The organism is Pantoea sp. X-Soil-ISGK-355 (assembly GCF_059730805.1).
The window spans coordinates 1,891,765-1,949,435 of record NZ_AP035971.1; the positions used below are offsets into that span (position 1 = coordinate 1,891,765).

A 57,671-nucleotide genomic window follows, 5' to 3' on the forward strand; every position below is an offset into this window, starting at 1 on the left:
GAATCAGCGGACTGTTCAGCGATTCCGGGGAGAAGAACCAGCCCAGTGTGGCGCAGAACGCCAGTGACAGCAGCATGGCGGCCGGAATATGCCAGCGAATCGCACTCTTCCACAGCAGGAACAGGCCGCCCGCCAGGTAACCGACGTTCACCCACTGCCAGCCGAGCCCGGCCAGCACGCCGCTGTAAATCGGCTGCGCCAGCAGATGTTCGGCACTGTGGCCGGCACGTAAGCCGGTTTTAAAGGTATCCAGCGGGGTCGCCTGGCTGATGCCATCCACACCCAGCTGCAACTGCTGCATGGTGTCACCCGCCACCGTGTGGCCCTGGAACACCATGCTCAGACTGTCCATCAGTCCGGGTTTAATCGCCTGTAGCATGTCAGGCGGCAACCAGCTGGTCATCTGCACCGGGAAGGAGATCAGCAGCACCACATAGCCAACCATCGCCGGGTTAAACGGGTTCTGGCCCAGTCCGCCATAGAGCTGTTTGGCAATGACCACCGCAAACAGGGTACCAATGACCACCAGCCACCAGGGCGCCAGCGGCGGCAGGCTGATACCGATCAGGATGGCGGTCAGCAACGCCGAGTTATCCGCCAGGGTGCTGGCAACCGGTGCTTTACGCAGACGCAGGATCGCCGCCTCTGTCAGCCAGGCGGTAAGGGTCGCCAGTAAGACCTGTAAAACGGTGCCGTAGCCAAAAAAATAACACTGTGCAGCAAAACCGGGCACCGCCGCCAGCACCACCAGCAGCATGATGTTGCCGGTACTTCGGCGGTTATGGGTATAGGGAGAACTTGCGATACGAAAAGCCATTTAATCCTCAAGCGTCGTAGACGACTGCGCTTTACGCGCTTTGGCACGGGCGATGGCGGCGGCAATAGCGGCCTTGCGCGCATCATCGGGTTGATTCAGTTCAGGTGCCTGTTCAGGTTCAGCATTGGCGTTATTTGCCTGCTCCTGCGCCTGTTCCGCGTTCTCTACCGCAAAGTGTGCGGCGGTGGCGAGCGCTGCGGCGTCACGTGACGCGGCATCCGCCGCACTTTCAGCCTGCGCGGCTTTCTTCGCTTTGGCGCGGGCGATAGCCGCCTGAACGGCGGCTTTACGCGGATCGGTTTCAGCGGCAGCGTCCGACGCGGCCTCTGTAACGCTCTCCGATACAGCCGGAGCCGTCGCATCAGCGCCTTCTGCCTGCGCGGCTTTCTTCGCTTTGGCGCGGGCGATAGCCGCCTGAACGGCGGCTTTACGCGGATCGGTTTCTACGGCGGCGTCCGACGCGGCTTCTGGAACGCTCTCCGAAGCAGCCCGCGTCGTCGCATCAGCGCCTTCAGCCTGTGCCGCTTTCTTCGCTTTGGCGCGCGCTACAGCGGCCTCGACGGCGGCTTTACGCGGATCGACACTGGCGTCAGCAGCCGTATCAGCCGGTGAAACTTTCTTCGCTTTTGCCCGAGCAATAGCCGCTTCAACCGCCGCTTTACGCGGATCGACTGACTGACGCGTCACCGGCTGGGTTTCAGCCTGAGCCTCTGCCTGACGCAGACGCGCCTGCGCATGGCGGGCCTCACGCTGCGCTTCAAGCGACGCTTCATCCGGTTCAGCGGCCTGGCGGGCTTTCACCCGCGCTTTGGCTGCGGTCAGTTCGCTGGTATCGGTGCGGGCAACTCGCTGTTTCGCCTCTTCATGACGCGCTTCACGGGCCTGCTTCTCACGCTCCAGGCGCGCCTGACGCGCTTCGAAGCGGGCTTTGGCCTCCAGCGTGCGTTTCGCTTCCAGATCGATGGCGCGCAGTTCCGCTTTTTCCTGACGGTAATATTGCACCAGCGGGATATTACTCGGGCAGACATAGGCGCAGGCACCGCATTCGATGCAGTCATCAATATGATGTGCACGCGCTTTATCGTGATCGCCGCCCTGGCTGTACCAGTAAAGCTGCTGCGGCAGCAGCTTAGCCGGACACGCATCGGCACAGGCAGAGCAACGAATGCAGGACTGCTCTTCGTCGTTATTGCCCATCTCACTGGCAGAGGGCGCAAGAATACAGTTGGTAATCTTCACCACCGGCACATCCAGCGATGGCAGGGTAAAGCCCATCAGCGGACCGCCCATAATCACCATCTGACGCGGTGCAGGCGTGAAACCCACCTGATGCAGCAGATGGCTGATTGGCGTGCCAAGACGACTCCAGACGTTACGCGGCTGGGCAATCGCCTCGCCGGTGAGCGTCACGACGCGTTCGGTGATCGGTTCACCATTGATGATGGCCCGTTTAACCGCCCAGGCGGTACCGACGTTCTGCATCAGCACGCCGATATCGGTTGAGCGTCCGCCGTGCGGCACTTCCATGCCGGTCAGAATGCGGGTCAGCTGCTTGGCACCGCCGGAAGGATATTTGGTCGGGATCACCCGGATTTGCAGATCGCGCTCGCTGCCCAGCGCCTGTTTCAGTGCGGCGATCGCTTCGGGTTTATTATCTTCAATGCCAATCAGTACCCGTTCAGCCTGTAACACCCAAGCGAGAATGCGGCTGCCTTCCAGCACTTCGGCGGCGTAATCCTGCATCAGGCGATCGTCAGCGGTGATGTAAGGTTCACACTCCGCCGCATTAATAATCAGGGTTTTAACCCCGCGCAGGCCGCCTTTCAGTTTGGTGGCGGTCGGGAAGCCCGCGCCGCCCAGCCCCGCGATGCCCGCATCATGAATTCGCTGCACGATGTCGGCGCGCGGATGCTGACGGTAGTCTGGCAGCGGATCGAGCGGCATCCAGCGGTCTTCACCATCGGGCGTCAGGAAGATGCAAAGTTCGGACAGACCAGAAGGGTGCGCGGTCATATGCTGACCGATATCCGCAATTACGCCAGAGGTGGGTGCATGGACCGGCAGCATACGGCCGGTACCAAAGGTCAGGGGCTGGCCGCGCAGCACTTTGTCGCCGGGCGCAACGCAGATCTCACCTTCATGTCCGATGTGCTGTTTCAGCGGAATAATAAAACGGTGCGGCAACGGCAGTTCGCTGAGCGGCGTGCCGTTGGACTGGGTTTTCATTTCGGGCGGATGAATGCCGCCCTGAAAATCCCAGACCTTCTCTTTTTTCAGGAAGTTAAACAGATTAAGCATGAGTTTCTACCGGGATCACCCGTACAGGAATGGTATTCAAATCCCACTTCCAGTTAGCTGGCGTGGTGGCGACCGGACGCATTTCAATACAGTCAGTCGGGCAGGGCGCGACACAGAGATCGCAGCCGGTGCAGACATCGCTCAGCACAGTGTGCATGGCGCGGGTTGCGCCGACAATCGCATCAACCGGACAGGCCTGAATACATTTGGTGCAGCCAATGCAGTTGGCTTCATCGATAAACGCCACGGTGCGCACCGGCTCTTTCGCCGTTTCATCGCCATCAATCGGCTGCGGTTCAACGTTAAGCAGCGCAGCCAGCTTGAGCATGGTCTGCTCCCCGCCCGGCGCGCATTTATTGATTGCTTCTCCGTTGTTGCCGACCGCATCGGCATAGGGTCGGCAGCCCGGATAGCCGCACTGGCCACACTGGCTCTGTGGCAGAATGGCATCAATCTGCTCAACGATAGGATCTTCTTCGACCTCAAAGCGGCGCGAGGCGTAACCCAGCAGGGCGCCAAACACCAGGCTCAGGGCGCTTAATACAGCTATAGCAATCCAGATCGCGGTCATCAGAATTTCACCAGACCGCTGAAGCCCATAAACGCCAGCGCCATCAGGCCTGCGGTAATCAGGGCAATGGAGTTACCTTTGAACGGCGCAGGCACGTTGGCCAGCACCAGTCGCTCACGCATTCCCGCGAACAGCACCATGACCAGCGAGAAGCCGATAGAGGCACTGAAACCATACAGCGCGGCCTGCATAAAGGTGTGGTTAAGGTTAACGCTCAGCAGAGGCACGCCCAGCACTGCACAGTTAGTGGTGATCAGCGGCAGGAAGATACCCAGCAGGCGATAGAGCGACGGGCTGGTTTTACGCACCACCATTTCGGTGAACTGCACGACGACAGCAATCACCAGGATATAGGCCATGGTGCGCAGATAGACCAGGTCCAGCGGCAGCAGGATCAAGTGGTTGACCAGCCACGCGCAAATAGAGGCCAGCGTAATCACGAATGTCGTGGCGAGGCCCATGCCAATCGCCGTTTCCAGTTTTTTGGAAACGCCCATAAAAGGACAGAGGCCGAGAAACTTCACTAAGACGAAGTTATTCACCAGCACGGTGCCAACAAAGAGAAGCAGATAATCGGTCATTTTTTCGCCTGGGAGCCGGAAAGCGGCTTATTATCATTGATAGCGCGGCGTATCTCAATATCCGCGCCTCCCGCAAGGCGGCAGACCGCACTCAGAATTAAATTCCTGACATAACTCACAGCGTTACGGCGCGATAAAGGTGGTTTTTACCCGCTTTGAACGTTTGAAATAGGGTGCAAATACCGCCGCCGCGAGCAGTGACAGCAGTAACGTCTGAAGAGCACGGCTATCGGCAACCGGCGTAAAAGCAAAGGTTTTCAGCGCCAGCAGCACGGTTATGAGCAGCCAGAGCAGATAGTGGCGCGGCAAACGGCGCGAGCGCTTAAAGAAAAGCCAGCTGATCCAGAGGCTGTAGGCCCAGACCGCCACGGCGGTAAGCAGCGAGATGGCCCAGTAAGAAAGGAGGGTGCTGCCGTGTGAAAACAGCGCCACACGCCATTCCGGATTAAAGAGGGGGGTCAGATACATCGCCAGCACCAGAACGGTGGTTAACAGGGTCATTATCAGCCAGGCCAGCGGCAGCAAAAGCCAGCCACCAATACGCGGCGCAGCAACCTGTTCATTCATCGTGGTTATTCCTGTCTCGGGGAGTCGAAGCGCAGCAGAATAACATGTCCAGAGGGGCACGCCCATCCGGACAAGGTCAGAGGTAAAGAGAGCGATTAATCAGCCGGATATCAGACCACGTAGCGCCACACCGTTTTAGGGACACAGCCAAGATCATATAATCGTCCGCCAGAAACCAGTTCGGCACGACGATGATCGGCAGCCCGATACATATTGATGATTTCCATATCATTTGTAAGGGAGTAGTTAAGGTGATCGAAAAGCTTTTCCAGACTGTCTGAATTATTTACTTTGCGGAATTTAAGCAGGTAATCGTGCGCAGTCATCATTGCCATAACAGATAGAAGTACAAAGGAGTGCTCAGTATAGGGGGCAAGCCAGGGCTGTCCAGATCGGGCCGGTTAAAAAAGGCGAAAATCAGACTAAAGCACCTTATCAGCTATTAAAAGTCCAAATCTGCTATTTTTATCGCAGTCAGTGCCAGCCTGCCCGCGGGATGATAGTAAATATGGCATTAGCTCACAGAAATCCATGCCGGAATACATCGTTGAACGCGTATTTTAAATATCATTTTGCATTCCTTCAGGCCAGCCAATGCATCAATGCCTCCTTTCTGACAATTTCCGGTCAGAAGAAATAATCCTTTTGAAACCACGCGCATAGAAACGTTTCGCGTCCAATCAGCACGCGCAAACGACTGTGCGGGCAATCACAAATCCCATTTTTTGTTCATCGCAGGCCGGATAACCCATTTAGTACGCCTGTCTGTAATCGTTTCCAGTGGCGTTAAGCATAAGCGATTCTGTTTATTACAATTATTTAACGGACATTGTTTTATTACTCAGTCGTTTTATCCATAACACTGTGACCAGCGAACCCGTCTGGCTGCACGTAACTCCTTTAAATTGCTCTGATTTGTGAAGTGTGTCGCCATTATGCACGCTTTTTTAGTCCAGTCTAAGCAGGCTCTCTACCCTAAACAGCAAACGCCTTTCAGAGGATTAAAAACTATGTGGAAACGTTTACTTCTGACCACGCTGGTCAGCGCCGCGTTAACCGGCCCGGTGCTCGCTGCAGATATGACGGTGGGCTTCTCGCAGGTAGGTTCGGAATCTGGCTGGCGTTCGGCAGAGACCAGCGTGGCGAAAAGCGAAGCCAAAAAACGCGGAATCACCCTGAAAATCGCCGACGGGCAGCAGAAACAAGAGAATCAGATCAAGGCAGTACGTTCGTTTATTGCGCAGGGCGTTGATGCCATCTTCATCGCGCCAGTCGTACAGACCGGCTGGGAGCCGGTTCTGGAAGAAGCCAAAGATGCCAAAATCCCGGTTTACCTGCTGGACCGCGCCATCGTGGTGAAAGACAAATCGCTCTATCAGGCCGTCGTGACGGCGGACAACGTGCTGGAAGGCAAACTGATTGGCGACTGGCTGGTGAAAACCGTGGGTGACAAGCAGTGTAACGTGGTGGAACTGCAGGGTACTGTCGGTGCCAGCGTGGCAATCGATCGTAAGAAAGGCTTTGCTGAAGCGATCAGCAACCATCCAAACATTAAAGTGATCCGCTCGCAGTCCGGTGACTTTACGCGCAGTAAGGGTAAAGAGGTGATGGAGAGCTTTATCAAGGCTGAGAACAACGGCAAAAACATCTGCATGGTTTACGCGCATAACGATGATATGGCGATCGGTGCCATTCAGGCGATTAAAGAAGCCGGCCTGAAACCAGGCAAAGACATTCTGACCGGCTCGATTGATGGTGTGCCGGATATCTACAAAGCGATGCTGGCAGGGGAAGCCAACGCCAACGTGGAGCTGACACCGAACATGGCTGGTCCGGCATTTGATGCCCTGGAGAAATTCAAAAAAGATGGCACGCTGCCGCCTAAAGTCATCAAGACCGAGTCGAAGCTGTTCCTGCCTGCTGACGCGCAGGCGGAACTGGATAAGAAAAAGGGTATGGGTTACTGATCCACAGACCTGCCAAAGACCAGCCGCAGACCGCCCTACGGGGCGGTTTTTCATGACGTGAGGCGGAGTGAGCAGAATGACCACGCAAAATGAAACACCGCTGTTATCCATCAGCGGCGTCAGCAAAGGGTTTCCCGGCGTTAAAGCGCTGAGTCATGTTTCCTTTGATATTCGCAAAGGGGAGATCATGGCGCTGCTGGGGGAAAACGGTGCGGGGAAATCGACCCTGATAAAAGTGCTGACCGGTGTTTACAGCCGTGATGCCGGAACGATTACCCTCAATGGTGAACCGATTACCCCGCATAACACCGCGCAGGCGCAGGAGATGGGCATCGGTACCGTTTATCAGGAAGTGAATATGCTGCCGAACATGTCGGTGGCAGATAACCTCTATATTGGTCGTGAGCCGCGTCGCTTTGGCATGATCGACCGTCGCCGCATGGTACGCGATGCCGATGCGCTGATGCGGAACTACGGTTTTTCCCTCGACGTGACGCGCCCACTGGGCCACTACTCGGTGGCGATGCAGCAGATTATTGCCATCTGCCGCGCGGTGGATCTTTCGGCGCAGGTGCTCATCCTCGATGAGCCAACCGCGAGTCTGGATGCCAGCGAAGTCGAAATGCTGTTTACCCTAATGGCGCAGCTAAAAGCCAAAGGGATGAGCCTGATTTTTGTGACCCACTTTCTCGACCAGGTGTACCGCATTACTGACCGGATTACCGTGCTGCGTAACGGGCAGTTTATCGCCACCCGCGATACCGCCACGCTGCCGCAGATTGAGCTGATTAAGCTGATGCTGGGTCGCGAACTGCTGGAGACTGCATTACAGCGTCAGGGCAGCACGCTGCGCAGTAATCAGCCGGTGGTGTCGTTTGAAGATTACGGCAGGAAGGGCACCATCGAACCCTTCAACCTGGCGGTGCGTCCTGGTGAAGTCGTCGGCCTGGCCGGGCTGCTGGGATCTGGCCGCACAGAAACCGCTGAAGTACTGTTTGGTATTCGTCGGGCCGATCGCGGAACCGCGAAGATCAAAGGCAAAGTGCAGCGCATTACCAACCCGGCGAAAGCCTCACAACTTGGCATGGGATTTTGCCCGGAGGATCGGAAGACGGATGGGATTATTGGCGCAGCCTCCGTTCGCGAAAATATTATTCTGGCGTTGCAGGCGCAGCGCGGCTGGTTAAGGCCAATTAAGAAGCGCGAGCAGCAGGCGATTGCTGACCGTTTTATTAAGAGCCTGGGCATTCGCACGCCACACGCCGAGCAGCCGGTAGAGCTGTTATCGGGCGGCAACCAGCAGAAGGTGCTGCTGTCGCGCTGGCTGGTGACTAAACCGCAGTTTTTAATCCTCGACGAACCGACGCGCGGCATTGATGTAGGCGCACACGCCGAGATTATCCGTTTAATTGAATCCCTGTGCGCCGATGGTCTGGCGCTGCTGGTGATCTCCTCTGAACTCGAAGAGCTGGTCGGTTATGCCGATCGGGTGTTGATCATGCGCGATCTGAAGCAGGTGGCAGAAATTCCGCTGGAGCAGCTTTCGGTGGCGTCGATCGTCAATGCTATCGCGGACGGAGGAGCAAAACATGCTTGAGTCGCCTATGACATCTGAAAAACCACCACGTCGTAAGCTGAAGTTTCCGCCAGGGATGCCGCAAATCGCCGCGCTGCTGCTGGTGCTGCTGATCGACAGTCTGGTAGCCAATAACTTTTTTGCCGTGCACCTGCAGGATGGTCGCCTGTTCGGCAGCCCGATCGATATTCTTAATCGTGCGGCCCCGGTTGCCCTGCTGGCAATTGGCATGACGCTGGTGATCGCCACTGGCGGCATCGATCTTTCCGTGGGTGCGGTGATGGCGATAGCGGGCGCGACCGCCGCCACACTGACCGTCGCCGGACACGGTGTGCCGTTCATTATTCTCTGCACGCTGGGAACCGGTTTAGCCTGTGGGTTATGGAATGGGGTGCTGGTGGCGCTGCTGCGTATTCAGCCGTTTGTTGCCACGCTGATTCTGATGGTCGCCGGGCGTGGTATCGCTCAGCTGATTACGCAGGGGCAGATTGTGACATTCGACAGTGACAGTCTCGGCTGGTTTGGTAACGGCTCGCTGTGGATGTTGCCGGTCCCGGTCTGGATCACGCTGGTGGTGGCGCTGGCCGTCTGGCTGCTGACGCGCAAGACCGCGCTGGGTCTGTTTATCGAAGCGGTGGGGATTAACCTGCGCGCTGCCCGCAATGCGGGCGTGACGGGCTGGCTGGTGGTGATGTCCACCTATGCGCTCAGTGGCGTCTGTGCCGCTGTTGCGGGTCTGATTGTTGCGGCGGATATTCGCGGTGCGGATGCCAATAACGCCGGTTTGTGGCTGGAGCTGGATGCGATTCTCGCCGTGGTGATTGGCGGTGCATCGCTGATGGGTGGCCGCTTTAATCTGGTGTTGTCGCTGATTGGCGCACTGATTATTCAGTCGATGAATACCGGGATTCTGCTTTCTGGCTTCCCGCCGGAGCTGAATCAGGTGGTGAAAGCGGTAGTAGTGATGTGTGTGCTGCTGCTGCAGTCACCGCGGTTTATTGCGATGTTGAAACGGAGACGCCCGACATGATTAAACGTCATCTTCCGCTGATGATCACCTTGCTGGTGTTTGTGGCGGGTTACCTGTTTTGTCTGAGTCAGTTTCCCGGCTTTGCCTCTACCCGGGTGATATGCAATATCCTGACCGACAACGCCTTCCTCGGGATTATCGCCGTCGGCATGACCTTTGTGATTTTGTCGGGTGGTATCGATCTGTCGGTTGGCGCAGTCATTGCCTTTACCGGCGTGTTCCTGGCGCGGGCGATTGGCGATTTCCATGTCGATCCGTTGCTGGCGTTTGCGCTGATTCTGTCACTGGGCGCGCTGTTCGGCGCCATGATGGGCTGGCTGATCGATGCGCTGAAGATCCCGGCCTTTATCATTACTCTGGCGGGGATGTTTTTCCTGCGCGGCTGCAGTTATCTGGTGTCGGAAAACTCGATTCCTATCGATCATCCGTTTTACACCCTGCTTTCCAGTCTGGCGTGGAAAGTGCCGGGCGGAGGGCGTCTTAGTCTGCTGGCGGTGATTATGCTGGTAGTGGTGTTGGGCGGGATTATTCTGGCGCACCGCACGCGGTTTGGTAACCGGGTTTACGCCATCGGCGGCAATATGACGTCGGCTCAGTTGATGGGTGTTTCAACCCGAGCCACCACCATTAAGATTTATATGCTTTCCACCACGCTGGCGACGCTGGCTGGCATCGTGTTTTCGATCTATACCTCGGCAGGTTATGCGCTGGCCGGGTTGGGTGTGGAGCTGGATGCGATTGCGTCGGTGGTGATTGGCGGCACGCTGCTGTCGGGCGGTGTCGGTACGGTGCTGGGCACGCTGTTTGGCGTGCTGATTCAGGGACTGATTCAGACCTGGATTAATTTCGACGGCACGCTGAGTTCGTGGTGGACCAAGATCGCCATCGGGATCCTGCTATTTGCGTTTATCGCCCTGCAGCGGTTACTGACGGTGATCTGGGATCGTCAGCAGAACGCGCCGGTTAAGCGAATCCCTACCTGAATAAATGGCTGAATGGCGGCTCTCAGGAGCCGCCATTTATTGTGCCAGATGCAGTACCATCACCGTGACCGCTTCACCCGCTACCTGCCGCTGTTCCACCGCCTGCCATCCTGAACGCTGATAGTATGCCTGTTGATCGGGTGTATAGAGCCAGAGCTCGCCAATCTGCTGTTGTTTTGCCCGGACAATCGCCTGCTGGATCAAGGCTTTCGCCACGCCCCGGCCCCGGTATTTCTTGTCCGTCACCACTTCACCTATCCAGTATTCCCTTACCGCGATGTCGTCCAGTTCATAACGGATGACACTACAGGTCGCGATAACCGTTTCACCGTCCGATGTGGCGACGAGAGTTAATTCCGCCGAGCCGGTCTGATTCCGTTTTGTTAAACGCGTAAGGATAGTGTGATGATCCGACCATGCAGGAAGATGTGACCATTCAGTGTGCAGCAGTTTTGCGGTTTGTGGGGCGTAGTCGGGATGTTGGTTCAGAACGGTAATTTGCATGGCGATGGCACCTTGTTTTATCAGGTATGTAGCGATACAGGCTGGTGGGAGAAAGTGCAAGATGATGAAAGAGTAGCGTTATAGCAAAGACTAAAGCGCTCTTTTGTATGTCCGGAAATACAATCGCTATGGGATTTGTGTGCAAGGTCAGGAAAGGTATGCCTGATCGCAAAGAATTCCCGCATCCATGCGGATCGGCCGCGCCATCCCTGGCGCGGACGCTTTGCTCTTCAGGCATACCATTCCTTCCCGGTTGGGTTTGATCATGGCTTTTAACAACTTGCACTGAGCTATCAAAAAGGAAGGAATCGTAGGCGGTTGAGTGAAACATCTGACGCATGAAGTTATTGCTAATACGCTTGATGCTCTGAGCTTTGAAATATTCGCTCAGACTCAACAAAAAGGAGGGGATGGCGGGCAGTGGAGTAAAGCGTCCGCCGCATGGATGCGGCGGCCGAGCCTACAGGGATGTATTTACGGCGACTTTACGTAACGCCCGCCATTCCCGACTGAATAGCACAGTTTTTATCAAAACCGACGCGGAATTAATTCCTGCGTCGGTCTTTTTTAATCACTTAGGCACGCTACCAATCAAAGAAAGGCAGCACCAATCACCTATTAACGTTTCAACAGGTAATACGCTTCATTCCAGCGCAGCGCGTCTTTAAATGCTGGCAAGGTGGTGTGCTCATCAATCACCAGCACTTCGATATCATTCATCTCACCATACAGATACATATCGTCGAGCGTCAGCGCCTGACTGAACACCGTATGGTGCGCACCGCCGCCCAGAATCCACGCTTCGGAAGCGGTCGCCAGTGAAGGCTGCGCTTTCCACAGTGCGCGGGCAACCGGCAACTTCGGCAGCGGTTTTGGCTGCTCAATAGCATCCACCACGTTAACCAGCAGACGGAAACGGTCACCCATATCGATTACGCTGGCGTTAACCGCACGGCCCGCTGGCGTGGAGAAAATCATGCGCGCCGGGTCGGCTTTATCGCCAATGCCGAGGAACTGCACATCGATTAATGGCTTCTCTTCAATGGCAATCGACGGGCAGACTTCCAGCATGTGCGAGCCGAGCACCAGATCGTTGCCCGGTGAGAAGTGATAGGTGTAATCCTCCATAAATGAGGTGCCACCTTTGCGATCGCCTGCCAGCACTTTGAAAATGCGCAGCAGCGCAGCGGTTTTCCAGTCACCTTCGCCGGCGAAGCCATAACCCTGACCCATCAGACGCTGAACCGCCAGACCGGGCAACTGCGTCATGCCGTGCAGCGTCTGGAAGTTAGTGGTGAAGGCGTGGCAGCCTTCCGCTTCCAGGAAACGCTTCAGACCGAGTTCTATGCGCGCGGCATCCAGCACGTTCTGACGTTTTTCGCCGCCAGACGCAGCGACATCAGTAAAGCGATAAAGGCTTTCGTACTCGTCCATCAGTGCATTCACGTCGCCATCGCTGACGCCATTGATCACCTCAACCAGATCGCCGACGCCCCAGCCATTCACGGAATAGCCGAACTGAATCTGTGCAGCGACTTTATCGCCTTCGGTCACGGCCACTTCACGCATGTTGTCGCCAAAACGGGCGACTTTCAGCTGCTGGCTGGCCTGTTTTGCCAGCGCTGCACGCATCCAGTTGCCCAGACGCTGCTGACTGGCGCTGTCTTTCCAGTGACCGGTCACCACGCTGTGCTGCAGGCCCATGCGCGCGCCGATGAAACCGAACTCACGGCCGCCGTGCGCGGTCTGGTTCAGGTTCATAAAGTCCATGTCCATGCTGTCCCACGGGATCTCCGCATTGAACTGGGTATGGAATTGCAGCAGCGGCTTATTCAGCACGCTCAGGCCGCCAATCCACATCTTGGCCGGGGAAAAGGTGTGCAGCCAGGTAATGATCCCGACGCACTGCTTGTCATAGTTGGCGTCGCGGCACAGGGCCAGGGCTTCATCCGGTGACTTCACCAGCGGTTTCAGCTCCAGACGCACGGGTAAACCGGCCTGATTCAACCCCTCGACGACCTGACGTGCATTCTCTTCAACCTGGCGTAATGTCTCCGGCCCGTAGAGGTGCTGCGTGCCGATGACAAACCACACGCTGTAGTTATTTGACTGTTCCATAAAACCACTCCTTCACTTAGCGGAAGCGGGGCGGGCGGCGTATTGTGGTTCTGCCGTCACGCACCATTGTTGATAGCGTTGATAAAGTTGTTGATAGCGGGCGACGCGCGCCGGATCGGGCTGCAGCGTCACGGCAATCGGGCTGGCCATGACCTGCTGTGCATCCGGTACGCTGGCGTGAACACCGGCGGCGACGGCGGCGAAAATGGCCGCACCCAGCGCACAGCACTCGTCAGAGGCGACGATATCCAGTGGGCGGTTCATCACATCGCAGCAGGCCTGCATAATCGCCGGGGATTTCCGCGCGATGCCACCGAGTGTCAGAATGCTCTCGACCGGAATCTGCTGCTGCTCGAAGCACTCCATAATGGCACGTGCGCCAAACGCGGTTGCCGCGACCAGACCGCCAAACAGCGCGGGGGCATCGGTGCCCAGATTCAGGTCGGTAATCACCCCTTTCAGCCGCTGATTGGCATTTGGCGTGCGGCGACCGTTAAACCAGTCCAGTACCACCGGCAGATGGTCGAGCTGCGGATTGGCAGCCCAGGCCTCGGTCAGATCCTTAATCAGATTCTTTTGCATCTCAGCCAGCTGAGGCTTCAGCTCAGGATGCTGCTGCGCCGCCAGCTGTAACGGCCAGCCCAGTAAACGGCTGAACCAGGCGTAGATATCACCAAAAGCAGACTGACCCGCCTCCAGTCCGATAGCGCCTGGCACGACGCTGCCATCGACCTGACCACAGATGCCTTTAATAGCGCGATCGCCGACTTTATCTGCGTCAGCAATCAGAATGTCGCAGGTGGATGTGCCGATCACTTTCACCAGGGTATAGGGTTTAGCTCCGCCACCGACTGCGCCCATATGGCAGTCAAACGCGCCACCGGAGAGCGTGACGGTCTGCATCAGGCCCAGACGCTGTGACCATTCCGGACTGAGCGTGCCGACCGGCAGATCCGCGGTCCAGGTATCCTTGAATAACGGGGAGTCGAGCTGCTGGGTTAACAGCGGGTCGAGCGCATTAAGGAAATCGACATCGGGCAGGCCGTTCCAGTCGCCGTGCCACAGCGCTTTATGCCCGGCCGCACAGCGGCCACGGCGCAGCTTATCTGGCGCGGTCGTGCCGCTTAACAGGGCGGGTACCCAGTCGCACAGTTCGACCCAGGAGACCGCGGCCTCACGTACGGCCGCATCTTCACGCGACACGTGCAGAATCTTCGCCCAGAACCACTCCGAGGAGTAAATGCCACCGATATAGCGGCTGTAATCCTGGAAGCGGCCGCTGTGACACAGCTGATTAATCTCTTCTGCTTCTTCTATCGCCGTGTGATCTTTCCACAACACAAACATCGCGTTGGGGTTCTCCGCGAACTCGGGGCGCAGCGCCAGCACGTTGCCGTCGCGGTCAATTGGCGCCGGGGTTGACCCGGTGCTGTCAACGCCAATGCCGGCTACGGCGGCGCGTTGATCGTCGCTCAGTGCATTCAGCACGCCGAGCAGCGCCTGCTCCATCGCGTCGATGTAATCCTGTGGATGGTGACGAAAACGGTTAGTGTGCGGATCGCTGTATAAGCCCTGCTGCCAGCGCGGGTAGCTGCACACCGCACTCTGCAGCTCTTTGCCGCTATGACAATCTACGGCCAGCGCACGCACCGAATCACTACCAAAGTCCAGCCCAAGGGTGATGGCTCCAGCACGCATCGGAATCTCCTGTAGTTAGTTAACTCCTGTATCCTGGGTTCGGCGCGCCAAATCAGTTAGTCATCGCTGGCTGACAATATGCACTTTTCTGTCATCGGCAGTGATTTTGTGATCCATTGCAAAAGTTAAGGTCCGGTTAAATTTGCTGAATATATGGATCATTTTGTCGTGATTTTAATGTGTGATACCGCTCTACATTTTTCTTCGCTAATACCGCTAAAACTAGCCCAGCGTCTGGACAGTCTGTCGGCACATGCCAGCCTAACGCACTGATTTATGGCTGTACCCACATAAGAAAATTAACTGGTAGCGTTTACACCAATTCGTTATTAGCAGCGAAAAATAACCTGGTACCGGAGAGCATCATGCATAAATTCACTAAAGCATTCGCGGCCATCGGCCTGGCAGCGGTTATGTCACAATCCGCTATCGCCGAGACCATGAAGCTGGGTTTTTTAGTCAAACAACCAGAGGAACCCTGGTTCCAGACTGAATGGAAATTCGCCGACAAAGCGGGCAAAGATCTTGGCTTTGATGTCATCAAAATTGCCGTGCCGGATGGTGAAAAAACCCTGAATGCCATCGACAGCCTGGCGGCCAATGGCGCGAAAGGTTTTGTTATCTGTACCCCCGATCCGAAACTTGGCTCTGCCATCATGGCAAAAGCGCGGGGCTATGGTCTGAAAGTCATCGCTGTGGATGACCAGTTCGTCACCGCGAAAGGTAAACCCATGGACACCGTGCCACTGGTGATGATGGCGGCCACCAAAATTGGTGAGCGTCAGGGTCAGGAACTCTATAAAGAGATGCAGAAACGCGGCTGGGATGTAAAAACCACTGGCGTGATGGCGATTACCGCGAATGAACTTGATACCGCACGTCGCCGTACCGGCGGCTCAATGGACGCGATCAAAGCCGCAGGCTTCCCGGCAGCGCAGATCTACCAGGTGCCAACCAAATCTAACGATATCCCAGGCGCGTTTGACGCAGGTAACTCCCTGCTGGTGCAGCATCCTGAAGTTAAACACTGGCTGATTGTCGGCATGAACGACAACACCGTGCTGGGCGGCGTGCGTGCCACCGAAGGCCAGGGCTTTAAAGCGGCTGACGTCATCGGTATCGGCATCAACGGCGTCGATGCCATCAGTGAACTGTCGAAAGACAAGGCGACTGGCTTCTACGGTTCGCTGCTGCCAAGCCCGGATATCCATGGCTATAAAAGCAGCCAGATGCTCTACAACTGGGTCAGCAAAGGTGAAGAGCCACCGAAATTCACCGAAGTTACCGATGTGGTGCTGATCACCCGTGACAACTTCAAAACTGAACTGGCGAAAAAAGGACTGATGTAACCCTGAGCCTGTCGGGCTGTCCGCAGCCTGGCATCCTTAATAGCCGATTTCGCGCCGCCCGCCGTAACAGGCCGGTGGCGCGAAAGAGTGAGGACCAACATGAACACTGATTCAGCATTTCTGTCGTTTCATGGCATCAGTAAAACCTTCCCGGGCGTGAAAGCGTTGCAGGATATCTCCTTCAACTGCCGGGGCGGTGAAGTCCATGCGCTGATGGGCGAAAACGGCGCAGGCAAATCGACGCTGTTAAAAATACTCAGCGGCAGTTATCAGCCGAGCGGCGGTGAGATTCGTATTAAAGGCAAGCCAATGAGCTTTCAGCGCACCACAGATGCGCTGGACGCGGGCGTTGCCATTATTTACCAGGAGCTGCATCTGGTACCGGAAATGAGCGTGGCGGAGAACATCTACCTCGGTCAGATTCCGCACAAGCACGGGCTGGTTAATCGTAAGCTGATGCGCTTTGAGGCGGGCGTGCAGCTGAAAAATCTCGGCATGGATATCGATCCCGATATGCCGCTGAAATACCTGTCGCTGGGGCAGTGGCAGATGGTGGAGATTGCCAAAGCGCTGGCGCGCAACGCGCGCATTATCGCCTTTGATGAGCCAACCAGCTCCCTGTCAGCGCGTGAAATCGACAACCTGTTCCGCGTCATCCGCCAGCTCCGCGAGGAGGGCCGGGTGGTGCTCTACGTTTCTCACCGCATGGAGGAGATCTTTGCCCTCAGCGATGCCATCACCGTCTTCAAAGATGGTCGCTACGTGCGGACCTTTACTGACATGGCCAATACTCATCATGACGATCTGGTGCAGGCGATGGTGGGACGTAACCTGGGTGATATCTATGGCTACTCACCGCGGGCCAAAGGCGAAGTGCGGCTGGAGCTGGACAAGGTTGAAGCGAAGGGCGTGCGGACGCCAATTTCGCTGAAAGTTCATGCCGGTGAAATCGTCGGGCTGTTTGGCCTGGTCGGAGCCGGACGCAGTGAACTGCTGAAAGGATTATTTGGCGGCACGCGGCTGCGCGGCGGTCAGGTGATCCTGGACGGTAAACCGCTGCCGCTGCGGGAGCCGATCGATGCCATCCGCGCGGGCATCATGCTCTGTCCGGAAGACCGCAAAGCCGAAGGCATTATTCCGGTGCACTCGGTGCGCGACAACATCAACATCAGCGCCCGTCGTCACAATCTCACCGCCGGTTGTCTGATTAAAAACGGCTGGGAAAACAAAAACGCCGACAGTCATATCCGCTCGCTGAACATCAAAACGCCCAGCGCTGACCAGCTGATCATGAACCTCTCCGGCGGTAACCAGCAGAAGGCGATTCTGGGACGCTGGCTCTCTGAGGATATGAAAGTGATCCTGCTGGATGAGCCAACGCGCGGCATCGATGTCGGTGCCAAACATGAAATTTACAACCTGATTTATCAACTGGCGAACCGGGGTATTGCGGTGCTGTTCGCCTCAAGCGATTTACCGGAAGTCATGGGCCTGGCCGACCGCATCGTGGTAATGCGTGAAGGTGCCATTGCCGGTGAACTGCTGCACGACGACGCCACGGAGCAGCAGACGCTGAGCCTGGCGATGCCCAAAACCACTCAAGCGGCCGCCGTGGCCTGACAGGAGATCATCATGGCTTCATCCACGACCTCAAATACGCCGCAGCCCGCTTCACGCGGCGGCCTGCAGTTAGGTCGCATCTGGGACAACTTCGGCATGCTGGTGGTATTTGCACTGCTGTTTATTGTCTGTGCGATTTTTGTGCCGAACTTCGGCTCGTTTATCAATATGAAAGGCTTAGGGCTGGCGATGTCGATGTCCGGCATGGTCGCCTGCGGCATGCTGTTCTGTCTGGCCTCCGGGGATTTTGACCTGTCGGTTGCGTCAGTTATCGCCTGTGCAGGTGTTGTGACCGCCGTGGTGATCAACATGACCGAAAGCCTGTGGATTGGTGTAGCGGCCGGTCTGGTGCTCGGCATGATCACCGGTTTTATCAACGGTTTTGTGATTGCCCGACTCAAGATCAATGCGCTGATCACCACGCTGGCGACGATGCAAATCGTGCGCGGCCTGGCTTATATCTTCTCTGACGGTAAAGCAGTCGGGATTGAAGATGAGCGCTTCTTTGAACTCGGTTTTGCCAACTGGCTTGGCGTGCCTGCGCCCATCTGGCTGACGCTGGCTACCATGCTGATCTTCGGCTTCCTGCTTAACAAAACCACCTTTGGCCGTAATACCCTGGCGATTGGCGGCAATGAAGAGGCCGCGCGACTGGCCGGTGTGCCGGTGGTGCGAACCCGTATCATCATCTTCATTCTTTCCGGTCTGGTTTCGGCGGCCGCGGGCATCATCCTGGCGTCACGTATGACCAGTGGTCAGCCAATGACCTCCATCGGCTATGAGCTGGTGGTGATTTCTGCCTGCGTACTGGGCGGCGTGTCACTGAAAGGCGGCATCGGCAAGATTTCCTACGTGGTGGCAGGGGTGTTAATTCTCGGCACCGTCGAGAATGCGATGAATTTATTGAATATCTCGCCATTCTCACAGTATGTGGTGCGCGGTCTGATACTGTTAGCTGCGGTGATTTTTGACCGTTACAAACAGAAAAAAGCCTGACTGATCGAGCCGTTGGCCCGCAGAGGCAAAGGTCTCTGCGGGCTATCCGAACAATAACAGACTGAGTGAGGACGCTATGTATCACCGCGAATTACCGGCCGAGCAGCAAAACCCCTTGTTGCCGGGCTATTCATTCAATGCCTGGCTGGTGGCGGGGCTGACGCCCATCACCGCTGATGGCCCGCTCGATTTCTTTATCGATCGCCCGCACGGCATGAAAGGTTACATTCTGAACCTCACCATCAAAGGCAAAGGGCGGGTATTCGACGGCGAGCGGGCATTTGACTGCGAACCGGGCGAAATGCTGCTGTTTCAGCCAAAAACCGCTCACTATTATGGCCGCGCGCCGGACAGCCCGCAGTGGTTCCACCGCTGGGTCTATTTCCGTCCACGCGCCTACTGGCACGACTGGCTGCGCTGGCAGGATGAGCAGGAGGGCGTGGGACGACTGCTGCTGCCGGAATCGCTGCGCGGCGAGTTCGACCGCCTGTTTGCCAGTATCGAACAAACCCATAACTCGGGCCGTCGCTTTGCGGAAGAGCTGGCGATGAACCTGCTGGAGCGACTGCTGCTGCGCGCCGTTGAAGAAGATCCGCGCAGCCATCAGCTAATCCGCGATCCGCGCGTGATTGAAGCCTGCCAGTATGTGACCAACCATCTCGCCAGCGAGGTGAAGATTGAAGAGGTGGCACGTCACGTCTGTCTTTCACCGTCGCGGCTGGCGCACCTGTTCCGCGAGCAGATGGGTGTGAATTTGCTACGCTGGCGTGAAGATCAGCGCGTTATCCGCGCTAAACTGCTGCTGCAGACTACCCAGGAACCTATCGCCTCGGTAGGGCGTGAAGTGGGTTACGATGACCAGCTCTACTTCTCACGGGTATTCCGCAAGCGTGTTGGCGTCAGTCCCAGCGACTTCCGCCGTCGCAATCAGGATGCGCACGACAGCCTGGCGGCGCAGACGGCCTGGCCCCTGGCGCGAAGTGCTATCTCCTAGTTTTTTCGGGGGATTCCGCCTTGTCCTCACCTGGTTAATAGTCTTAAATCAATCAGGTTATCAACTAAGAGCCTGCCATACAGGCTCTGAGAGGAATCCAAATGAGCGATAAATTACGTGTTGGTCTGATCGGCTACGGCTTTGCCAGTAAAACGTTTCATGCCCCGCTGATTGCGGGAACGCCGGACGTCGAACTGGCCGCCATTTCCAGTAGCGACGCCAGCAAAGTTCACGCCGACTGGCCCGCCGTAAAGGTGGTGGCCGATCCTCAGGCGCTGCTGGACGACCCGACTCTGCAATTGATTGTTATTCCTACCCCTAATGATACCCACTTCCCGCTGGCTAAAGCGGCGCTGAACGCCGGTAAACATGTGGTGGTCGATAAGCCGTTTACCGTGACGTTGTCACAGGCACGTGAGCTGGATGCGCTGGCGAAAGCCAAAGGGGTGCTGCTGTCGGTGTTCCACAACCGACGCTGGGACAGTGACTTCCTGACGCTGAAATCCCTGCTTGAAGCAGGTTCATTGGGTGACGTGCGCTACTTCGAATCGCATTTTGACCGTTTCCGTCTGGAAGTGCGTAATCGCTGGCGTGAAATGAAGGGCGCAGGCAGCGGAATCTGGTATGACCTGGGACCGCATCTGCTGGACCAGGCGCTGCAGCTGTTTGGCCCGCCGGTCGCCATCAATGTCGATCTGGCCGAAATGCGTCCGGGTGCGCAGACCACCGACTACTTCCACGCCACGCTGACCTATCCGCAGCGCCGCGTCGTGCTGCACGCCAGCATGCTGGTGGCAGCGGAATCTGCGCGTTATACCGTCCACGGCACGCGCGGCAGTTACGTCAAATATGGTCTGGATCCGCAGGAAGATCGCCTGAAGTCAGGTGATTTCCCGCCGCAGGCAGACTGGGGCTATGACATGCGCGACGGCACACTGACGCTGGTTGAGGGCGACTCCCTGACCGAAACCACGCAGTTGACCCAGCCGGGCAACTATCCTGCTTACTATGCAGGCATCCGCGATGCGATTGCCGGACGCGGTAATAATCCGGTAACGGCGGAAGAGGCGATTCAGGTGATGGAGTTGATCGAACTGGGTCTGCAATCCGCCGAAAAACGCCAGACGCTGTCGCTGAAGCGCGTTTAATCTGTAGGTGTAATACGGGCTGGGTACCAGCCTGTCAGATTGCTAACAAGCCCAAAGTAGCGTGAATCAGACAGCAATAAATCTGTTTAGCGCGCAGGGACTACGGTCAGAAGAGGAAAGCGTCCCATCTGACCGTAGTCTTTGCGCAGGCTCGGTCCCATAGCGAAAAGATCTATACCTCGTTACCATAAAAACGGGCCGGTTATCCGGCCCGTTTTTTGTCGCTACGCTTCAGGATTACTGCACGCGAGCGCGAATAGCCGCTTTCTCAGCGTCGCTGAGGAAGGCAATCGTCAGACCATTCTCCTGCGCCTGACGGATCTGTGCCGCGCTCAGACCGGCAGCCGGTGCGGCATGATGATATTCATGCGCCAGTTCAATGCCCTGAACCGCGGGATCATCGGTATTGATGGTCGCCAGAATGCCATGCTCAAGGAAGGTCTTCAGCGGATGCTGCGCCAGTGAAGGCACGGTGCTGGTCTGGATGTTGGAGGTCAGGCAGGACTCAATACCAATATGGTGCTCCGCCAGGAAATCCATCAGCGCGCGATCTTCAATCGCTTTCACGCCGTGACCGATACGTTCTGCGCCCAGCTCACGAATCGCCTGCCAGATGCTCTCCGGACCAGCTGCTTCGCCCGCATGCACGGTAACGCGGAAACCGGCATCGCGCGCCTGGGTAAAGTGACTCAGGAACTCGCTGCCCGGGAAGCCCAGCTCATCACCCGCAAGATCGACCGCAGTGATATGATCGCGGTGGGCAAGCAGACCTTCCAGCTCGCTGAGGCAGGCATCTTCGCCAAAGGTCCGGCTCATAATCCCAATCAGACGCACGTCGATATCGTGCTGCTGACGGCCTGCGCGCACGCCGTCAATGACCGCTTCCACCACACCGGCAATTGGCAGATTGTGGGTCATCGCCATATAACCGGGCGAAAAACGCAGTTCAGCATAATGAATGCCCGCGCGCGCGGCATCTTCGACATTTTCCTGCGCAATGCGGCGGCAGGCATCCAGATCGCCCAGCACTTTCACGCCCCAGTCGAGTTTCTGCAGGAAGCTCACCAGATCAGGTTCATTCTGGCCAACCTGCACATGCGGACGCAGCGTCTCCAGGGTTGATGCGGGCAGGGCGAGATTAAACTGGCGGCCTAAATCAAGAATGGTTTGTGCACGAATGTTGCCATCAAGGTGGCGGTGAATATCAGTCAGAGGAATTTTAGAATCGATCATGGCGCACTCGCTGAGTTGTCGGTGAAGTGCAGAGCATTATAAAAATATCTTGCGCAACAGCGCCAGCTATTTGCGCAACAGCCGCGCCGGATGCTGCTTAATTACCCATAACTGGCGGGCAAACTCACTTCCGCAGCGGTCAGGCATAAAAAAAGCGACCCGGAGGTCGCCTTTGGTGGAAGACAGCGCTTACTGCGGCATGCCTTCGCTGGTCGGCATACCCAGCATATAACGGGACAGAAACTGTTCCAGCGTCATCTTGTCGCCGTTCATGTTCACCTGACCGTTGGTGTACTGCAGGCTGGTCACGATGTTGTTATCCTGCTGTTGAGTCAGGCGGAACATCTGACCCATCGCCGCCAGACCTTTAACCTGCTGATCCGCCAGCTTCTGCGCGTCGTCGGCCTGATAACCTTCAGCCAGACCCACTTTATGCATGGTTTCGGTTGCCATCGGCATATTGATGACCAGCTTGCTGTCCAGACTTTTCAGTACCCGATCAACCATAGCGCTCAGAGTCTGGGCTTCACCGGTAACAGCAGAAGGGTCATTGAAGCTGGCCGTCAGATTAAAGGTGCTTTCACCTTTGTCATTCTTCCAGCTCAGCGGAGCGATGCTGATGGATGGCGAGCCTTTCAGCAGCATCGGCAGATTGGCCATCAGAATCTGATGTATGCCTGCCTGATAGCGGATAGGATCTTCTGCAACGCCAGGCTGGGTCAGCAGTTCCTGCATCTGTTGGTTATAACGATCGGAGAACGCTTTGACCGCCTGCGCATCAAACTGTGACAGCTTCATTTTCAGCGCTGCCTGACCAAAGTCCTGCTTCTGCAGCTGAACGCTTTCAACCTTGTAGTCGATATCGCCGCCAATTTTACCGGCGCTGTTGTCGAAAGAGGAGGTGCCTTTCATTTTGTGCAGCGTCAGGGCGTCCTGACCATTGATGCTGGCATTTACCTTCTCAATACCGACCGACTGATCGCCGATGCGTACGCCTTCGGGGCTGAGGTGCGTGTTACCGCTCAGCTTCAGACCATTGACAGTGAACAGTACCGGCTGGCCCATCTCATTTTTACTGGTCAGCGCGAGGCTATCCACATCGCTGTCCAGCGACACTTTATCGCCTTTATTATCGGCGCTGATGTTGAAAGTGCCACCATTGGTGGCAAAACGTTCACCGGTTTGCGCATTCTGATAATCAACCGGCAGGACACGCAGTGCGGTATCGGTAGCACCGCTGTAGCCGATGCGGGTGTCTGCGTTAATCAGCGATTTATTGCCGGTCAGCTCAAACAGCTTCTTCACCGCATCGGTGTTAGCCAGCTCGGTATGAACAGATGCCATGCTCGGGATCAGATTGAAATGCCTGAGCTGCGCAAACGGGAAAGGGCCATGATCGATGGTTTCATTCAGGATGATGCTCTGACCCGGCTTAAGCAGCGGATTATCTTCCGTCTGCGAATTGGCCTGAACCACCAGATTCACCTTGCTGCTGAACACGCCGCGCTGATAGTCCTGATAGCTGATCTTCAGTCGACTGTTAGGGGCATAAGCGTTCAGCTGTGCATTGGCGTTCTGCACCAGCTCATCCCTGTGGCTTTCAATTTGCTTGCCGGTGAACCACGCCGCGCCAGTCCAGACTACGCCCAGTGCGATGATGACACCTACGGCAACATTGGTCTTTTTCATTGCTGATTCGTCCTTATCCTTGAGTCCGCTTATGCCGCAGGTTTACCCCAGCGACCGAAGAAAAACGCCCGCAGGCGTTTAAAAGCTAATAGGTTGAAATAATAGCAGTTAACAGAGATTCCGTCAGCCGCGCTGCCCTAAGTCGTTAAATACCCGCGCCAGTCGGCCCGTACCGGCGACCGTTACTGGCGATTCGCTGGCGGCAATGAAGCAGGATTCACCCGGTTTTAGCGTCAGTTGCTGATCGCCTTTGGCGATGACCGCCTGGCCTTCGATGCAGAACAGCAGGGCAGCGCTCTGCTGCGCCAGCGATTGCGGTTCTGCATTCAGGCTATGGATGGCAAAGGCAAAATCTTCCACCGGAATCGGGAAGCGCAGCATGTTGCCCTGTTGCTCTGGCTCCGTCAGCAGCGAGCTGGCAGGCTTCTCCTCAAACTTCAGGTTGGCCATCAGCTCGTCGATATCGATATATTTCGGGGTTAAACCGGCTCGTAATACGTTATCAGAGTTGGCCATCACCTCCAGCGCTACGCCTTTCAGATACGCGTGCGGGGTTTCAGCGTAGAGGAACATTGCCTCGCCGGGCTGCAGGGTGATGACATTCAGCAGCAGCGGTGAAAACAGGCCGCTGTCGTCAGGATATTCAGCCGCAATCATGCGGATGGTTTCCCACGGCTCGCCCTGCTGCGCATCAAGTGCAGATTTCAGCACGCCCAGCGCCAGCGATTTCGCCTCACCCTTCAGTGACAGCAGGGTCGAGAACAGCGCAGCAAGCGTCTCCCGATCGGGATGTTGCAGAAAATGGGCAATCTGAGGATGTGCACCTGCAACCGGCTCGAGCAGTGAGACCATCTGCGTCAGCGTGCGAAAGCCATTCATTGCCTGAAACGGCGTCAGCGCATAGACCAGCTCCGGCTTGTGGTTTGCATCTTTATAGTTGCGCTCGGCGGCCGTCAGGGGAATCCCCGCCGCATTCTCACGGGCAAAGCCCACTTCGGCCGCACGTTTGCTGGGATGGACCTGAATCGACAGCGGCTGATCGGCACACAGCACTTTAAACAGAAACGGCAATTCACCAAAGCGCTGTGCCACCGCGTCGCCCAGCATCGCGGCGGGCGCCGCATCAATCACGTCACGTAACGAACGCTCGCTGCCCTGATCCATCACGATAGAGGGACTTTTCGGATGTGCGCCCATCCACAGCTCTGCCATCGGCAGGCCCTCGGGATTGGCAATCCCATACAGCTCAGTCAACGCTGTTTTGCTGCCCCATGCGTAATTTTGCAGCGAGTTATTCATTTTTTGCATTGTGTAACCCTTTATCACGGGAAATTATTGCGGCTATTAAAGCAGAAACTACCGGTAAAAATACATATCCAGCGCAAAAGGACGCTAAGCTCTGATAATGTTAAATTATTGTATATCAGTATCCTGACCGCCGGGTTATCGATTGCGATGACAGAACGGGCGATCATTCTTTTAAAAAACAGGTGAAGGAGACGTATTCATGGCAGCCAATCGCATTGAGAAAGATTCAATGGGCCCCATCGATGTACCGGCAGACAAACTGTGGGGCGCGCAGACGCAGCGCTCACTGGAACACTTCCGTATCTCAACCGAAAAAATGCCGACCGCGCTGGTGCATGCGCTGGCACTGACCAAGCGCGCCGCGGCCAGCGTAAACCGCGATCTGGGGCTACTGCCTGCTGACCGCGCGGATGCGATTGTCAGCGCGGCGGATGAAGTGCTGGCGGATAAGCATGCGGACGAGTTCCCGCTGGCGATCTGGCAGACCGGTTCCGGCACCCAGACCAATATGAACATGAATGAGGTGCTGGCAAACCGCGCGAGTGAAATCCTCGGCGGGGAGCGCGGGATGTCGCGCCTGGTCCATCCTAACGACGATGTGAACAAGAGCCAGAGCTCCAACGACGTCTTCCCGACGGCGATGCATGTTGCCGCCGTGATCGCCCTGCGCGAACAGTTAATACCTCAGATTCAGGTACTGAAAAAGACGCTGAGCCAGAAGTCTGACGCCTTTAAAGACATCGTTAAGATTGGCCGTACTCACCTGCAGGATGCGACGCCGCTGACGCTGGGCCAGGAGATTTCCGGATGGGTAGCGATGCTGGAGCACAACCTGAAGCATATCGAACAGAGCATTCCGCACGTGGCGGAGCTGGCGCTGGGCGGAACCGCCGTAGGCACCGGTCTGAACACCCATCCGGAGTATGCAGTGCGCGTGGCGAAGGCGCTGGCCGATCTGACGCAGCAGCCATTTGTCACCGCACCCAACAAGTTTGAGGCACTGGCAACCTGTGATGCGCTGGTGCATGCGCATGGCGCGCTAAAAGGGCTTGCCGCCTCGCTGATGAAAATTGCCAATGACGTACGCTGGCTCTCTTCCGGCCCGCGCTGCGGCATTGGCGAAATCGCCATTCCGGAAAACGAACCAGGCAGCTCAATCATGCCGGGCAAAGTTAACCCAACGCAGTGTGAAGCGATGACCATGCTTTGCTGTCAGGTGATGGGAAACGACGTGGCGATCAACATGGGCGGCGCGTCGGGTAACTTTGAGCTTAACGTCTTCCGTCCGATGGTGATCCATAACTTCCTGCAATCGATTCGCCTGCTGGCGGATGGCATGGACAGCTTTAACCATCACTGTGCCGTCGGCATTGAGCCGGTGCGTGAGCGCATCGATCAACTGCTCAACGAATCACTGATGCTGGTGACCGCGCTGAACACCCACATCGGCTATGACAAAGCGGCTGAAATTGCCAAGAAGGCGCATAAAGAGGGGCTGACGCTGAAGGGTTCGGCGCTGAAGCTGGGGTATCTGACCGAAGAGGAGTTTGATGCCTGGGTTCGTCCGGAAGAGATGGTCGGCAGCATGAAGTCGTAAGGTCAGCGATGAAGAAGAGGCCAGCGAATGCTGGCCTTTTTTTTATATCGGGCAATCGACCCACAGATGCAGTCGGGGTATCAGCAGATTAAGCGGTTCAGCGGCGGGCTTATGACGATGCGTAATGTTATCGGCGTCGTAATTAAGCAGCTCGCCCAGTACCGGAACCTGACTGCGATCGCGACAGATCACCAGGATCGGTGAAGGGCAGGCCAGCTGGGTCTGTTTTTGTTCATCCGCGCGCCAGACGCGTGCCACCGGCTGGACTTTCACCGGGCGCTTGATTTTCAGCCGTGCCGAGGCGGGCAGGGCACGCACGCTTGCCAGCTCCTCCTGCACTTTTTCCGCCCACTGTTCGCGTGACCAGGGTGCCTTCGCGCGTCCCGACTTCAGGCTTTTTTCCAGCTGGGCGATCACCTCTTCACGCTTAAGATTCTTGATAATGTGCTTGTTGGCCCAGCCGAAACGCAGGCTGTCAGGGGCGCTGAGCAGGGTGATCGTGCGATAGGCATTCAGGGTAATCAGGCCGCGCAGGTGCTGGTGGACGAACTCAAAACGCGCTTCGCTCGGCAGGCCCGAGTCTACCGTGATCAGTTGCTCCAGCCGGGCTTTCAACTGGTTGATGAGGTCGACCAGCGAGCCGATCTCCGCTTCCCGCTGCGCATCGCATTCAATACAGAGCGCGCCGGGTAAGCGAACAGCAGCCTTGGTGCTGAGCTGTTCGGACTGATGCTGCATAAACAGGCGGCAATAATGATCAAGTGCCATCTTCAACGCGCTCTCACCGAGATGCTGTTCAACGGCAATCTGAGTTATCGCTTCATGTTCACGGCCTTTCACCACCGGCGGCAGGCTGAAGATGCGGGCGATCAGCAAAGGCTGCGCCTCAATCTGCTGACGCAACTCGCCCAGCGCCAGTTCCAGGTCGTTTACACACTGATGCATATCAGCCACTAAGTCGTAGCGCGTCATGTCGTGCCTCCATAGTTACAACGTTCACAATGTGGCAGAAGCCTGGCGAGGATGCAAGCACCATATAGTTACAACATACTGAAAGTATTTTACTCAAAACCGTGCGGCCTGCGTAGCTATCCAGTCAAAAGGGCATCACGCATTTTGGCTTATCGCGGAACATGTTATAAAAACGGTTCGCCTGCTAACCAAGAGATTGCCTGTGAATCAGAACAACAAACCCGGTATCGCCGCCATTTTCACCCTGGGCCTGGTGCAGATCCTGTCATGGGGCGGGTCATTCTACCTGATGGCGGTGATGGCGAATCCGATTGCGGCTGAGACAGGCTGGTCACAGCAGTGGATCTACGGCGCGCTCTCGACGGGAATACTGGTGTCAGGCCTGCTGTCACCGCTGGCTGGCAGGATTATCGCCCGTACCGGCGGTCGTCTGTTACTGGCGTTAAGCGGTCTGGTAATGGCGGTGGGGCTGGTGATAATGGCGGTCAGCGACTCGCTGCCGCTGTTTCTGTTTGCCTGGGTGATCATCGGCATCGGTATGGCGATGGGCCTTTATGATGCCCTGTTTGCCACACTCGGCACCTGCTATGGCGGTCAGGCACGTTCAGCGATCACCGGTATTACGCTGATTTCAGGCTTCTGTACCACGCTCGTCTGGCCCGGCACAGCGTTACTGATTCATGGATTTGGCTGGCGGGATGCGTCACTGATTATTGCGGCAATGATGGTGATCTGCGTGCTGCCTGCCTATCTGTTTGCCTTACCGGCGAGCCATGCTAAGCCGCCTGCAAAAAGGGCGGTTAAACAGTCTGCCATGCCGGAGATTGAACCTGCGCTGTTCTGGCTGCTGTGCGCCATTTTTACTCTCGCGTCTGTGATCATGACGGCGATTTCTGTGCAGCTTATCGCGCTGTTGCAGGCGAGTGGCCATACGCTGACGTCGGCGCTGGCGATCAGCGCCGTACTTGGCCCGTGCCAGGTGGGATCCCGACTCGTCGATATCGCCTTTAAACGCAGTCATCCGATCCGCACTACCTTTTTTTCTGTCGGGCTGGTGGCGCTGGGCCTGCTATTACTGGCACTTTTTCCGCAGATGGCGCTGCTGAGCATGGTGCTGTATGGCGCAGGAAATGGCTTACGCGCCATCGTGCGCGGAACTTTACCGCTGGCGATGGTCAAACCAGAGTCTTACGCGATTGTAGTGGGTAAAATGGCCCGCCCGGCATTAATGGGACAGGCACTGACACCGCTGATGGGTGGATATGTGTTTGAAAAGATGAGTGCATCGGCGACGCTGTGGTTGCTTTGCGCTTTAGCAATCTTTAACGTGGTGCTGGTTATGGCGCTAAAGCAGCGATTACCGGCGGCGTCGGTCACCACCGCATGATCGCACTGTTCTCCGTGTTCAGCAGAATAAGGACAAAGAACAGGGTAAGCACCTTGTGCTATCAGGCCTCAGCCTTTGGTGAATACGTGCCTTGTCACCGTGGGCTTGCTTCAAAAAAGCAACAGTGTTTGTTATATTTATTGCTCATTGATTGTTCACTTATGCGGCAATAAAACAATAAGATGCACCGCAACTCAGGATAAAGAAATGCTTGATTACCGCTTCCCGACAGCTTTGCAAATGGTTCTGAGCGTAGCGATGGCGGAGCAAATGGGTAAACGCTCTACCAGCGCGATTCTGGCCTACGGGCTTGAAGCGAATCCCAGTTTCATTCGAAAATTAATGGTCCCGCTGACCCGTGACGGCATTATCGTCTCTACGCTGGGCCGAACCGGTTCGATTCATCTGGGCCGTCCTGCGGCGGAAATCACCCTGCGGGATATCTATGTCTCAGTGATTGAAGACAAAAAAATCTGGGCTGCGCGCCCTGACGTCGCGCCGCGCTGTCTGGTCAGTGCCAACCTCTGCTGGTACTTTAAGTCGATAGCCGATGAAGCCGAGCAGGCGTCGCTGGATGTGCTGGCAAAACGCACCGTGGCAGACGCACTGAACGAACTGAAGAAACGCGATACCAGCAACTGCACCGCCGTGCCGGAACCTGAACCCGAAGAGAGTGAAGAACTCTGCAAAAAAGGCCGCTGATTAGCGGCTTTTTTTATGCCTGCTGAACGTCCATTTCTGAGCCACTTCTTTCCCAAACCTGCAACACAGGCCTTCTCTCCGTAAATTCCATCTTGACCTCTTACCGTATCGTAATAAAATGACTTCACTGGATGAAGTCGCGAAGGTCAGGATGAACACCGTTGTCAGGGACTTACGGAAAAAACAGCGTGAAACGTTGGAGCAGGTTTTTCAAATGCCGCCGCCGTCCGGACTGAAATGGCAGGCAGTTGAGTCATTAATCAGGGCTCTGGGTGGTGAGATTAAAGAAGGCAGTGGTTCACGGGTGCGTTTTCTTCTCAGAGGAAGAATAGCGCGTTTTCACCGGCCGCATCCTTCGCCAGACACCGACAGAGGGGCTGTTATTAATCTGCGTGAATGGCTGGAAAGTATTGGAGTCGATCCTTATGAATAATCGTTCAAATTCATCAATCACCGTCGCCGGGCAACCCGCCGTGATCACCTATGTTCCTGAACTCCACATGTTCCGTGGGCGTTTTACTGGCCTGTCAGGCTACTGTGATTTTGTCTCTGACAGCGTACAGGGGCTGTACAAAGAGGGCGAGATTTCGCTGCGCGAATACCTGGAAGATTGTGCAGCCTCCGGCATTAATCCCTATGCTGAGCAGGAAAAAATTAAGACCTTTACGCTGCGCTATCCTGAATCGATGGGAGAGCGCCTGTCTCAGGCTGCCGCGCAAAATGAAACCTCGCTGAATGCGTTTATCATTGAAACGCTGAATGAAAGATTGAAGCGGCGCTAATCAACATGTTGCCAGTCACAGACAAAAAAAGGGGCGATCATCCGATCGCCCCTTTTAATGTTGAGTGTTTACGCCGTCACGGTTTCGGCATCACCTGACCGGCGCGTCACCAGCTTGCGCAGGGCGACGTAGAACACCGGCGTCAGGAACAGGCCGAAGAGTGTCACGCCGAGCATGCCAGAGAAGACGGTAATCCCGGTCACGCCGCGCACTTCTGCACCCGCACCTTCACCCAGAATCAGCGGGATGGTACCGGCGATAAAGGCGATTGAGGTCATCACAATCGGACGCAGACGCAGGCGACACGCTTCCAGCGCCGCTTCGATAATCCCTTTGCCCTGAATCTCCAGCTCACGCGCAAACTCCACGATAAGAATCGCGTTCTTACAGGCGAGGCCCATCAGCACCACCAGTCCGACCTGCACGAAGACGTTGTTGTCACCGCCGGTCAGCCAGACGCCAAACAGCGCAGAGAGCATCGTCATCGGCACAATCAGGATCACTGCCAGCGGCAGCGTCCAGCTCTCATACAGCGCCGCCAGCACCAGGAACGCCAGCAGGACGGCCATCGGGAAGACAATCAGCGCGGTATTACCCTGGGTTGACTGCTGATAACTCAGGTCGGTCCACTCGATGTTCATGCCGTTCGGCAACAGCTGGCCGGACATCGCTTCCAGCTGACTCATCGCCTGCGCCGAAGAGAGCACGCGTGGATCGGCATCGCCAATTAAATCCGCCGCAGGATAGCCGTTATAGCGGATCACCGGATCGGGGCCGTAGGTGGTGGTGATGTTAACCATGCTGCCAATCGGCACCATCTCACCGCGGTCGTTGCGGGTACGCAGGTTCGCAATATCTTCGACGCTGTCGCGGAACTCCCCATCCGCCTGCGCCATGACGCGCCAGGTGCGCCCAAAGCGGTTAAAGTCATTCACGTATGACGAGCCGAGATAGGTCTGCAGCGTGCTGAACAGTGCGGTCAGCGACACGCCCTGAGCTTTGGCTTTATCCCGGTCAACCTGCACATCAAGCTGTGGAACATTGGCCTGATAGGAGGAGATAGGGAAGTGCATCCCTGGCGTCTGCATGATGCTGCCCGACAGCGTATTAATTGCCGTTTGCAACGCGCCATAGCCCAGACCGGCACGGTCCTGCACATAGAGCGAATAGCCAGAGCCCTGACCCAGTCCCAGAATCGGCGGCGGCATAATCGAGAAGCCAAAGCCCTGCTGGATCTGCGCGATTTTTGCATTAATCTCCGCGTTGATCTCTGCCGCCGTATGTTTGCGCTCATTAAACGGCTTCAGACCAAAGAACACCGTGCCGCTGTTCGGGGTGTTGGTGAACTGCAGCGCATTCAGGCCGGGGAAGGCCACCGCATAGGCGACGCCTTCGGTCTGCATACCGATTTCGCTCATCTTACGAATCACTTCATCGGTGCGGGCCAGTGAGGAGCCTTCCGGCATCTTCACGCCGCCAATCAGATAGAGCTTATCCTGGGTTGGGATAAAGCCACCCGGCACGGTGTGGAACATAAAACCAGCACCGGCCAGCAACAGGATATAGACGCCAAATACCGCGCCACGGCGACGCAGCGTGCGGCCAACCAGCGATTCATAACCGTGCGCACTACGCTGGAAGAAGCGGTTAAACGGACGGAACAGCCAGCCGAACAGGGCATCAATGATTCGCGTCAGCCGATCTTTCGGCGCATCATGTCCTTTCAGCAGCATCGCCGCCAGCGCGGGCGAGAGCGTCAGCGAGTTAATCGCCGAGATCACCGTGGAGATCGCGATAGTGGTGGCGAACTGCTTATAAAACTGCCCGGTCACGCCAGAGAGAAACGCCATCGGCACAAACACCGCGCACAGCACCAGCGCGATGGCGATGATCGGCCCGGAGACCTCGCGCATTGCCTGATGGGCGGCGGCGCGCGGAGACAGTCCCATCTCAATGTTACGTTCGACGTTCTCCACCACCACAATGGCGTCATCCACCACGATACCGATCGCCAGTACCAGCCCGAACAGGCTCAGGGTGTTCAGCGAAAAGCCGAGCAGATAGAGCACGCTAAAGGTACCGACCACCGAAACCGGCACCGCCAGCAGCGGAATAATCGAGGCGCGCCAGGTCTGCAGGAACAGAATCACCACCAGTACCACCAGGATTACCGCTTCCAGCAGGGTCTGCACTACCGCTTTAATCGAGTCGCGGACAAACACCGTTGGATCGTAAGGTGCAGCCCATTTGACATCGTTGGGGAAGCGGGTTGCCAGCTCATCCATTTTGGCGCGAACCGCATTGGAGAGATCGATAGCGTTAGCGCCCGGAGCCTGGAAGATGCCGATACCGACCGCATCTTTGTTATTGAGCTGCGAGCGCAGGGCATAGCTGCCTGATCCCATCTCAATCCGCGCCACATCGCGCAGCCGTACCAGCGAACCATCTTCTGAGGTTTTCAGGATAATATCGCCAAACTGCTGCTCGCTCTCCAGTCGTCCCTGGGTGTTGATCGACAGCAGGAAGTCACTCTGCTTTTTCAGAGGCTCCGCGCCCAGCTGACCGGCAGAGACCTGCACGTTCTGCTCCTGCATCGCCGTCACTACGTCAGCGGCCGTCAGGCCACGCGCCGCAACTTTACTGGGATCAAGCCAGACGCGCATCGCATATTCGCCTGCGCCAAAAATCTGGATCTGACCGACACCCGGCAGGCGCGCCAGCTCATCTTTGACCTTGAGCGTGGCGTAGTTACGCAGGTAGAGCGAATCGTAGGTATTGTTCGGTGAAAACATGTGCACGACCAGCGTCAGCGTCGGCGACATCTTCTGGGTTGTCACGCCCAGCCGACGCACATCTTCCGGCAGACGGGCTTCCGCCTGTGCCACGCGGTTCTGCACCTGTACCTGTGCCTGATCGGGATCGGTGCCCGGACGGAAAGTAACGGTTGTCACCAGCACGCCGTCCGAACCGGCCACTGACTTCATGTACATCATGTTTTCGACGCCGTTGATCGCCTCTTCCAGCGGCGTTGCCACGGAATCCGCGATCACTTTCGGGTTAGCGCCAGGATACTCGGCGCGCACCTGCACGCTGGGTGGCACGACGTCGGGGTACTCACTGATTGGCAGCAGCGGAATGGCAATCATGCCGGTGACAAAAATCAGGATCGACAACACCGCAGCAAAAATAGGCCGGTCGATAAAAAAGCGGGAAAAGTCCATAGCGGCCTCGAATTATTGAGCGGCTGCCGCACGCATGGCGACCTGCTGAGCTGTGACCGGCATGCCGGGCATAAAGACTTTTTGCAGACCGGCGATGATCACCTTGTCACCGGATTGCAGACCCGATTTAACGATACGCAGGCCATCTGCCATTGCGCCGGGCTGGATATCGCGCCGCTGCGCTTTACCTTCACCATCCACCACGTAGACATATTTGCGATCCTGGTCGGTCAATACCGCTTTATCATCGATTAGCACCGCCTCAAACTGTGCGCTGCCGGGCAGACGTACGCGGGCAAACAGGCCAGGCGTAAACTGCCGCTGTTGATTGTCGAGCAGGGCGCGCATACGAATGCTGCCGGTACTGGCGGTCAGCTGGTTATCCAGAAAATCAATTTTGCCCTGGTGCGGGAAACCCTGTTCGCCGACCAGCGCAATCTCAACCGGCAGCGCATGGCGCTGCTGGCCCTGACGCGCCATCGCCTGATAGTTCAGGAAGGTGTTCTCATCGACATCGAAATAGACATACATCTGCTGCTGCGACACCAGCGTAGTCAGCACACTGGCGCTGTCGCCGGCGGTCACCAGGTTACCGGCGGTGATCATCGCCCGGCTGGCGCGGCCATCAATCGGTGCGGTGACGCGGGTAAAGTCGAGGTTCAGCTGCGCCATATCGACCGCAGCTTCAGCGGCCAGCACATCGGCCTGCGCCTGACTGGCGGCTGAGCGACGCTGTTCCCATGTCTCGCGGGAAATCGCCTGGGTGCCGATCAGCTTCTCGCTGCGGCCTGATTCGCTGCGGGCCAGACTGGCCTGACTGCGCGCCCGCGCCAGTTCCGCTTTGGCCTGCTCCAGCGCTGCGCGGTAGCTGCGGTCATCGATGGTAAACAGCACCTGACCTTTTCTGACCTCATCGCCTTCACGATAGTTAACGGCGTCGATATAACCCGAGACGCGCGGCCGCAGCTGTACGCTCTGCACCGCTTCAACCCGGCCATTGAAATTGTCCCACTGGCTGACCGGCTTGATCAGCACCGGCGCGGCACTCACTTCAGGCGGTGGTGGCGGGGCGTTTTGCGCCACACCTTTATCGCAGCCGCTCAGTTGCGTGATGAGCAGTACCATCCCTAAGAGGGTTAAACCCTGACGAACCCGGTTCGTAATCATTGTTGTTATTCCGCGATAGATATAAAAGACGACCTGCAGGCCAATATTTGCAACTTTTAATATTGCAATTAATCGCAGGGAGTGTAGGCTTGCGTCGCGGGCAACTGCAAGAATAACAGATACACTTTATGTGCGGTTTGGGGCAGAGCGATGAAAGCCTGACCAGTTGCGCTAAAACCCTATAAACAGTGCGGCATTTAATGTACTAATAAAACTTGCATTAAATGGCATAGTCAGCCACCCTTAAGTGTAACTGCAACTGATACTAATACTTTTCGCCATGGCGACAGGAGAGACTGGAATGATGAGTGATGCTTTTATTCACGATTTAATCGACTGGATTGATAACAACATCGAAGCACGTCTGGATCTGGATACCGTTTCAGAGCGCGCGGGCTACTCCAAATGGCACCTGCAGCGCATGTTTAAAGAGCACACCGGTTATCCACTGGGTGAATACATCCGGGTTAAGAAGCTGAAGAAATCAGCCGATCGTCTGACCAGCACCGATGAACCGATTCTCAATGTGGCGATCTCGTTAGGTTTCGACTCCCAGCAGTCCTTTAACCGCAGCTTCAAACGTCAGTATGGTGTCGCGCCGGGTGCATGGCGTCGTCACAGCGGGGAATCGCACGCCGCATAACCTCGCCAGGGCCAGCTTGTCTGGCCCGCGCTTTTCTCAGCGCACAAAACTGGTATTATCTGCGTCCTGTTGTCTCGGATGCCATCATGTCAAAAAAACTCTGGATTGGACTTTTCCTTGTCCTCGCGGCCTGTTTCTACGGCCTTAAACCTTATCTGAACACTGTTTCAGCCCCTTCTCAGGCAGATATCGCCACCCTGACTGACGCCCATACCGTGGCGCGCTGGGTGCTGCAGCACCAGCAATTACCGGACTACTACCTCACTAAAAGTGATGCGCGTAAGCGTGGCTGGAATCCGGCCACAGGTAATCTGTGCGAGGTACTGCCGGGCAGAGCTATCGGCGGCGATCGCTTTACCAACCGTGAAAAGCGGCTTCCCGCGCGTGCGGGCCGTCAGTGGTATGAAGCGGATGTGAATTATCGCTGCGGTCACCGCGACGCCGACCGCCTGGTATACTCCTCTGACGGGCTGGTGTTCCTCTCCACCGACCACTACCGCAGCTTCAGACAGGTGCCCTGATTATGCTTAACCTGACCTTCGACCTGCGTCAGCTCACCACGCGTGCGGCCTTTTATCAGCAGTTTGCTGAGCAGAGCGGCTGCCCGCAGCGCTTCGGCCATAATCTGGATGCGTTATGGGACTGGCTGACGGGCGGCATGGCGCTGCCTGCTACGGTCTGGCTGCAGCACTATGCTGCGCATGAAGCGGATTTAGCGCCGGTGCTGGCGCTGCTGGAAGAGGCGACGCAGTCGCTGGAGGGCGAACTGCGCCTGATTATCGATTAAGTGCGCAGGGGCTTAAGAAGAGCAATCAGCGCTTCACGGGCCGCCACCGGCAGGTCGCCGCCGCCGGTATAACCATTGTTTTCAATAATCACCTGATTCAGCCCCACCAGCCAGTCGTAAATATAGTAGGCGGTGTGGTTGGCCGGAGCAGCAGAGAGTTTGGTCAGGCGCTGACCGGCACTGAAGCTGACGCTGGGTGCCGGAGGACGGGAGAAAATTGCCTGACCCCGGTTAACCCGGCTGGCCGGACGTTCGGATTCAGGACGCTGTAAAAAGCCGAGCCAGGCCACAAAATCCCCCAGCACTGTCATCGCCCGCGTCACCTGACGATCGGCGCGTGATTCATAGCTGACGCTCTGCGTATCCGGCTCATGCAACGCCTGCTGCAGTTTCTGCGCGATATCGGTGCGGAAACCGGCCGTAATCAGCTCTTCAACCAGCCACTCCATCGTCGCCTTGTCGACGTTAAGTAATGCCAGCAGGCTGCGATTTTCCGGCAACTGGCGCAGATGATCCAGCCACAGTAGCAGCACCTGACGCGGATACTGCTGAGCGCTCTGCAGACTCTGACGCGGCTGAACCGGCGCTTCCGCCGGACTTTCGCTGAACAGATCAAATTCAAACCCGATGCCAAACTGATTTTCCGGTGCCTGAATTGTGGCCGGTTTGCTGCCTGGCTGGGCCGACTGATTGAGCCAGAGCTGGCGCAGTGCTTCACGCGGCGGCTGCAGGCGCTCGAGCAGCTCGCCATGCAGACCGGTGCGATGCTGCAAACACTTCAGCAGCGTGTCGGCGATATTCTGTTTGCGTGCCGCCTGCTCCGGGCTGGCCCCCGCTTCGGTCCAGGGCAGCAGACGTCGCTCCACCACGGTGTGCTGGATCTGCGCCAGCTGAGCCAGCAACATGTCGCGGCGCGCTTCCGGCTGCATTTCGTCCAGCAACCAGCTCGCCATGCGATCGACGCCTGCGCGATCCAGTGCCAGCATCGACCCCCAGTGCTGACCGGGCTGTCCCATCTGACGCTGAACGGCTTCATCGACATTGACCTGCTGATGACGGGCATCGAAAGGAGTAATCGCCCAGATCAGACGCGGTTTCTCTGCAGATTCCTGGGCAGGCTGGTGGCGCTGCCATTCACGCAGCGTTTCGCTGGCGAGGTCAGCATCCTGACGCTGGCTGGCGGCAGTGCAGACCAGCAACAGATCAATCGCCTGCCGCGCAGCATAGAAGCCAGGCAGCAGGGCGCGTTTCTGTTCCAGCAGCAGTGCTCGCAGCGGATCCTGCTGCTGCAGGCGCTGACGATCTTCCTGCGTTGCCGCATCACTGGACTGACCCGGCGCGGGCAGCTCCAGCATATCGGCATCATCATAAAGCGCGGTTCGCGGTGTGGAACTCAGCGGGACCAGTACCTCCAGCGTCAGCAGCGCCAGTAGCCCCAGCGGCACGTTCTGCGCCTTGCCGATGCGGTTACCGTTCATCGGGCAGACTTCTACTGACTGCTGTTGATCCTGCTCACTGGCGGGCACAATCAGCTGCTCGGCAGGCAGCAGTGACGCATCGGTCAGCAGGCTCAGCGGCGCGAGTACCCGGCTGCTGTTACGCAGTTGGTGACGCAGATGCAGCAGGGTACGCAGCATCTCATTCAGGGCTGGCTGAGCAGGCCACAGCAGTGAAAAGAGCTGCACCCGGTCGTCAACGCTGAGCCAGGGCGCCAGCTCAACGGCCTGTGGCCAGAAATGGCGATCCAGCCGTGCATCGTGGTGCGGGCGACGGCGGCACCAGGACCAGAGTGTGACCAGCGCGTCGCCTTCCAGACCGGCCAGCGGCGTGGTGAGACGATGACGCTGCAGGCGCTGCAGGGTGCTGTCGATTTGCGCGGTGTCGGGCGTGGACGTTCTGGCACAGGCGACCATCAGCCGCACCAGTTCCGCTTCGCTCAGCAGCGTCAGTTCAACCGGCCATTCGCCTGACAGCGGTTCGCGCTGATGGCTGAAGCGAGTGGCGGTCGCAAAATCGAGGTTGCCGGGATTGATATGCTGAAACCAGCTCAGCTGTTTATCACCCATGCGGGTGACTAACTGGCCCTGTGCATCGGCCACCATTTCGTTCAGCAGCCAGGCTTTACCTGCCTGCGACTGGCCAAACAGCGCCAGCGTGACCGGACGCGCCACCTGCTGCGCCAGCGCCTGAGTCTGCACGCGCGCCTGGCGCAGTTGCAGCGTCAGGGTTTCGGCTTCCAGCGCCAGACGCGGCGACTGCTCACGTGTGGTCTCAATCCAGTTCAGGCTGTTATTCAGGGCGTCCTGCAACAGGCTAAGACGTTTTGCCAGCGTTTGTGGCTGACGGGGTTTTAACGCTTTCATCGTTTACACACGCTCCCGCTGTCAATCCAGTATTGCGCATTGGCATTGCCGGTCGGCGACAGGGTATTCAGCTTCAGACTTAACTGCTCCAGCGGCACGCGGGTGCCATCGTCCAGGCGCGCATCGCTCAGCACCAGACTTTCCGGGCCGGCGGCGTCGGGACCGGCTTTGACGGCCAGACGAATACGCAGCACGCTCTCACCGGCTACTTTACGCGCCAGCGTGGCGTCGTTCAGCGTCAGGCTGTAAAGCGGCGAGGCGGGCCAGCGTTCATTATCCAGCTGACGGAAACCGAGACAGACGTTGCCGCGAATACGGAAACTGCTTTTTTTATCCAGCGCATAGCCAGGATCGTCGAGGTCAATTTCGCTGTAGCAGAGGTTCTCGTCCGTCAGCGCCTGATTTTCATCGAGCATACCCAGGTAGCGAATGGTCGAATAGGGTTCAAAATCCCCGGCGCGGAACCAGAAGCTGCTGAGACGCAGATCCAGCGCCAGCAGGCAGAGCATCGCGCCGACTGCTGCAGTAGATTTCGGGTTGTCGATGCGGCCATGTTTGTTAAACGGATACCAGTCGCTGGTGTGATAGCCTTCCAGCGACAGAATACGGCTGCCCGGCAGCGGTTGCAGATGACGGACCAGCGCCTGAATGCCCGGGAAGCGCGACGGACGACCGGTCAGCAGCAGTACGTCACACTGATAGAGCGACACCACTTCACACATGGAGCGCAGCGCCGGAATAATCGCCATGCGGTGCTGCATAAACTCACCATGCAGCAGCGACAGGCTCACCACCAGAGGCACCTGCAGCAGGTCAAAGCGGCTGTTACCGCCCAGTTCGCGCTGAATTTCGCCGTTAACAAACGCCAGCACCGCCTCGCCCGGTGGCTGCTCGACCAGCTCGCCAAACAGCTCATTGATCTCCGCATGGCTCTCCAGCGGATCCCAGTTTTCGTAACGCTCAAGCACCGCCTGCGCCAGTGGAATAAACAGCTGTAAGGTAACCTGCTGACGCAGTGTCGCCTGACCGTCCATGCGGCTGTCGTGACCAAACAGCTTGTTCATCAGCGGTTCCGCCAGGGTCAGGCCCGCTTTCTGCAGATGCTGCTGCAGCGCCGGTAAAATCCATAGCTGAATCACATCCAGCAGGATGTCGTCGCCCGCCACTTTAAAGCCTTCGCGGAACAGCAGACGCGGCGTGATTTTGACGTTGTTGCCCTGACCATCATCCAGACGATACTGGGTGATGGCGAGGTCGGTGGTGCCGCCGCCGATATCTATTGAGGCGATACGCAGGCTTTTGCCTGGCAGTTCGTCGGCCTCGCGCGGGCGATCAGGACGGGCCATGCTGCTGAAAAAGTCTTCGGCGCGACCGGCAAAGTTGACCTGGGTTTCGTTAAACAGCCAGACCATCTGACCACAGGTCGCTTCATCCCACTCCATCTGCACATCCGGCAGCGGTTTCGGGTTCTGACGCGGCAGAGAAGGTGACAGGTCATCGTCGTCCGCCAGCCAGCCCTCGGCTTTCCAGACCAGCGCCAGCGCTTCCTGCATCCGGCGGCGGAAAATTTCGCGCTCCGGCTTCGGCATCGCTGACGGCAGCGTCAGGATCACATGGCGCAGCTGACGCGGCGCGTGGCTCTGCGGCATACGCTGACGCTGTGCTGCACTGTTCATCTGCATCAGCGCCTGTGCCAGCAGCTCACACAGCATAAAGGTCATCAGCGAACTGCGGCTATAGTGCGGTGAAAAGACCGGCAGACGATCGTCGGGTGCCAGTGAGGAAAGCGGCTGGCCTTCGTCGTTGAGCAGGGTGGTAAAGGGTGCGGCATAAGCCAGGGGTTCAGCCTGATCGCCAGGGGTGTTAAAACGCCAGCCTGGCTGATAGCGGGCTTCATCCCACAGGTAACGACGTGGACTGGAGAGGCCGGTGCTGCCTTCCAGACCCACACGCTGCAGCGCCAGACGGCTTGCTTCGCGTCCCACGCGCGTCAGGGAAGGCCACATAAAGGCCTGCTCACGACCGCTCTCCAGCGAGAAGCTGGCTTTGCCGAAACGCGCCTCAGCAAACTCCAGACGGCTGTCAAACAGCTCGTTATACACCTGATGCGGCTGCGAGAGATCGCGCAGCTGCAGCTCATAGGTCTGCTTCAGGCCGTTGCTCTCTTCCGGGTGATCTTCCACCAGAATGCCGCAGGTATGAGAATTGCCGACATCCAGAATGATATCGACGTTGACCGCCGGGGTCTGTAGCGTGGCGGCCTGGATATGGATCTCGCTGAGGTCGAGCTGCTCGCCCATCAGTTCCAGCAGATTGAGGTAGTGCGCCTGATACTCAAACTCGCGCAGGGCCTGATTAATTGCCTGTTCGCGGCGATCGGAAACACGGTCGGTAAAGGATTCTCGCAGCCAGCCGTCAACCCAGGTCAGGTCAAGAAAATCGCCCAGCTCGTAGTTGTGCCAGGCCAGCGCAAAGGTCACGCCGTTCTGCGCATCGGCAGCGCTAAGGCCGAGCTGTTCGCCGCCATCCTGTTCCGCTACACAGCGGGTATCAAAGGCCAGAGTAACGCGATGGGTATTGCCTGCCGCATCGGGCGCGGGCAGGGCCACCAGACGCATCCGCGCCCAGTTTTCCGGGCCGCCGATAAAACGACGGCCGCTGGCGCAGCGCAGCATCGGCAGCGGCAGCCAGCAGGCTGACAACAGTGTGAGTGAGTCTGCCAGGGCGATATCCGATTCCGGTCGCACCACTTCAGCAGCGCCCCCATCTTCCGGGTAGAGCATGAATTTACCGCTGTTGCCATCGACGTTCAGGCGCAGCAGCGGGCCGTTAGCGGTCTGGCGCACAAACTGACGGCGTGCCTGGGTAGCTGAGAGTTGCAGGCCAAAATCCAGAAACTGCACACCGCTGTTTTCAATCAGCGAAATTTTTTGTTTGTCATCGATCAGGGGAGCCAGCATCGTTATTTACTCTCACGCTTAATCGTCATCGGGAATACCCGGTCTTCAGCATACTGTGCTTCACACACGGCGGCGCCCATACTCGCATGGCAGACCAGCAGTGGCATACGGTAGCGCGAACTGTTCTGACACTTCGCCGTGTAGCGGCTCTCAATCACCAGGTTACCGGCACTGGTCATGGCGGCGCTGACATCAGCTTTACAGGTGGTATTACCCTGGGCAACCTGCACGCTGCCTTTGCCATTTTTAAACTGGAAGCGCATCACCGGCGGCTTACCGGTCGGCGTCGGCATCTGGTCGATAGTCACACGCCAGCGGCCATCAATCACCTGTACCTGACCTTCGCGCACGGCGTCCGGCGTGACAATCAAATCATCAGGCTTAGCCGGAACCGGCGGGGTCACCGCACTGGCAAGGGTAGCAGATGAAGCGGCTGGTGCGGCTTCGGTCGTGCCAGCGCTGGCTGGTTTTTGCGGCTGCGACTCGGGTTGTTTCTCAGCTGTTGCTGTCTCCGCAAGTGTCGTTGCTGCCGGTGTAGCGGCAGGTGTGGCCGCTGCCGGGGCCTGACTCGCCGCAGAGGCAGGAGTAGAAACCGCGGCGGGCGCTGAAACAACCGCAGGGGCGGCGGCTGGCTTCGTTGATGCCACCGGTGTGGCGACAGGTTCAGGACGATGCAGCAGCACGGCCACCGTTACGGCGGCAGCAATCGCCACCGGCGGTAACAGATACCAGACGCGGAAACGACGGCGAGCCGCTACAGGTGCAACCGGCTCAGGCGCAACGGCTGCCGCGACTGGCAGCGGCTCCTCTTCAGGTTCAGGTGCAGGTTCAGGCTCAGCGACGATGACCGGCTCGACGGCAACAGGTGCGGCAGGCAGCTCAGGCAGCGGTTCAACCAGCGTCACCGGCAGATTCTCTTCCAGCGTGTCGCGCAGGCAGGCCAGCGCATCGTCACGGCTGCGTGCCTGGGCATCAACAAAGCCCCAGAAGGTAATGACCGGTTTGCCATCAACCAGATAAACATACTGCTGATCGGGGAATTGCAGGGTTTTGCTCAGCAGCGCACCAAACAGCCGCATCGACGGGTTCTCTGCCGCGCGCGCGCGCGTACTGAGATCCTGCATATCCTGCTGGCAGGCGGTAAGCTGCTGCAGTGCCACCCGACGTTCATGATCGCTGGCGCCCAGCCAGGATTTCACCCGGCCGCTGAAAGGGGCATACCAGTCGAGGCGGTCGCCCCGTTCATTGGCCTGAGGAATGGCCAGGCAATCTGCCAGTGCGCTCTGACGGCGCAGGCGCAGGGTTTCACGAATTTGCAATGCTGAGGCATAGACCGGCTGGCCATTTTCACCTAATGCCAGAACTGCATCTAAATTACCGCTGCGCAGAAAAGTTTTTGCCACCTGTTGGGCCCTTATCGGTCGTTGTCTGAGGCAGAAAATCGCGTGTTATCGACGATTAGGTTGATTTTACGCGGGGCAATGACAAATCAAACGGCAGAAAAGGAGGTAAATCCAGTGTTTTTTTCACCGGCGGGCGGAAAAATAACCGATATTTCAGCAGCTATCACGCAATCAGGCGGTTTTACGCACCAGCACCAGGTGAGCGATAACGCCACCGATCAGTCCCCAGAAGGCAGGGCCAATACCCAGCAAAGAGACGCCTGATGCGGTGATCAGAAACGTGATTAGCGCACTGTCGCGTTCGGCAGGCACATCGAGTGCGCGATGCAGGCTGCCGCCCAGGGTAGCCAGCAGAGCCAGACCCGCCAGCGCCTCAATCAGCACCGCAGGTAGCGCACTGAACAGCACGGCAATCAGCGCACCGGACGCGCCCGCCAGCAGATAAAAGACCCCGGCCAGCGCAGCGGCACGCCAGCGTTGCTGCGGATTAGCGTCGACTTCATCGCTCATGCAGATCGCCGCCGTAATCGCCGCCACGCAGACCGAAAAGCCTCCAAAAGGCGACAACAGCAGCGCTGTAACCCCGGTCCAGCTCATCAGAGAAGAGACCGGCGGACGGTAGCCGTGCGCCTGTAACGTCGCGATGCCAGGGGCATTCTGCGACGCCATGGTCACCAGGAAATAGGGCACGCCGATCCCCAGCAGCGTGGTCAGGGTAAAGTGCGGCATCACCGGCTCCGGCAGTGCCAGCATCATCGCCTGCGGGGGAAAATGGATGGCATGCTGGGCCAGTGCCACGGCAATCCCTACCATCAGCGTCACCAGAATGGCATAGCGTGCCAGCCAGCGACGGGCCAGCAGCCAGGCGAGGCACATGCTGCCACACAGCACAAAGTTGCTCTGCAAATCGGCAAAGGTCTGCAGCCCGAAGCGCAACAGAATACCGGCTAGCATCGCCGCCGCCAGCGAGGCGGGAATATGGTTCATCAGCCGGGCAAACAGGCCGGTCACGCCGCACACCACGATCAGCAGATTTGCGAAAACAAACACGCCCACCGCCTCATTCAGCGTAACGCCGTGAAAGCTGGTCGCCAGCAGCGCGGCACCGGGCGTGGACCAGGCGGCCAGCACCGGCATGCGGTAGCGCAGTGAAAGACCCAGCGAGACAATCCCCTGCGCAAGACCCAGCACTGACAGCCAGCCACCAATCTGCGCCGGTGAAGCGCCCGCCGCCTGAAACATCTGATAAATAATCGCGCCGCTGCTGCTGTAGCCCACCAGCACAGCAACAAAGCCGGAGACCAGCATCGGCAGGGTAAAACGGGACGGTTCGGCTCTCGTCATGGTCAGACTCAATTTAAGGTGTGCGTTATAGCGCACATGTTCGCATAGTGCGCTATAACGCACAAGTGTTACACTATCGGCATAACGTCACCTGCCAGGGTGACGAGAACTCAGGAGAAAAAATGGCAGATTTTCAGCAACACCTGAGCGGTGCGCTCAGACAGTTGCGCCAGGCCAATGGCTGGAGCCTGACGCTGACGGCGGAGCGAACCGGCGTCAGTAAAGCGATGCTGGGGCAGATTGAGCGGGGTGAATCCAGTCCGACCGTGGCGACGCTGTGGAAGATTGCTACCGGGTTTAACGTGCCCTTTTCCTTTTTTATCGACGGGAGCGCGTTGCCTTCCGGCACCATATCGGGATTCAGTCAGCCCAACGCTGACATGTCGGTACGCTCCGTGCTGCCTTACGATCCGCAACTGCGATTTGATCTGCTGGCGGTGGAGCTGGCCGCGGGCGCGCAGAGCCATTCCTCGCCACATGAAGCGGGCTGCGTGGAGCAGGTGGTGGTTATTGAGGGCGAACTGTTGCTGGGGGTCAACGATCGCTGGCGGCGTCTGCTAAAAGGCGAGGCGTTTCAGTTCAGCGCCGACGTGCCGCACAGCTACCGCAACCCGCTCAGCACGCCGCTGCGCTTTCACAGCCTGATTCACTATCTGCAGCGCCCGGACGTTACAAATTGATACCGGAGCAAACTACACAGTTTACCTTCGTATCTTTATACTTTCGCTTATCGATGGAGACGGGAAATGCGCGATCTGACTGAATCTGCTGCCACGCTGCGCATGCTGGTGGGCAAGCTGGGCCGCCGGTTGCGCGAATCGGCACCGCCTGGCGAACTCACCTGGTCGCAGGTGGCGGTGCTGGGGCATCTGGTGCGCGACGGGGCGATGACGGTGACGCAACTGGCCGCCGCCGAGGGCGTGCGCACCCAGTCAATGGGGACGACCGTCGCCGGATTAGTGGCGGCAGAACTGATAACGGGCGAGCCCGATCCCCATGATGGCCGTAAAACACGCTATCTGCCCACCGCATCGAGCCTGGCGGTAATTACGTCGAGTCGTGCAATGCGCGATGACTGGCTGGTCAGGACACTGGATGCGCGGCTCAGTCCGGCAGAGCAGCAACAACTGACCGACGTTCTCCCTCTGCTGCAACGACTCACTGACTATTGAACCTGAGGATCCAACATGGCTGTAACCACACTTGATGCAAAAACTGCGCTGATTGTTATCGACCTGCAACATGGCATTGTAGCGCTGCCTCTGGTCCATGAGCCGCAGCCGGTGATCGAACGCTGTGCCGATCTGGCTGAGGCATTTCGCGCGCACGACCTGCCGGTGGTGCTGGTTAACGTGGCCGGTGGGGCACCTGGCCGTAACGAGCAGGCGCGTCACAACGGCGATCTGCCTGACGACTGGGCCACGCTGGTTCCGGCGATGACGCCGCAGCAGAATGATCTCACCATCACTAAGAAAACCTGGGGCGCGTTTCATAACACGGCGCTGCATGAGGAACTGCAAAAGCGCGGCATTACTCAGGTCGTGATCTGCGGTATTGCGACCAGCATCGGCGTGGAGTCGACGGCACGTCAGGCGTATGAATTAGGTTACAACGTCACGCTGGCGACCGATGCGATGACCGATCTCAACATGGATACGCACAACAACAGCGTAAAATTGATATTCCCGCGCCTGGGTGAATCCGGCAGCTGTGACGATATTGTGGCGCAGCTAAAATCCCGCGCCTGATAAGCGTATGGCGGTATGATCCGGGCCACCGCAATGGTGGCCCGGATAGTTTTAACGGAAGGCGTAACCCAGCGTCACACCGACGCTATAGTTGCGGCCCGGCGCAGACTCGAAGTAGCGACCATTGCTCTCATTCACAATCACTGAACCCACGTAGTGCCGGTCAAACAGGTTATCGACCCGGCCAAACAGATCCAGCGTCCAGTTCTCCACCAGCCACTTATAGCCACTGTTTACGGCCGCCACGATGTAAGACGGGGTATTCACGTTGTTCTGATCTTCAGCGGCGATCTGGCTCAGATAACGCACTTCACTGCCGGCGTAAAAGCCCTGTTCCGGCAGATAGCCGAGTCCGGCGTACGCCATGTTTCGCGCGATGCCCGGAATGCGGTTGCCGTCACAGCTATCGCTGCCGCAGGCGTTGCTGCGATAACGCGCATCCAGCAGTGTATAGGCCATCTTCAGCCGCCAGTCCCAGGCAAACTGCTGATCCAGGCTTAACTCCAGACCGCGGCGGCGGGTCTGACCGGCATTTTTATAGGTAGTTCGTCCGCCGCTGCTGGTATCCGCCACAATCTCATCGCGGGTATCGGTCTGGAACAGCGCCGCGCTGACCAGGCCATTGCCGATGCGTTTTTTGCTGCCGATCTCCAGCGTGTCGCTGGTGGCCGGTTTCAGCCCCAGGTTCAGGCCGGTCGCGCCATCCGAGCGGTAAGAGAGCTCATTAATGGTCGGCGTTTCAAAGCCGCGTCCGGCGGAGATCCACGCGTTCCAGCTCGGGTCAAACGCATATTTCAGCGCCGCCGCGGGCAGCCACTTGTGATACCGCGCCTCACCGCTGTCGTCACCGTTACCGGGCCGGATATAGAAGTCATTGGAATCAAAGTCAACGGTGCTGAAGCGCACGCCTGCATCCAGCGACAGTTTATCGGTGAGCTGCCAGTTGGTCTGCACATAAGGATCGAGCGTCCACATCAGGTTGCGCTCGTTGCGGCGCAGATTGCCCTGTTCGCCCAGCTGCGTTACGCCGCTGCTGACGGTGTAGTTTTCATAACCCTTGCGGCGCTCGGTCATGGTTTCGTAGTCGAGTCCGCCGGTCACCGCCACCGGCATCGACAGCAGCGTGTCGCGATGGGTCCAGCGCGTATCGACGCCCTGATAGTGGCGGGTAAGGTCGATCACGCCTCCTGGATGAGAGGGATTACGCTGAACGGCGGCAGGAATGGACTGGAACTGCGTGGTTTCACGCACTCCTGCATAGAGCATTACGCTGAGGTCATCGTTTTCACTCATCTGGCGCTGATAACGCAGGCCGCCCTGGGTCTGATCGACCGTTTTACGGGTGTTGTAAAGCGTAACGTTACTGACCACCTGGCGCGGATTGTCACGCCACTGCGCTTCGGTTAAGCCGCCGGGATCCTGGGCGTCAATGTGCACGCTGTTAAACAGCAGCGTCAGGGTACTGACATCATCGATGCGCACGCCGAGCCGGGCGTTGCCGAGGTTCTTCTGCGCAGAACTGTGATCGCGATAACCGTGGGTCGTAAAGCGTGAGGCGGAGACGGTGTAGTTCACATCCCCGGCGTGCGTGCCGTCACCGGTTGCGCCACTGGCTTTAACGCTGTTGCGCCAGCTGCCGTAACTGCCGTACCAACTGCTCGCTTCCAGCGTGGCCGGCTGCTGACCCTGCTGGGTGGTCACATTGATCACGCCGCCCGATGCGTTGCCATAGAGCGCAGAAAAGGGGCCGCGCAGCACCTCGACATGATCAATCGAGCCGATATCAATATTGGAGGTCTGCGCCTGACCGTCCGGCATGGTGGCCGGGATGCCATCCACATAGATGCGCAGCCCGCGTACGCCGTAGGTTGAGCGGGAGCCAAAGCCACGCATCGACAGCTGCAGGTCCTGGGCGTAATTCTGGCGGTTTTGGATCTGCAGACCCGGCACGGTGCTGAGGTTTTCCGACAGGTTAACGCGCGGCGCAGCCTGACGCATATCGTCGCCGCTGACCACACTCAGGGCGGCGGGGGTATCAAGCTCGTTAAGGCCCGTTTCTGGCGGGGCGGCCGTGACGACCAGGGTATTGTCATTGTCTGCTGCCAGCAGCGGCAGCGGCAAAATGGCAGGCAACATCAGCAGCGTCGCCTGCCGCAGAGAGAGTATTTTCATTATCAGAGGCCTGAAAAGAGAAGCATAAATGAACCAGGTGGAACAATTGCCGCATAGGGTAAGGCTTCGGGGTGCCGGGGTACACCGTTTCACGCTGGATTTTTTCTCTGTTTACCGCCAGGCTGGAATCCATCTTTTGCAGTAATAAGGCATCCAGCATTGACAGATGCAGACACAAACTTATGGGAGTCAGCATGAAACAACCTGAAGTGGCGGTTCTGGGATTAGGCGCAATGGGGCATGCATTTGCCGCCAACCTGCTGAAAAAAGGCTTTCGCGTACACGGCTGGAACCGTACCCGCGCGCGCGGCGAGGATTTGCTGGGCGCCGGATTGCAGCTGGCTGATTCACCGGCAGAGGCGGTACGCGAGGCAGATGTGGTAATCGCCATGCTCTCCGACGGTGACACCACAGAGCAGGTGCTGCATCAGGCCAAAGCGGCGTTTAAGCAGGGTGCGACGCTATGTCAGATGGGCACCATCGGCGTGGAAAAAACCGATGCGCTGATCGCCTTTTTCACAGCGGAACGACCGGATCTGCTGTTCATCGACGCGCCGGTTTCCGGCACCAAAGCACCCGCAGAAAACGCACAGATTCTGGTGCTGGCCAGTGGCGATCAGAGCCGTGCCCAGGCGGCAGAAACGGTGTTTGCCGCCATCAGCAAAGAGACAAAGTGGCTGGGCGAGGCGGGCAAAAGCACCCGCATGAAGCTGGTCATCAATAGCTGGCTGATTGGCATGATGCAGAGCCTGGCAGAGAGCACCCGGCTGGCGGAGGCGTTCGGCTTTTCTACCGACGATCTCTGGCAGGTGCTGGAGGGCGGTCCGCTGGCCGCACCGTATGCAAAAATGAAGCTCGGGATGATCGCCAGCGACGACTTCACGCCGCAGATGCATCTGGTCTGGGCGCTGAAAGATGCCCGCCTGGCGCTGGATGCCGCAGAGACGCCGCTGCCGGCGCTGGAGAATATCGCCCAGCTCTGGCAGCAGGCGGTGGAGGCCGGACACGGTGAAGAGGACCTGGCGGTGATCTACCGCTACCTGAAGGCGCAATGAGTCAGCAACATTTTGACTTCAGCACGCGTCCGCTGGTGCCGCTGGCACACGATTACCTGCACGGTGCCAGCGAACCCTGGCACCAGCACGCCTGTGCCCAGCTGATCCACACCCTGAGCGGCGTGGTACGGGTGGAGACGGAGTATGGCAGCTGGATTGTGCCGCCGAGTCGCGGCGTCTGGCTGCCCGCATTTACCCGTCATGCGCTGCAGATTACCGGCAGTGTGGCGGCGCGCACGCTGTTTATCGATCCGCTGGCGCGCGCCGATCTGCCCGCCAGTTGTCAGGTGGTGCAAATCTCACCGCTGCTGCGCGAACTGATTGTCACGGCGCTGAGCCTGCCAGATCGTTACGCCGCAGGCAGTCGGGCCGAGCGGGTGATGGAGTTGATTCTGGATGAAATCCGCGGCATGGAGGTGCTGCCATTTGCCTTGCCGACGCCCGACAGCCCCCGTTTACAGGCCCTGTGCGAGCTGATTCAGCAGACGCCCGGTGAAAGCTGGACGCTGCTGCGCGCCAGCGCCCACCTGAATGTTTCGGGCCGCACTCTGGCCCGCCATTTTATGCGCGAAACCGGCCTGCAGTTCAGCGACTGGGTGCGCCGCGCCCGCCTGGCTATCGCCCTGACGCGACTGGCGCAGGGCGACTCCGTACTGCGGGTGGCGCTGGAGCTGGGCTATGAAAGCCCCAGCGCGTTTAGTGCGATGTTTCGTCGTCTGCTGGGCGCCTCTCCGACGGACTACTTTTCGCCTGCAGAAACTGGCCTGCTGCGCTGAGCAGCGCCTGCATCGCGGCGCGGGCGGTGTCATTGTCGATACTCACTCCCCAGGCTCGCGCGCCACGGGCATCCACGCAGCTGATATAGGCCACCGAGCGGCTGTCACTGCGCCGTCCCAGCGTATGCTCGTGATAGTCCTCGATGGTCAGATGCAGATCAAACGCGCTGCGCAGGGCATTGACCGCCGCCGACAGCCAGCCGTTGCCGCTGCCGGTCAGCATCAGCGATTGCGTCTGATACACCACGCTGGCGCTAATCTGCGTCTGCCCGCCGCTGTCACTCTGGCTGTCAGCCCGTTGTAATGCCAACGCGGGCTGCGTTACGCCATACTGGCGGCAGAAGAGCTGCCACAGCGCGTAGTGCGTCATCTCTCCGCCGTGCCGGTCAGTCTCCTGCTGAACACAGCGGCTGAAATCCTGCTGCAGCGCTCGCGGCATTTGTAACCCGTGATTCTGCTCCAGCAGCCAGGCGGCCCCGCTTTTTCCCGACTGGCTGTTGACGCGGATCACCGCCTCATAGCTACAGCCAATGTCGGCCGGGTCCAGCGGCAGGTAAGGCATCTGCCACTCTGTTTCCTGCTGCTGAGCGCGGATGGCAAACCCTTTTTTGATTGCATCCTGATGAGAACCAGAGAAGGCAGTGAAGACCAGCTCGCCCGCATAGGGATGGCGCGGATGAACCGGCAGCTGGTTGCAGCGGGTTACCACTTCAATCACCTCATGCATCTGGCTGAAATCGAGCTGGGGCGAAACGCCCTGGGTATAGAGATTCAGCGCCAGCGTCACCAGGTCCACATTGCCGGTGCGTTCACCGTTACCAAACAGACAGCCCTCGACCCGGTCAGCGCCCGCCAGCAGCGCCAGTTCTGCGCAGGCGACGCCGGTGCCGCGATCGTTGTGCGGATGCACGCTGATGCAGACGGCATCACGGCGGCTGAAGTGACGGCAGAAATACTCAATCTGATCGGCATAAACGTTGGGGGTATTGACCTCTACCGTGGCGGGAAGGTTAATGATCATCGGGCGCTGTGCGTCCGGTTGCCAGACATCGGCTACCGCCTCGCAGATCTCCAGCACAAACTCCGGCTCGGTAAAGCAGAAGGTCTCTGGTGAATATTCAAAGGTCCAGTGGGTGTCCGGCTGCGCCTCGCATTCGGCGCGGATCTGCCGTGCACCAGCGGTGGCCAGCGCCACGATTTCCGCTTTGCTCTGCTTAAATACCCGCTCGCGAAACAGCGGCGCGGTGGCGTTATAAAGATGCACGATGGCGCGCGGGACGCCCTGCAGCGCCACAAACGTGCGGGCAATCAGGTCTTCCCGCGCCTGAGTCAGTACCTGTAACGTCACATCCTCCGGGATACGCTGTTGCTCAATCAGGTCGCGGACGAAACCGAAATCCGTCTGCGAGGCAGAGGGAAAGGCGACCTCGATCTCCCGAAACCCGCAGCGCAGCAGCAGATCCCAGAAGGCCATTTTGCGTTCCCGATCCATCGGTTCTGCCAGCGCCTGATTGCCGTCACGCAAATCGGTGGAAAGCCAGCGCGGCGCCTGGGTCAGCTGGCGTGAGGGCCACTGGCGATCGGGCAGGGTGATCAGCGGGGAGGGACGATATTTATCAGCGGGTCGGGTCAGCATAGGAGTCTCCTGTGGTTTTTTTATCAGTCTGCCGACACGGCTCCGGGTCCGCGCGCGCAAGGCTGCCAACCTGACGCGCAAAAGTGACAATACCCTGCATGACCTGTGTTGCCCTGCGTGCGCTCTGGTTTGGTGAATCCGCCGGGCAGGGTTAGCATGGTCACCTGTTTATCCGGGTGAACACTTATGCTGATTTTTGACGGCCACAATGATCTCTTGCTTAACCTCTGGCTGCATCATCGCGATGCACCCGTGCAGGCGTTTTATCAGGGCATTGAACGGGGCCACCTCGACTATCCGCGCATTCAGCAGGGCGAGATGGGCGGCGGGCTGTTTGCGATTTTTGTGCCGCCGCAGGCGTACATTGCCAGCACTGTTCCGGCCCGCGCCGATGAGCCGTATGAACCGCTGCAAATCATGTGGCAGCAGCTCGATATCCTGAGGCAGCTGGCCGAGGCACCAGGCGGACGGGCGCGACTCTGTCTCAGCAGTGACGAGATTGCCGCCTGCCGCGCGGAAGGCGTGCTGGCGATAGTGGCGCACATTGAAGGTGCTGATGCGCTGGACGAAGAGGGCGAGCAGCTGCACGCCTTCTGGCAGGCGGGTGTGCGCAGTATCGGGCCATTCTGGAATCTGCGCAGCCGCTTTGGTGAAGGCGTCAGTGGCTCGTTTCCCGGCACGCCCGATACCGGGCCGGGGCTGACCGCCGTCGGTGAAAAGCTGATTCAGCAGGCGAGTAGCCTGAAGATGATGATCGACGTGTCGCACATGAATACCAATGCGTTCTGGGACACCGCCCGGCTTTCCCGTGCGCCGCTGGTCGCCAGCCACTCCAACGCGCACGCCCTCTGTCCACAGCCGCGCAATCTGACCGACGATCAACTGGTAGCGATCCGCGACAGCGGCGGTCTGGTTGGCATTAACTTTGGCAATGCGTTTCTGCGCGCCGATGGAAAACGCGACGCTGAAACGCCATTAACAGAAATTGTTAAGCATTGTGATCACCTGTTGAAGATAATGGGCAGCGACCATGTGGCCTTTGGCTCTGATTTCGACGGGATTACCCCTCCGGCCGCGCTGGGCGATGTCAGCGGAATGCCGCGATTGCTCGCCGCTTTTCAGGAAGCGGGCTATGATCAGAGACTGACAGAGAAGCTGGCATGGGGAAACTGGCAGCGGGTTTTACATCTGACCGGGCTGTGATAACAATTTCCTTATGTTCCGGGCTTGATCCCGACGCGCCATTGGCGCAACATCTGCCTGGAAATTGTGACGGTGTTCTCATTTAACAGCCGTCACGCCGATTTCAGACAGCACATTTACTGTTAACTAAGAGGAAGTAACTCATGTGGAAAAAACCAACTTTCGTTGATATGCGTCTCGGTCTGGAAGTGACTCTTTACATCTCCAACCGTTAATCGTTCTGCCCGCCCTCTGAGCGGGCATTTTTTTCAACTTCTGGTTGTCCTCTATGTTTATCAAAATCCTCGGCTCAGCCGCGGGTGGCGGGTTTCCGCAGTGGAACTGTAACTGCGCCAACTGCCACGGCGTGCGAAATGGCACCATTCAGGCTCAGGCACGCACACAATCGTCGATTATCCTCAGTGATAACGGCGAAGACTGGGTGTTATGTAACGCGTCACCTGACATCGGCCAGCAGATCCTGCACACGCCAGAACTGACCCGTAAGGGCGTACTGCGCGGCACGGCGATCGGGGGAGTTATCCTGACCGACAGCCAGATCGATCACACCACCGGGCTGCTGAGCCTGCGTGAGGGCTGCCCGCATCAGGTCTGGTGTACGCCGGAAGTGCATGCCGACCTCAGCACCGGCTTCCCGATCTTTCCGATGCTGACCCACTGGAATGGCGGTTTACAGCACCGGCCGATTGCGCCACTGACCCCGTTCAGCGTCGATGTCTGCACCGATTTGCAGTTCACCGCGATTCCTATTATCAGTAATGCACCGCCTTACTCGCCGTATCGCGACCGGCCGCTGCCCGGTCATAACGTGGCGCTGTTTATTGAAAACCGGGCGAATGGGCAGACGCTGCTCTACGCGCCAGGTCTGGGCGAACCGGATGCGGTGATCCTGCCGTGGCTGCAAAAAGCGGATTGCCTGCTGATTGACGGCACCGTCTGGCAGGATGATGAACTGCTGACCACCGGGGTGGGTCACAACACCGGCAAGGCGATGGGGCATCTGGCGCTGGCGGAAGAACAAGGGCTGATGGCGCTGCTGGCGTCGCTGCCGGCAAAACGTAAAATTCTGATCCACATTAACAACACTAATCCGATCCTTAATGAGCAGTCACCCCAGCGTCAGTTTCTGACGGAGCAGGGAATAGAGGTGAGCTGGGACGGAATGGCGATCCACCTTCAGGGCTAAATCATGCAGATTACTGACACGCTGTCGCCGCAGGCTTTTGAACAGGCCCTGCGCGACAAAGGCGCTTTCTACCATATTCATCACCCGTATCACATCGCGATGCATAACGGTCAGGCCACGCGCGAGCAGATTCAGGGCTGGGTGGCGAACCGCTTCTATTACCAGACCACTATTCCGCTGAAAGATGCGGCGATCATGGCGAATTGCCCCGATCCGGCTACCCGCCGTAAATGGGTGCAGCGCATCCTTGACCACGACGGCAGTAACGGCGAAGAGGGCGGCATTGAGGCCTGGCTGCGGCTGGGCGAGGCGGTCGGGTTGACGCGCGAAGAATTATTGTCTGAGCAACATGTGCTGCCGGGCGTACGCTTTGCGGTCGATGCCTATATTAACTTCGCCCGCCGCGCTAACTGGCAGGAGGCGGCCTGCAGTTCACTTACCGAGCTGTTCGCCCCGCAGATCCACCAGTCACGACTCGACAGCTGGCCGCAGCACTATCCGTGGATCAAAGAAGAGGGCTACTTCTACTTCCGCAGCCGCCTGGGTCAGGCGAACCGCGATGTGGAGCATGGCCTGGCACTGGCGCTGGAGTACTTCACCACCGCCGAAACGCAGAACCGGATGCTGGAAATTTTGCAGTTTAAGCTCGATATTTTATGGAGCATGCTTGACGCCATGACCATGGCTTATGAGCTGAAACGTCCGCCTTATCACACCGTCACCGACAAGGCGGCGTGGCACACCACCCGACTGGTATAACAGATGAATGAAAACTCGATTGCCGCGTTTCGTCGCGGCTACCGCATGCAGTGGGAAGCTGCCCAGGATACCCATGTGGTGCTCTATCCCGAAGGCATGGCGAAGCTGAACGAAACCGCCGCCGCCATTCTTGAGCTGGTGGATGGCAAACAGGATATCGCCGCAATTATCGCAACGCTGGATAGCCGGTTCCCTGAGGCGGGCGGTGTGGGGCCGGACGTTTTAGAGTTCCTGCAGTCAGCCCATGAACAGAAGTGGATACAGTTCCGTGACCCCGCATAAACCTGGCGTGAATCCGCCGCTCTGGCTGCTGGCCGAGCTGACCTATCGCTGTCCGCTGCAGTGCCCCTACTGCTCCAACCCGCTGGATTTCGCACAGCAGGAGAAGGAGCTGACCACGGAACAGTGGATTGAGGTCTTTCGTCAGGCGCGCGCCATGGGCAGCGTCCAGCTCGGATTCTCCGGCGGCGAACCGCTAGTGCGTAAAGATCTGCCAGAGCTCATTAAAGCGGCGCGCGATCTCGGCTTCTACACCAACCTGATCACGTCGGGCATTGGCCTGACGGAGAAGAAGCTGGATGCGTTCAGCGAGGCCGGTCTGGATCATATCCAGATCAGCTTCCAGGCGAGTGACGAAACCCTGAATGCGGCGCTGGCCGGGTCGAAGAAAGCGTTTCAGCAGAAGCTGGAGATGGCGAAAGCGGTAAAAGCGCACGGCTATCCGATGGTGCTGAACTTTGTGCTGCATCGCCATAATATCGACCAGATCGACAGGATCATTGACCTCTGCATTGAGCTGGAAGCGGATGACGTTGAGCTGGCAACCTGTCAGTTCTACGGCTGGGCGCAGCTCAACCGCGAAGGCCTGCTGCCGACGCGTGAGCAGATCGATCAGGCGGAAGCGGTGGTCAGGCGCTACCGCGAGCGGATGAGCACCACCGGCAATCTGACCAATCTGCTGTTTGTCACGCCGGATTACTACGAAGAGCGACCTAAACCCTGCATGGGTGGCTGGGGTGCCATTTTCCTCAGCGTCACACCAGAGGGCACCGCGCTGCCGTGCCACAGTGCGCGCCAGCTGCCGGTAGAATTTCCGTCGGTACTGACACAGCGCATGGACGATATCTGGTACAACTCGTTCGGCTTCAACCGCTATCGTGGTTTTGACTGGATGCCGGAGCCGTGCCGCTCCTGTGATGAGAAAGAGAAAGATTTTGGTGGCTGTCGCTGTCAGGCGTTTATGCTGACCGGTAATGCTGACAACACCGATCCGGTCTGCAGCAAATCACCGCATCACGGCAAAATCCTTGAGGCCCGGCGTGAGGCGGATTGCAGCGACATTAAAATTGGTCAGCTGCAGTTCCGCAACCGCAGCAACTCGCAACTGATCTACAAAACCCGGAACCTCTGATGACCCCGCGCGGCCTGGTGATAAACGGTCTGATGGTTGAACTGGTGCATCAGGCTGATGCCAGCCAGGCCGCCGCCCTGATTCAGATAGGGGCAGGGAGTCACGACGAGCCGGATCGCTGGCCCGGACTGGCGCATCTGCTGGAGCATCTGCTGTTCACCGGCAGCACCGGCTGGCCCGATGAGGGCCGGCTGATGAGCTGGATCCAGACGCAGGGCGGCAGGGTTAATGCCACCACGCTGGCCCGGCGCAGCGCGTACTTCTTTGAGGCCACGCCGTCACTGCTGGCAGACGGTCTGGCAAGACTGCAGGATATGCTGGTCTCTCCGCTGCTTGATAATCAGGCGATTGCGCAGGAAGTGGCGGTCATCGACGCGGAATATCGGCTGTTGCAGCGTCATGAGCCATCCCGCATCGAAGCGGCATTGCTGCACGCCGCAGCAACCCCCGCTGAATTTCAGCGCTTTCATATTGGCAGCCGGGCGAGCTTTGGCAATGAGCTGTCGGCGCTGCAACGGGCATTGCGCCAGTTTCACCAGCGCTACTACGTTGCCAGCAATATGCGGCTCTGGCTGCAGGGACCGCAGTCGCTGGATGCGCTGGAAGAGCTGGCGCGTCAGTTTGCCGCCGCGCTGCCTGCCGGTCAGTGGCAGCAGGATCTGGCGCCGCCGCAGCTCAACAGCGATACCTGCTGGCAGCTGGCAGAGACTGCCCAGGCAGCGTTATGGCGCACCTGGCTGCTGGATAAAAGTGACGGTGTCACGTTATGGCGTGAATTTCTGTTGGATGAAGCGCCCGGCTCGCTGCTGGCTACTCTGCGTGAGCAGGGACTGGCGGAGGCGCTGGAGCTGAAATGGATTTATCAGGCTGAAGATGCGTGCTGGCTGGCGCTGGGTATCGAAACCAGCGAGCCTGCGAGGGTAAATCATCTGGTTAATGGTTTCATCGATGCGCTGCGCCAGACGAATAATCAGCAACATCAGCACTATCATCAGCTTGCACATCACTACTTTGTGACGTTGTCACCACTGGAGCAATTGCGTCAGCGCGCTATCGGCTTCGCACCTGATGAAAGGCTGCCTGCGCTGCAGCCGTTGCTGAAGAAACTCACCCATGCGTCTGGCACAGTGCTGTGCTGTACGTCACAACCGGCAAGGGAACACATCGTCACGCAGGGCTTCACTCTGGCGCTGACGGCCTGTGAGCCAGCCCCGGATGAGACGCTGCCCGCTGCCCGTTTCACCTTCTATCCGCCCGACATCACTGCGACGCCTGCGCCGCTGCCCGCGCAGGCGGTGGCATTGCCGCATCATCAGTCAGATGACCCGCAGGCAACGCTTATCCTGCGAC

Annotated in this window: 51 protein-coding genes (2 of these 51 only partly in view); 29 read left to right on the forward strand and 22 right to left on the reverse strand. The window is 57.9% G+C overall.

Going from position 1 to position 57,671, the window contains the following annotated elements:
* The 6 genes from rsxD to ydgT all read right to left on the reverse strand — a co-directional run.
* Positions 1-817 carry the 5' portion of an electron transport complex subunit RsxD gene (rsxD, locus tag AC6I8J_RS08755; protein ID WP_222924080.1) on the reverse strand. The gene continues 242 nt to the left of window position 1, outside the view, so only the first 817 of its 1,059 coding nucleotides appear in the window; its start codon is at positions 815-817; the stop codon falls past the left edge of the window.
* Positions 818-3,115, reverse strand: coding sequence for an electron transport complex subunit RsxC (rsxC, locus tag AC6I8J_RS08760; RefSeq protein WP_497825263.1), 2,298 nt, complete (start codon positions 3,113-3,115; stop codon positions 818-820).
* The gene (gene rsxB, locus AC6I8J_RS08765) at positions 3,108-3,686 is read right to left on the reverse strand and encodes an electron transport complex subunit RsxB (protein ID WP_033786241.1); all 579 of its coding nucleotides are present in this window, start codon (positions 3,684-3,686) and stop codon (positions 3,108-3,110) included. Before rsxB ends, rsxC begins: the two co-directional genes overlap by 8 nt.
* Positions 3,686-4,267 carry an electron transport complex subunit RsxA gene (gene rsxA, locus AC6I8J_RS08770; RefSeq protein ID WP_003853423.1) on the reverse strand — a complete coding sequence of 194 codons (582 nt, stop codon included), beginning with the start codon at positions 4,265-4,267 and terminating at the stop codon, positions 3,686-3,688. The genes rsxB and rsxA overlap by 1 nt, the downstream gene beginning before the upstream one ends.
* Before the next feature lie 123 nt (positions 4,268-4,390).
* Positions 4,391-4,834 carry a DUF2569 domain-containing protein gene (locus AC6I8J_RS08775; protein ID WP_161732458.1) on the reverse strand — a complete coding sequence of 148 codons (444 nt, stop codon included), beginning with the start codon at positions 4,832-4,834 and terminating at the stop codon, positions 4,391-4,393.
* 110 nt (positions 4,835-4,944) lie between these two features.
* Positions 4,945-5,160: a transcription modulator YdgT gene (ydgT, locus tag AC6I8J_RS08780; protein WP_033782999.1), complete on the reverse strand. Its 216-nt coding sequence runs from the start codon at positions 5,158-5,160 to the stop codon at positions 4,945-4,947.
* Between the two features lie 684 nt (positions 5,161-5,844).
* Between ydgT and ytfQ the strand changes: the two genes are divergently transcribed.
* From ytfQ to yjfF, 4 genes are all read left to right on the forward strand, one after another.
* Complete coding sequence (gene ytfQ / locus AC6I8J_RS08785) at positions 5,845-6,801, forward strand: galactofuranose ABC transporter, galactofuranose-binding protein YtfQ (protein ID WP_150009958.1); 957 nt, start codon at positions 5,845-5,847, stop codon at positions 6,799-6,801.
* 76 nt (positions 6,802-6,877) lie between these two features.
* Complete coding sequence (locus AC6I8J_RS08790) at positions 6,878-8,398, forward strand: sugar ABC transporter ATP-binding protein (protein ID WP_161732456.1); 1,521 nt, start codon at positions 6,878-6,880, stop codon at positions 8,396-8,398.
* Entirely contained in the window at positions 8,391-9,407 is a 1,017-nt protein-coding gene (ytfT, locus tag AC6I8J_RS08795; RefSeq protein ID WP_253421811.1) for a galactofuranose ABC transporter, ATP-binding protein YtfT, read from the forward strand. The genes AC6I8J_RS08790 and ytfT overlap by 8 nt, the downstream gene beginning before the upstream one ends.
* Positions 9,404-10,390, forward strand: a complete 987-nt coding sequence (gene yjfF, locus AC6I8J_RS08800) for a galactofuranose ABC transporter, permease protein YjfF (protein WP_161732452.1) — start codon at positions 9,404-9,406, stop codon at positions 10,388-10,390. Before ytfT ends, yjfF begins: the two co-directional genes overlap by 4 nt.
* A gap of 36 nt (positions 10,391-10,426) precedes the next feature.
* Here yjfF and AC6I8J_RS08805 read toward each other — a convergent pair whose 3' ends face one another.
* From AC6I8J_RS08805 to AC6I8J_RS08815, 3 genes are all read right to left on the reverse strand, one after another.
* Positions 10,427-10,894, reverse strand: a complete 468-nt coding sequence (locus AC6I8J_RS08805; RefSeq protein ID WP_497825264.1) for a GNAT family N-acetyltransferase — start codon at positions 10,892-10,894, stop codon at positions 10,427-10,429.
* 618 nt (positions 10,895-11,512) lie between these two features.
* Positions 11,513-13,012 (reverse strand): L-arabinose isomerase, encoded by a 1,500-nt coding sequence (araA, locus tag AC6I8J_RS08810; RefSeq protein WP_497825265.1) that lies wholly within the window; start codon positions 13,010-13,012, stop codon positions 11,513-11,515.
* Positions 13,013-13,024: 12 nt separating this feature from the next.
* Positions 13,025-14,710 carry a ribulokinase gene (locus tag AC6I8J_RS08815; protein ID WP_480343826.1) on the reverse strand — a complete coding sequence of 562 codons (1,686 nt, stop codon included), beginning with the start codon at positions 14,708-14,710 and terminating at the stop codon, positions 13,025-13,027.
* A gap of 365 nt (positions 14,711-15,075) precedes the next feature.
* On the opposite strand from AC6I8J_RS08815, the gene AC6I8J_RS08820 reads away from it, so the two are divergent.
* The 5 genes from AC6I8J_RS08820 to AC6I8J_RS08840 all read left to right on the forward strand — a co-directional run bounded on the left by AC6I8J_RS08820 (position 15,076) and on the right by AC6I8J_RS08840 (position 20,817).
* On the forward strand, positions 15,076-16,059 hold the full coding sequence (locus tag AC6I8J_RS08820; protein WP_003853437.1) for an arabinose ABC transporter substrate-binding protein: 984 nt from the start codon (positions 15,076-15,078) through the stop codon (positions 16,057-16,059).
* Positions 16,060-16,158: 99 nt separating this feature from the next.
* The gene (gene araG, locus AC6I8J_RS08825) at positions 16,159-17,679 is read left to right on the forward strand and encodes an L-arabinose ABC transporter ATP-binding protein AraG (RefSeq protein ID WP_497825266.1); all 1,521 of its coding nucleotides are present in this window, start codon (positions 16,159-16,161) and stop codon (positions 17,677-17,679) included.
* Between the two features lie 12 nt (positions 17,680-17,691).
* Positions 17,692-18,675 carry an L-arabinose ABC transporter permease AraH gene (araH, locus tag AC6I8J_RS08830; RefSeq protein WP_013357784.1) on the forward strand — a complete coding sequence of 328 codons (984 nt, stop codon included), beginning with the start codon at positions 17,692-17,694 and terminating at the stop codon, positions 18,673-18,675.
* Positions 18,676-18,751: 76 nt separating this feature from the next.
* The gene (gene araC, locus AC6I8J_RS08835; RefSeq protein ID WP_003853440.1) at positions 18,752-19,669 is read left to right on the forward strand and encodes an arabinose operon transcriptional regulator AraC; all 918 of its coding nucleotides are present in this window, start codon (positions 18,752-18,754) and stop codon (positions 19,667-19,669) included.
* 101 nt (positions 19,670-19,770) lie between these two features.
* On the forward strand, positions 19,771-20,817 hold the full coding sequence (locus tag AC6I8J_RS08840; protein WP_497825267.1) for an oxidoreductase: 1,047 nt from the start codon (positions 19,771-19,773) through the stop codon (positions 20,815-20,817).
* 237 nt (positions 20,818-21,054) lie between these two features.
* On the opposite strand, the gene add is transcribed toward AC6I8J_RS08840, so the two are convergent.
* The 3 genes from add to manA all read right to left on the reverse strand — a co-directional run bounded on the left by add (position 21,055) and on the right by manA (position 25,047).
* Entirely contained in the window at positions 21,055-22,050 is a 996-nt protein-coding gene (gene add, locus AC6I8J_RS08845; RefSeq protein WP_161732440.1) for an adenosine deaminase, read from the reverse strand.
* A gap of 189 nt (positions 22,051-22,239) precedes the next feature.
* Positions 22,240-23,739: a YdgA family protein gene (locus tag AC6I8J_RS08850; RefSeq protein WP_161732438.1), complete on the reverse strand. Its 1,500-nt coding sequence runs from the start codon at positions 23,737-23,739 to the stop codon at positions 22,240-22,242.
* A 123-nt stretch (positions 23,740-23,862) separates the two neighbouring features.
* A complete protein-coding gene (manA, locus tag AC6I8J_RS08855; RefSeq protein WP_497825268.1) occupies positions 23,863-25,047 on the reverse strand; it encodes a mannose-6-phosphate isomerase in 1,185 nt (394 codons plus the stop codon).
* A gap of 199 nt (positions 25,048-25,246) precedes the next feature.
* On the opposite strand from manA, the gene fumC reads away from it, so the two are divergent.
* On the forward strand, positions 25,247-26,644 hold the full coding sequence (gene fumC, locus AC6I8J_RS08860; protein WP_161732435.1) for a class II fumarate hydratase: 1,398 nt from the start codon (positions 25,247-25,249) through the stop codon (positions 26,642-26,644).
* A 42-nt stretch (positions 26,645-26,686) separates the two neighbouring features.
* Here fumC and tus read toward each other — a convergent pair whose 3' ends face one another.
* Positions 26,687-27,616 (reverse strand): DNA replication terminus site-binding protein, encoded by a 930-nt coding sequence (tus, locus tag AC6I8J_RS08865; protein WP_161732433.1) that lies wholly within the window; start codon positions 27,614-27,616, stop codon positions 26,687-26,689.
* 202 nt (positions 27,617-27,818) lie between these two features.
* Here tus and AC6I8J_RS08870 point away from each other — a divergent pair, with 202 nt between their 5' ends.
* From AC6I8J_RS08870 to AC6I8J_RS08885, 4 genes are all read left to right on the forward strand, one after another.
* A complete protein-coding gene (locus tag AC6I8J_RS08870; protein ID WP_497825269.1) occupies positions 27,819-29,003 on the forward strand; it encodes an MFS transporter in 1,185 nt (394 codons plus the stop codon).
* A 207-nt stretch (positions 29,004-29,210) separates the two neighbouring features.
* Positions 29,211-29,705, forward strand: a complete 495-nt coding sequence (locus AC6I8J_RS08875; RefSeq protein WP_161732429.1) for an RrF2 family transcriptional regulator — start codon at positions 29,211-29,213, stop codon at positions 29,703-29,705.
* Positions 29,706-29,823: 118 nt separating this feature from the next.
* On the forward strand, positions 29,824-30,138 hold the full coding sequence (locus tag AC6I8J_RS08880; protein ID WP_222924067.1) for a type II toxin-antitoxin system HicA family toxin: 315 nt from the start codon (positions 29,824-29,826) through the stop codon (positions 30,136-30,138).
* The gene (locus AC6I8J_RS08885; RefSeq protein ID WP_161732427.1) at positions 30,131-30,487 is read left to right on the forward strand and encodes a type II toxin-antitoxin system HicB family antitoxin; all 357 of its coding nucleotides are present in this window, start codon (positions 30,131-30,133) and stop codon (positions 30,485-30,487) included. Before AC6I8J_RS08880 ends, AC6I8J_RS08885 begins: the two co-directional genes overlap by 8 nt.
* 68 nt (positions 30,488-30,555) lie before the next feature.
* Here the strand turns inward: AC6I8J_RS08885 and oqxB are convergent, their stop codons facing one another.
* Positions 30,556-33,708: a multidrug efflux RND transporter permease subunit OqxB gene (gene oqxB / locus AC6I8J_RS08890; protein WP_222924066.1), complete on the reverse strand. Its 3,153-nt coding sequence runs from the start codon at positions 33,706-33,708 to the stop codon at positions 30,556-30,558.
* 12 nt (positions 33,709-33,720) lie between these two features.
* On the reverse strand, positions 33,721-34,875 hold the full coding sequence (locus tag AC6I8J_RS08895; protein WP_497825270.1) for an efflux RND transporter periplasmic adaptor subunit: 1,155 nt from the start codon (positions 34,873-34,875) through the stop codon (positions 33,721-33,723).
* A gap of 301 nt (positions 34,876-35,176) precedes the next feature.
* On the opposite strand from AC6I8J_RS08895, the gene AC6I8J_RS08900 reads away from it, so the two are divergent.
* The 3 genes from AC6I8J_RS08900 to AC6I8J_RS08910 all read left to right on the forward strand — a co-directional run bounded on the left by AC6I8J_RS08900 (position 35,177) and on the right by AC6I8J_RS08910 (position 36,305).
* Complete coding sequence (locus AC6I8J_RS08900) at positions 35,177-35,518, forward strand: helix-turn-helix domain-containing protein (protein WP_013357796.1); 342 nt, start codon at positions 35,177-35,179, stop codon at positions 35,516-35,518.
* Between the two features lie 86 nt (positions 35,519-35,604).
* The gene (locus AC6I8J_RS08905; RefSeq protein WP_161732421.1) at positions 35,605-36,039 is read left to right on the forward strand and encodes a ribonuclease domain-containing protein; all 435 of its coding nucleotides are present in this window, start codon (positions 35,605-35,607) and stop codon (positions 36,037-36,039) included.
* A gap of 2 nt (positions 36,040-36,041) precedes the next feature.
* Positions 36,042-36,305 (forward strand): barstar family protein, encoded by a 264-nt coding sequence (locus AC6I8J_RS08910; protein WP_161732419.1) that lies wholly within the window; start codon positions 36,042-36,044, stop codon positions 36,303-36,305.
* Here the strand turns inward: AC6I8J_RS08910 and AC6I8J_RS08915 are convergent.
* The 4 genes from AC6I8J_RS08915 to AC6I8J_RS08930 all read right to left on the reverse strand — a co-directional run bounded on the left by AC6I8J_RS08915 (position 36,302) and on the right by AC6I8J_RS08930 (position 44,375).
* On the reverse strand, positions 36,302-38,668 hold the full coding sequence (locus AC6I8J_RS08915) for a virulence factor SrfC family protein (RefSeq protein ID WP_222924064.1): 2,367 nt from the start codon (positions 38,666-38,668) through the stop codon (positions 36,302-36,304). The genes AC6I8J_RS08910 and AC6I8J_RS08915 overlap by 4 nt on opposite strands.
* Positions 38,665-41,628: a virulence factor SrfB gene (locus AC6I8J_RS08920; protein ID WP_497825271.1), complete on the reverse strand. Its 2,964-nt coding sequence runs from the start codon at positions 41,626-41,628 to the stop codon at positions 38,665-38,667. The genes AC6I8J_RS08915 and AC6I8J_RS08920 overlap by 4 nt, the downstream gene beginning before the upstream one ends.
* A gap of 2 nt (positions 41,629-41,630) precedes the next feature.
* Positions 41,631-43,031 (reverse strand): SrfA family protein, encoded by a 1,401-nt coding sequence (locus AC6I8J_RS08925; protein WP_497825272.1) that lies wholly within the window; start codon positions 43,029-43,031, stop codon positions 41,631-41,633.
* A 171-nt stretch (positions 43,032-43,202) separates the two neighbouring features.
* The gene (locus AC6I8J_RS08930) at positions 43,203-44,375 is read right to left on the reverse strand and encodes a benzoate/H(+) symporter BenE family transporter (protein WP_222924061.1); all 1,173 of its coding nucleotides are present in this window, start codon (positions 44,373-44,375) and stop codon (positions 43,203-43,205) included.
* A gap of 122 nt (positions 44,376-44,497) precedes the next feature.
* On the opposite strand from AC6I8J_RS08930, the gene AC6I8J_RS08935 reads away from it, so the two are divergent.
* The 3 genes from AC6I8J_RS08935 (at position 44,498) to AC6I8J_RS08945 (ending at position 46,123) form a co-directional block, all read left to right on the forward strand.
* Positions 44,498-45,055 (forward strand): helix-turn-helix domain-containing protein, encoded by a 558-nt coding sequence (locus AC6I8J_RS08935; RefSeq protein WP_161732409.1) that lies wholly within the window; start codon positions 44,498-44,500, stop codon positions 45,053-45,055.
* Positions 45,056-45,121: 66 nt separating this feature from the next.
* Positions 45,122-45,547: a MarR family winged helix-turn-helix transcriptional regulator gene (locus AC6I8J_RS08940; RefSeq protein ID WP_013357804.1), complete on the forward strand. Its 426-nt coding sequence runs from the start codon at positions 45,122-45,124 to the stop codon at positions 45,545-45,547.
* Between the two features lie 15 nt (positions 45,548-45,562).
* Complete coding sequence (locus tag AC6I8J_RS08945; protein ID WP_161732407.1) at positions 45,563-46,123, forward strand: isochorismatase family protein; 561 nt, start codon at positions 45,563-45,565, stop codon at positions 46,121-46,123.
* Between the two features lie 51 nt (positions 46,124-46,174).
* Here the strand turns inward: AC6I8J_RS08945 and pqqU are convergent, their stop codons facing one another.
* Positions 46,175-48,295, reverse strand: coding sequence for a TonB-dependent receptor PqqU (gene pqqU / locus AC6I8J_RS08950; protein WP_497825273.1), 2,121 nt, complete (start codon positions 48,293-48,295; stop codon positions 46,175-46,177).
* Positions 48,213-48,491: a hypothetical protein gene (locus tag AC6I8J_RS08955; protein WP_497825274.1), complete on the reverse strand. Its 279-nt coding sequence runs from the start codon at positions 48,489-48,491 to the stop codon at positions 48,213-48,215. Before AC6I8J_RS08955 ends, pqqU begins: the two co-directional genes overlap by 83 nt.
* Here AC6I8J_RS08955 and AC6I8J_RS08960 point away from each other — a divergent pair.
* Positions 48,490-49,350 (forward strand): NAD(P)-dependent oxidoreductase, encoded by an 861-nt coding sequence (locus AC6I8J_RS08960; protein ID WP_253421857.1) that lies wholly within the window; start codon positions 48,490-48,492, stop codon positions 49,348-49,350. The genes AC6I8J_RS08955 and AC6I8J_RS08960 overlap by 2 nt on opposite strands.
* Positions 49,347-50,126 carry an AraC family transcriptional regulator gene (locus AC6I8J_RS08965; protein WP_161732401.1) on the forward strand — a complete coding sequence of 260 codons (780 nt, stop codon included), beginning with the start codon at positions 49,347-49,349 and terminating at the stop codon, positions 50,124-50,126. Before AC6I8J_RS08960 ends, AC6I8J_RS08965 begins: the two co-directional genes overlap by 4 nt.
* Here the strand turns inward: AC6I8J_RS08965 and leuA are convergent.
* Entirely contained in the window at positions 50,047-51,762 is a 1,716-nt protein-coding gene (gene leuA / locus AC6I8J_RS08970; RefSeq protein ID WP_497825275.1) for a 2-isopropylmalate synthase, read from the reverse strand. The two genes, AC6I8J_RS08965 and leuA, sit on opposite strands and share 80 nt — an antisense overlap.
* Before the next feature lie 186 nt (positions 51,763-51,948).
* Between leuA and AC6I8J_RS08975 the strand changes: the two genes are divergently transcribed.
* The 7 genes from AC6I8J_RS08975 to pqqF all read left to right on the forward strand — a co-directional run.
* Complete coding sequence (locus AC6I8J_RS08975) at positions 51,949-52,965, forward strand: dipeptidase (protein WP_497825276.1); 1,017 nt, start codon at positions 51,949-51,951, stop codon at positions 52,963-52,965.
* 143 nt (positions 52,966-53,108) lie between these two features.
* Positions 53,109-53,180, forward strand: coding sequence for a pyrroloquinoline quinone precursor peptide PqqA (pqqA, locus tag AC6I8J_RS08980; RefSeq protein WP_010245082.1), 72 nt, complete (start codon positions 53,109-53,111; stop codon positions 53,178-53,180).
* 53 nt (positions 53,181-53,233) lie between these two features.
* On the forward strand, positions 53,234-54,151 hold the full coding sequence (gene pqqB / locus AC6I8J_RS08985) for a pyrroloquinoline quinone biosynthesis protein PqqB (protein WP_497825277.1): 918 nt from the start codon (positions 53,234-53,236) through the stop codon (positions 54,149-54,151).
* A gap of 3 nt (positions 54,152-54,154) precedes the next feature.
* On the forward strand, positions 54,155-54,910 hold the full coding sequence (gene pqqC, locus AC6I8J_RS08990) for a pyrroloquinoline-quinone synthase PqqC (RefSeq protein WP_161732395.1): 756 nt from the start codon (positions 54,155-54,157) through the stop codon (positions 54,908-54,910).
* A gap of 3 nt (positions 54,911-54,913) precedes the next feature.
* Positions 54,914-55,192 (forward strand): pyrroloquinoline quinone biosynthesis peptide chaperone PqqD, encoded by a 279-nt coding sequence (gene pqqD / locus AC6I8J_RS08995; RefSeq protein WP_161732393.1) that lies wholly within the window; start codon positions 54,914-54,916, stop codon positions 55,190-55,192.
* Positions 55,155-56,321 carry a pyrroloquinoline quinone biosynthesis protein PqqE gene (pqqE, locus tag AC6I8J_RS09000; RefSeq protein WP_497825278.1) on the forward strand — a complete coding sequence of 389 codons (1,167 nt, stop codon included), beginning with the start codon at positions 55,155-55,157 and terminating at the stop codon, positions 56,319-56,321. The genes pqqD and pqqE overlap by 38 nt, the downstream gene beginning before the upstream one ends.
* Positions 56,321-57,671 carry the 5' portion of a pyrroloquinoline quinone biosynthesis protein PqqF gene (pqqF, locus tag AC6I8J_RS09005; RefSeq protein ID WP_497825279.1) on the forward strand. The gene runs 923 nt beyond the window's last position, so only the first 1,351 of its 2,274 coding nucleotides appear in the window; the start codon lies at positions 56,321-56,323; the stop codon falls past the right edge of the window. The genes pqqE and pqqF overlap by 1 nt, the downstream gene beginning before the upstream one ends.

Coding starts and splice junctions, on each gene's coding strand:
- AC6I8J_RS08815 (WP_480343826.1), bottom strand. CDS start 14,710: ATGCGTGCTGGAGCCATCACCCTTGGGCTGGACTTTGGTAGTGATTCG.
- AC6I8J_RS08840 (WP_497825267.1), top strand. CDS start 19,771: ATGAGCGATAAATTACGTGTTGGTCTGATCGGCTACGGCTTTGCCAGT.
- AC6I8J_RS08930 (WP_222924061.1), bottom strand. CDS start 44,375: ATGACGAGAGCCGAACCGTCCCGTTTTACCCTGCCGATGCTGGTCTCC.
- AC6I8J_RS08850 (WP_161732438.1), bottom strand. CDS start 23,739: ATGAAAAAGACCAATGTTGCCGTAGGTGTCATCATCGCACTGGGCGTA.
- AC6I8J_RS08935 (WP_161732409.1), top strand. CDS start 44,498: ATGGCAGATTTTCAGCAACACCTGAGCGGTGCGCTCAGACAGTTGCGC.
- manA (WP_497825268.1), bottom strand. CDS start 25,047: ATGCAAAAAATGAATAACTCGCTGCAAAATTACGCATGGGGCAGCAAA.
- pqqB (WP_497825277.1), top strand. CDS start 53,234: ATGTTTATCAAAATCCTCGGCTCAGCCGCGGGTGGCGGGTTTCCGCAG.
- ytfT (WP_253421811.1), top strand. CDS start 8,391: ATGCTTGAGTCGCCTATGACATCTGAAAAACCACCACGTCGTAAGCTG.
- rsxB (WP_033786241.1), bottom strand. CDS start 3,686: ATGACCGCGATCTGGATTGCTATAGCTGTATTAAGCGCCCTGAGCCTG.
- yjfF (WP_161732452.1), top strand. CDS start 9,404: ATGATTAAACGTCATCTTCCGCTGATGATCACCTTGCTGGTGTTTGTG.
- pqqD (WP_161732393.1), top strand. CDS start 54,914: ATGAATGAAAACTCGATTGCCGCGTTTCGTCGCGGCTACCGCATGCAG.
- araG (WP_497825266.1), top strand. CDS start 16,159: ATGAACACTGATTCAGCATTTCTGTCGTTTCATGGCATCAGTAAAACC.
- leuA (WP_497825275.1), bottom strand. CDS start 51,762: ATGCTGACCCGACCCGCTGATAAATATCGTCCCTCCCCGCTGATCACC.
- oqxB (WP_222924066.1), bottom strand. CDS start 33,708: ATGGACTTTTCCCGCTTTTTTATCGACCGGCCTATTTTTGCTGCGGTG.
- AC6I8J_RS08915 (WP_222924064.1), bottom strand. CDS start 38,668: ATGAAAGCGTTAAAACCCCGTCAGCCACAAACGCTGGCAAAACGTCTT.
- AC6I8J_RS08910 (WP_161732419.1), top strand. CDS start 36,042: ATGCTTAACCTGACCTTCGACCTGCGTCAGCTCACCACGCGTGCGGCC.
- ytfQ (WP_150009958.1), top strand. CDS start 5,845: ATGTGGAAACGTTTACTTCTGACCACGCTGGTCAGCGCCGCGTTAACC.
- tus (WP_161732433.1), bottom strand. CDS start 27,616: ATGACGCGCTACGACTTAGTGGCTGATATGCATCAGTGTGTAAACGAC.
- rsxA (WP_003853423.1), bottom strand. CDS start 4,267: ATGACCGATTATCTGCTTCTCTTTGTTGGCACCGTGCTGGTGAATAAC.
- add (WP_161732440.1), bottom strand. CDS start 22,050: ATGATCGATTCTAAAATTCCTCTGACTGATATTCACCGCCACCTTGAT.
- pqqE (WP_497825278.1), top strand. CDS start 55,155: ATGAACAGAAGTGGATACAGTTCCGTGACCCCGCATAAACCTGGCGTG.
- araA (WP_497825265.1), bottom strand. CDS start 13,012: ATGGAACAGTCAAATAACTACAGCGTGTGGTTTGTCATCGGCACGCAG.
- araH (WP_013357784.1), top strand. CDS start 17,692: ATGGCTTCATCCACGACCTCAAATACGCCGCAGCCCGCTTCACGCGGC.
- AC6I8J_RS08775 (WP_161732458.1), bottom strand. CDS start 4,834: ATGAATGAACAGGTTGCTGCGCCGCGTATTGGTGGCTGGCTTTTGCTG.
- AC6I8J_RS08920 (WP_497825271.1), bottom strand. CDS start 41,628: ATGCTGGCTCCCCTGATCGATGACAAACAAAAAATTTCGCTGATTGAA.
- fumC (WP_161732435.1), top strand. CDS start 25,247: ATGGCAGCCAATCGCATTGAGAAAGATTCAATGGGCCCCATCGATGTA.
- AC6I8J_RS08895 (WP_497825270.1), bottom strand. CDS start 34,875: ATGATTACGAACCGGGTTCGTCAGGGTTTAACCCTCTTAGGGATGGTA.
- AC6I8J_RS08965 (WP_161732401.1), top strand. CDS start 49,347: ATGAGTCAGCAACATTTTGACTTCAGCACGCGTCCGCTGGTGCCGCTG.
- pqqC (WP_161732395.1), top strand. CDS start 54,155: ATGCAGATTACTGACACGCTGTCGCCGCAGGCTTTTGAACAGGCCCTG.
- pqqU (WP_497825273.1), bottom strand. CDS start 48,295: ATGAAAATACTCTCTCTGCGGCAGGCGACGCTGCTGATGTTGCCTGCC.
- rsxC (WP_497825263.1), bottom strand. CDS start 3,115: ATGCTTAATCTGTTTAACTTCCTGAAAAAAGAGAAGGTCTGGGATTTT.
- AC6I8J_RS08975 (WP_497825276.1), top strand. CDS start 51,949: ATGCTGATTTTTGACGGCCACAATGATCTCTTGCTTAACCTCTGGCTG.
- AC6I8J_RS08940 (WP_013357804.1), top strand. CDS start 45,122: ATGCGCGATCTGACTGAATCTGCTGCCACGCTGCGCATGCTGGTGGGC.
- AC6I8J_RS08805 (WP_497825264.1), bottom strand. CDS start 10,894: ATGCAAATTACCGTTCTGAACCAACATCCCGACTACGCCCCACAAACC.
- AC6I8J_RS08820 (WP_003853437.1), top strand. CDS start 15,076: ATGCATAAATTCACTAAAGCATTCGCGGCCATCGGCCTGGCAGCGGTT.
- AC6I8J_RS08945 (WP_161732407.1), top strand. CDS start 45,563: ATGGCTGTAACCACACTTGATGCAAAAACTGCGCTGATTGTTATCGAC.
- AC6I8J_RS08900 (WP_013357796.1), top strand. CDS start 35,177: ATGATGAGTGATGCTTTTATTCACGATTTAATCGACTGGATTGATAAC.
- AC6I8J_RS08955 (WP_497825274.1), bottom strand. CDS start 48,491: ATGCTGACTCCCATAAGTTTGTGTCTGCATCTGTCAATGCTGGATGCC.
- AC6I8J_RS08875 (WP_161732429.1), top strand. CDS start 29,211: ATGCTTGATTACCGCTTCCCGACAGCTTTGCAAATGGTTCTGAGCGTA.
- AC6I8J_RS08885 (WP_161732427.1), top strand. CDS start 30,131: ATGAATAATCGTTCAAATTCATCAATCACCGTCGCCGGGCAACCCGCC.
- araC (WP_003853440.1), top strand. CDS start 18,752: ATGTATCACCGCGAATTACCGGCCGAGCAGCAAAACCCCTTGTTGCCG.
- AC6I8J_RS08905 (WP_161732421.1), top strand. CDS start 35,605: ATGTCAAAAAAACTCTGGATTGGACTTTTCCTTGTCCTCGCGGCCTGT.
- AC6I8J_RS08790 (WP_161732456.1), top strand. CDS start 6,878: ATGACCACGCAAAATGAAACACCGCTGTTATCCATCAGCGGCGTCAGC.
- ydgT (WP_033782999.1), bottom strand. CDS start 5,160: ATGACTGCGCACGATTACCTGCTTAAATTCCGCAAAGTAAATAATTCA.
- AC6I8J_RS08880 (WP_222924067.1), top strand. CDS start 29,824: ATGACTTCACTGGATGAAGTCGCGAAGGTCAGGATGAACACCGTTGTC.
- AC6I8J_RS08960 (WP_253421857.1), top strand. CDS start 48,490: ATGAAACAACCTGAAGTGGCGGTTCTGGGATTAGGCGCAATGGGGCAT.